30 protein-coding genes and 2 pseudogenes are annotated in these 41,187 nt (G+C 72.7%); 12 read left to right on the top strand and 20 right to left on the bottom strand.

Features of this window, described 5'->3' with window-relative positions:
• Positions 1 to 222: 222 nt before the first annotated feature.
• The 5 genes from ACFVS9_RS26740 to ACFVS9_RS26720 all read right to left on the bottom strand — a co-directional run bounded on the left by ACFVS9_RS26740 (position 223) and on the right by ACFVS9_RS26720 (position 5,142).
• Positions 223 to 2,034, bottom strand: coding sequence for a choline/carnitine O-acyltransferase (locus tag ACFVS9_RS26740; protein ID WP_389936143.1), 1,812 nt, complete (start codon positions 2,032 to 2,034; stop codon positions 223 to 225).
• Positions 2,035 to 2,070: 36 nt separating this feature from the next.
• Complete coding sequence (locus tag ACFVS9_RS26735; protein ID WP_383118754.1) at positions 2,071 to 2,877, bottom strand: class I SAM-dependent methyltransferase; 807 nt, start codon at positions 2,875 to 2,877, stop codon at positions 2,071 to 2,073.
• Positions 2,878 to 2,930: 53 nt separating this feature from the next.
• Entirely contained in the window at positions 2,931 to 3,800 is an 870-nt protein-coding gene (locus tag ACFVS9_RS26730; protein ID WP_383118753.1) for an arpA protein, read from the bottom strand.
• Between the two features lie 185 nt (positions 3,801 to 3,985).
• The gene (locus tag ACFVS9_RS26725; protein WP_389936139.1) at positions 3,986 to 4,792 is read right to left on the bottom strand and encodes a hypothetical protein; all 807 of its coding nucleotides are present in this window, start codon (positions 4,790 to 4,792) and stop codon (positions 3,986 to 3,988) included.
• Positions 4,793 to 4,872: 80 nt separating this feature from the next.
• A complete protein-coding gene (locus ACFVS9_RS26720) occupies positions 4,873 to 5,142 on the bottom strand; it encodes a hypothetical protein (protein WP_383118751.1) in 270 nt (89 codons plus the stop codon).
• 126 nt (positions 5,143 to 5,268) lie between these two features.
• On the opposite strand from ACFVS9_RS26720, the pseudogene ACFVS9_RS26715 reads away from it, so the two are divergent.
• Positions 5,269 to 5,632 (top strand): annotated as a pseudogene (locus ACFVS9_RS26715) (arsenate reductase family protein).
• Here the strand turns inward: ACFVS9_RS26715 and ACFVS9_RS26710 are convergent.
• On the bottom strand, positions 5,580 to 6,506 hold the full coding sequence (locus tag ACFVS9_RS26710) for a Gfo/Idh/MocA family protein (RefSeq protein ID WP_389936136.1): 927 nt from the start codon (positions 6,504 to 6,506) through the stop codon (positions 5,580 to 5,582). The pseudogene ACFVS9_RS26715 and the gene ACFVS9_RS26710 overlap by 53 nt on opposite strands.
• A gap of 203 nt (positions 6,507 to 6,709) precedes the next feature.
• On the opposite strand from ACFVS9_RS26710, the gene glnII reads away from it, so the two are divergent.
• The 6 genes from glnII to ACFVS9_RS26680 all read left to right on the top strand — a co-directional run bounded on the left by glnII (position 6,710) and on the right by ACFVS9_RS26680 (position 13,741).
• Positions 6,710 to 7,744 (top strand): glutamine synthetase, encoded by a 1,035-nt coding sequence (glnII, locus tag ACFVS9_RS26705; RefSeq protein WP_383118749.1) that lies wholly within the window; start codon positions 6,710 to 6,712, stop codon positions 7,742 to 7,744.
• Between the two features lie 398 nt (positions 7,745 to 8,142).
• The gene (locus ACFVS9_RS26700) at positions 8,143 to 8,772 is read left to right on the top strand and encodes a winged helix-turn-helix domain-containing protein (RefSeq protein ID WP_389936133.1); all 630 of its coding nucleotides are present in this window, start codon (positions 8,143 to 8,145) and stop codon (positions 8,770 to 8,772) included.
• 177 nt (positions 8,773 to 8,949) lie between these two features.
• On the top strand, positions 8,950 to 10,215 hold the full coding sequence (locus ACFVS9_RS26695; RefSeq protein WP_389936151.1) for a sensor domain-containing protein: 1,266 nt from the start codon (positions 8,950 to 8,952) through the stop codon (positions 10,213 to 10,215).
• On the top strand, positions 10,200 to 10,847 hold the full coding sequence (locus ACFVS9_RS26690) for a LuxR C-terminal-related transcriptional regulator (RefSeq protein ID WP_383118661.1): 648 nt from the start codon (positions 10,200 to 10,202) through the stop codon (positions 10,845 to 10,847). Before ACFVS9_RS26695 ends, ACFVS9_RS26690 begins: the two co-directional genes overlap by 16 nt.
• Positions 10,848 to 10,988: 141 nt before the next feature.
• Positions 10,989 to 12,911, top strand: coding sequence for a hypothetical protein (locus tag ACFVS9_RS26685; RefSeq protein ID WP_389936130.1), 1,923 nt, complete (start codon positions 10,989 to 10,991; stop codon positions 12,909 to 12,911).
• A 95-nt stretch (positions 12,912 to 13,006) separates the two neighbouring features.
• Entirely contained in the window at positions 13,007 to 13,741 is a 735-nt protein-coding gene (locus tag ACFVS9_RS26680) for a TetR/AcrR family transcriptional regulator (RefSeq protein WP_383118659.1), read from the top strand.
• Here ACFVS9_RS26680 and ACFVS9_RS26675 read toward each other — a convergent pair.
• From ACFVS9_RS26675 to ACFVS9_RS26655, 5 genes are all read right to left on the bottom strand, one after another.
• Positions 13,726 to 14,076 (bottom strand): 5-carboxymethyl-2-hydroxymuconate Delta-isomerase, encoded by a 351-nt coding sequence (locus ACFVS9_RS26675; protein ID WP_383118658.1) that lies wholly within the window; start codon positions 14,074 to 14,076, stop codon positions 13,726 to 13,728. The two genes, ACFVS9_RS26680 and ACFVS9_RS26675, sit on opposite strands and share 16 nt — an antisense overlap.
• A 176-nt stretch (positions 14,077 to 14,252) precedes the next feature.
• Positions 14,253 to 19,556: a pullulanase-type alpha-1,6-glucosidase gene (pulA, locus tag ACFVS9_RS26670; protein ID WP_389936125.1), complete on the bottom strand. Its 5,304-nt coding sequence runs from the start codon at positions 19,554 to 19,556 to the stop codon at positions 14,253 to 14,255.
• Positions 19,557 to 19,653: 97 nt separating this feature from the next.
• Entirely contained in the window at positions 19,654 to 21,378 is a 1,725-nt protein-coding gene (locus ACFVS9_RS26665; protein ID WP_383118656.1) for a carbohydrate-binding module family 20 domain-containing protein, read from the bottom strand.
• Positions 21,379 to 22,005: 627 nt separating this feature from the next.
• Positions 22,006 to 22,215 (bottom strand): DUF6243 family protein, encoded by a 210-nt coding sequence (locus tag ACFVS9_RS26660; protein WP_383118829.1) that lies wholly within the window; start codon positions 22,213 to 22,215, stop codon positions 22,006 to 22,008.
• 242 nt (positions 22,216 to 22,457) lie between these two features.
• Positions 22,458 to 23,537 carry a helix-turn-helix domain-containing protein gene (locus ACFVS9_RS26655; protein WP_389936122.1) on the bottom strand — a complete coding sequence of 360 codons (1,080 nt, stop codon included), beginning with the start codon at positions 23,535 to 23,537 and terminating at the stop codon, positions 22,458 to 22,460.
• A 647-nt stretch (positions 23,538 to 24,184) separates the two neighbouring features.
• On the opposite strand from ACFVS9_RS26655, the gene ACFVS9_RS26650 reads away from it, so the two are divergent.
• On the top strand, positions 24,185 to 24,592 hold the full coding sequence (locus tag ACFVS9_RS26650; RefSeq protein WP_389936119.1) for a hypothetical protein: 408 nt from the start codon (positions 24,185 to 24,187) through the stop codon (positions 24,590 to 24,592).
• A 62-nt stretch (positions 24,593 to 24,654) separates the two neighbouring features.
• Here the strand turns inward: ACFVS9_RS26650 and ACFVS9_RS26645 are convergent.
• The 6 genes and pseudogenes from ACFVS9_RS26645 to ACFVS9_RS26620 all read right to left on the bottom strand — a co-directional run.
• Positions 24,655 to 25,200, bottom strand: a pseudogene (locus tag ACFVS9_RS26645) (GNAT family N-acetyltransferase); the annotation flags it as partial.
• Between the two features lie 159 nt (positions 25,201 to 25,359).
• Positions 25,360 to 26,418: a LacI family DNA-binding transcriptional regulator gene (locus tag ACFVS9_RS26640; protein WP_383118826.1), complete on the bottom strand. Its 1,059-nt coding sequence runs from the start codon at positions 26,416 to 26,418 to the stop codon at positions 25,360 to 25,362.
• Complete coding sequence (locus ACFVS9_RS26635) at positions 26,403 to 28,085, bottom strand: glycoside hydrolase family 13 protein (RefSeq protein WP_389936116.1); 1,683 nt, start codon at positions 28,083 to 28,085, stop codon at positions 26,403 to 26,405. Before ACFVS9_RS26635 ends, ACFVS9_RS26640 begins: the two co-directional genes overlap by 16 nt.
• 100 nt (positions 28,086 to 28,185) lie before the next feature.
• Positions 28,186 to 29,055, bottom strand: coding sequence for a sugar ABC transporter permease (locus ACFVS9_RS26630; protein ID WP_383118830.1), 870 nt, complete (start codon positions 29,053 to 29,055; stop codon positions 28,186 to 28,188).
• The gene (locus ACFVS9_RS26625; protein WP_389936113.1) at positions 29,049 to 30,065 is read right to left on the bottom strand and encodes a carbohydrate ABC transporter permease; all 1,017 of its coding nucleotides are present in this window, start codon (positions 30,063 to 30,065) and stop codon (positions 29,049 to 29,051) included. The genes ACFVS9_RS26630 and ACFVS9_RS26625 overlap by 7 nt, the downstream gene beginning before the upstream one ends.
• A 21-nt stretch (positions 30,066 to 30,086) precedes the next feature.
• Positions 30,087 to 31,358, bottom strand: coding sequence for an extracellular solute-binding protein (locus tag ACFVS9_RS26620; protein WP_389936110.1), 1,272 nt, complete (start codon positions 31,356 to 31,358; stop codon positions 30,087 to 30,089).
• Positions 31,359 to 31,718: 360 nt separating this feature from the next.
• Here ACFVS9_RS26620 and ACFVS9_RS26615 point away from each other — a divergent pair, with 360 nt between their 5' ends.
• Positions 31,719 to 32,756 carry a LacI family DNA-binding transcriptional regulator gene (locus ACFVS9_RS26615; protein ID WP_389936107.1) on the top strand — a complete coding sequence of 346 codons (1,038 nt, stop codon included), beginning with the start codon at positions 31,719 to 31,721 and terminating at the stop codon, positions 32,754 to 32,756.
• Positions 32,757 to 32,832: 76 nt separating this feature from the next.
• On the top strand, positions 32,833 to 33,828 hold the full coding sequence (locus tag ACFVS9_RS26610) for a phosphatase PAP2 family protein (protein WP_389936104.1): 996 nt from the start codon (positions 32,833 to 32,835) through the stop codon (positions 33,826 to 33,828).
• Between the two features lie 67 nt (positions 33,829 to 33,895).
• Here the strand turns inward: ACFVS9_RS26610 and ACFVS9_RS26605 are convergent, their stop codons facing one another.
• Positions 33,896 to 36,892 (bottom strand): bifunctional [glutamine synthetase] adenylyltransferase/[glutamine synthetase]-adenylyl-L-tyrosine phosphorylase, encoded by a 2,997-nt coding sequence (locus ACFVS9_RS26605; RefSeq protein WP_383118744.1) that lies wholly within the window; start codon positions 36,890 to 36,892, stop codon positions 33,896 to 33,898.
• Positions 36,893 to 37,085: 193 nt separating this feature from the next.
• The gene (locus tag ACFVS9_RS26600; RefSeq protein WP_389936101.1) at positions 37,086 to 37,874 is read right to left on the bottom strand and encodes a putative protein N(5)-glutamine methyltransferase; all 789 of its coding nucleotides are present in this window, start codon (positions 37,872 to 37,874) and stop codon (positions 37,086 to 37,088) included.
• Positions 37,875 to 38,626: 752 nt separating this feature from the next.
• Between ACFVS9_RS26600 and ACFVS9_RS26595 the strand changes: the two genes are divergently transcribed.
• On the top strand, positions 38,627 to 39,880 hold the full coding sequence (locus ACFVS9_RS26595; protein ID WP_389936098.1) for an MFS transporter: 1,254 nt from the start codon (positions 38,627 to 38,629) through the stop codon (positions 39,878 to 39,880).
• 51 nt (positions 39,881 to 39,931) lie between these two features.
• Here the strand turns inward: ACFVS9_RS26595 and ACFVS9_RS26590 are convergent, their stop codons facing one another.
• A complete protein-coding gene (locus ACFVS9_RS26590; RefSeq protein WP_389936095.1) occupies positions 39,932 to 40,594 on the bottom strand; it encodes a histone deacetylase in 663 nt (220 codons plus the stop codon).
• Positions 40,595 to 41,054: 460 nt separating this feature from the next.
• Here ACFVS9_RS26590 and ACFVS9_RS26585 point away from each other — a divergent pair.
• On the top strand, positions 41,055 to 41,187 hold a 133-nt coding region (locus ACFVS9_RS26585; protein ID WP_389936148.1), incomplete at its 3' end, for a tectonin domain-containing protein.

Raw genomic sequence — 41,187 nt, 5'->3', positions numbered from 1 at the left:
ACTTGTCCGGCCTGACCTCCCACCTCTCGGGGACACCCGCACCCCGCCCCGCCGACGGCCCCCCGCCCGGTTCCGCGGGGCGGCGGCCCTTCGGCGTGTCCCGGGGGACGGCGGGCGCCACCGGGAGTCGGCCCACGCCCGTGACTCGATGACGGCCACGGGCAGGTGCCCGCCGCGCGCCTCCGCTCCGCCGCGCGCGCCGGGCAGCGTCGGGCCGCCGGGTCAGTCGGCCAGCAGGTCACGCAGTTCGGTGATCGCGTCGCGGAGGTGTTCCGCGAAGGCGTGCATCTGCCCGGCCACCGTGCGGGGGGTGCTCAGGTAGAGGTTGAAGCGGTCCGGCAGCAGGACGTAGGCGATGCCGATGCAGCGGCTGCTCGTGGAACCGAAGCCGAAGTACTGGATGTTCTCCGACGGGGCCGAGCTGGTGCTGAGGTAGTCGTCGCGCAGGGTGACCCAGCCCGGGGAGCGGTACAGGGCGGGCTGTTCGTCCACACCGAGCTCGGCGCCGCGGCGGCGCTGGATCAGTTCCAGCTCCCAGAGGTGCTGCTCGGGGGCCTCTCCGGCCTGGCATTCCCGCGCGCGGGCCACATGGGCGCCCGCGGCGGCCCGGAAGGCGGCGCGGCGGGTCTCGCGGTCGGCGCCGGGATCGTCCATCGCCGCCACGAACACCGCCGTAGCGGGGGTGACGACGCGCATCGCCTCGGTGCGGCCGTGGCGGTACTGCCGGGTGGCGATCGACTCGTACGTCGCTCCCAGGTGGCCCTTGGCCCGCTGGTGGGCCAGCTGGTACGCCATCTGGACGAAGGCGTCCGGGGACGTTCCCAGGGCCTTGGCCGCCGTGCTGCCGAAGTCCCCGAACGACACGGTGCGGGTGGCGGTGTCGTCCCCGTACGCGGTGAACGCCTCGGCCGCCGAGCGCACCCGCGCCCGCAGGGAGGCGTCCAGCGCGAAGGTCAACGGGACGGGCACGGGTTCGCCCTGGGGGCGTGCCCCGGAGCCGCGGGAGTGTTCGTCGGGCGGGGTGCCCAGCAGGGCGTCGGTGAAGCTGAGGATGGTCGTCCCGTCCAGCTCGCAGTGCTCGACGTTGATGCCGGCCCGGCCGTCGGCGTAGACGACGAAGGAGACGGCCTTGTCGAACCAGCGGTTGCCGCGGTCGCCGTGGAGGAGCTCGTCGCAGGTGGCCTGGGTGTCCTGGGGCGCGAAGTCCTCCAGGCAGACGCAGAAGAGGGCCGTCTCGATGTCGTCCAGCGTCCGGGCGTTGGCGGGGTCCGCGTCGAGGAGGGCGGTGCGGGTGGCCGCCCATTCGGCCCGCGCCATGGTGGTGAGGTGGCCGGCCCTGTCCTCGTGGGCCGTGTGGACGTCGGCCTTGGTGACGGCGCGGAGCCCGGCCTCGATCTCGTCGAGGGTGTGCGGGGCTCCGTCGGGGCCGAGCACGTCCAGCCGGAACATGGTGCCCCGGAAGAAGACCACGATGTGCCGGGCCGTGGACGGTCCGGGGGCCTGCTCGCTGTACGGGGCGCGGACGGTGTCCAGCGGCACCCCGGGGATGCGGGTCGTGGAGAAGAGGTAGGCGTTCTGCACCATCGACTGCGGGACGCCGCGCTGCTCGACCGGCGCGATCAGCCCCTCGTCGAGCCGCCGCTTGTAGTGCAGGGCGCCCGCGACGAGCCCCGCCGCCCGGTCGAGCTGTCCCTGGCCGGTGTCCTTGAACAGGAAGAAGAAGTTGGCGTTGAGCGCGATCCGGTCCCGGCGGCCGAGGTAGCGGTAGGGCCAGAAGGTGTCGAGCCAGCTGTGCACCCCTTCCGTCGCGTCGTACTCCTCCAGCGCGGCGTGCAGGGCCCGGCCGGGGCCGTCGGGCCGCAGGAAGGCGGTGACCTCGGCTTCCGTCGCGGCCCGCTCGGCGGGCGTCAGCAGCGGGGAGCACCAGGCGAGGAACCGCTCGCAGCTCGCTTCGAGGGTGGGCAGCGGCACGCGCGGGAGGCCGCCCTCACGGGCGAAGGTCGCGTCGGCTGCTGCTTCCTGACTGACGTTCAATGCGGCTCTCTTCTCGGTGAGTGGGGATGGAGTGTGCTACCGCTGCCGCGGCCTGGAGAGGTGGAGCTGAGCGTAGAGCCAGCCGTCCTCCTCCAGCCCGGTCGCGTCCACGCCGGCCGCGGCCAGGCTGTCCAGGACGCCGCGTTGTTCCTGCGGGCCCGCGAACCGGCGCTGTCGGAAGAGCTCCCCGGCCCGGACCGTGCGGTAGCCCAGGTCGTCGAGGGCGGCCCCGACCGGTTCGAAGGGGAACATCCGCAGCACGAAGTGGGCCATCCAGGGCAGACGGCCGTCCTGCGCGCGGACGACTCGGGTGAGGGTGCGTTCGGTGACGTAGCCGATGCAGCCGGTCGAGATCACCAGGTCGGTCCCGGCGAGCCGGTCCCGCTGGGCGGGGGTGGGGTCGTCCGTCTCCAGGTCGGCGTGCACGGTGTCGTCGAGGAACCCCGCCTCGTGGGCGTAGGCCAGGGCGCTGGTGGACGCGTCCAGGCCGGTGAAGCGGAGGGGCTGCGCGGGGCGCCGGGAGCGGGCGAGGTCGCGGTCGCGCTCCAGCAGCCCGGCGCGGGTCGATGGGCCGCTGCCGTCGTAGCGCGCGTACAGCTCGTCCATCGTGGCGTCGTACTTGAGCAGGGCCGCGTTGATCCCGTACGAGCAGCCGATGTCCAGCACGTGGGGGACGGCCACCCGTTCCGTCTCCCGGTACTCCTTGATGAGCTTGTCGAAGTAGGGCTTGGCCAGCTGGGGTACGCGGTAGCCGAGCGGGCGCAGCACCTGGAAGTAGGTGCGCGGGTCGGGCGCGGTGTAGATGTGGTCCAGCGAGACTTTTCCGGACGCGTCGAGACGCAAGGGGCTTCTCCTCGGTGGTGCGCGTGGCAGTGCCGGGACCGTGCGGAAGAGCCCTAGTCCAGCAGCCGGTCCCCCCTGACGGCCCGTCCTTCCGCGGCCCGGTGCTCGGGCAGTACGCGGCCGAAGAGCTGCCGGGTGCGTGCCACGCTCCCGATGACGCCGGGGCGCTCGCTGTAGGCGAAGATCGCGCTGTGGCGGGCGAGGCCGCCGCGGACGGGGCTGACCCGGTGCAGCGAGTAGCGGCCCTTGAAGAGTTGCAGGTCGCCCGGCCGCAGCGGCAGGCGCTCCGGCTTCGGGGTGCCCCGGCCGTCCAGGACGTCCCGTACGTCGTCGAAGCGCTCGTCCTCGGCGGACCGGATGTTCGGGCAGTACTCGAAGGAGCCGCCCTCCTCGGCCTCCTGCGTCAGCATGCTGACCGTGTACTCGTTGGTGTCGAAGTGCCAGGGGTGCTCCATGCCCGGCCGTACGACGTTGAGCACGAGCCCGGAGAGCGGGTCGGCGAGTTCGTACAGGCGTGGCAGGGCGAAGCAGTCGGCGACGAAGCGCTGGAACGAGGCGTGCGCGTAGAGCCGGCCGATGAGGGAGCCGGCGGGGATGCGGTCGCGGGCCACGAACGCGTTGCCGCGCTCGAAGGTGCGGCGGCCGGGGTGGTCCTCGGGCAGGTCCGCGTCCACGTCGATGTTGTAGACGTTGACGGTCTCGACGTCGAAGTAGGCGTCCGGGGCGAGGGCCGCGCACTCCTGGCGCAGGACCTCGTGCAGCGCGGGCCGGATGAAGTCGGGCAGTACGGTGCAGCCCACCTCGGCCAGTTCGCGTCCGGCCCGTTCCACCACGGCGCGGGCCGCGGCGCCTCCGGGGTCGGACAGGGGGTAGCGGTCCGTGTCGACCACCTGGTCGAGCGTGATGGCTTGCAGAGTGCTCATTCGACCCTCTCCACGCGCGTCGGTAACTGAACCGGTTCGTCAGGCCGGGTCAACTCAACTGGTGAGTAACAGAGTTGAAGTTCCCACAGCCCTGACGCATTGTCTGTGACACGCCGCACTTCCGGCTCTCACGGTCCGTGGCCGGGGGCTCTTTCGCGCCGTGTCCGGACCGCGCCCGGGAGCGGTCAGTCGAGATCGATGACGGCGCGTGCGTTGAACTCCTCGAACAGGCCCTCCCCCTCGGGGCCGTGGAGCAGCTCCGCCGTTCCCGGATTGCGGTTGGCGGTGGCGAGGGGCAGCCATGCGAGCAGCGTGCCGTAGCCGCCGCAGACCGCCGCTCCCCCGTCGCCGCCGTATACGGAACCGGGGTCCGCCGTCATCTCGGCACTGTCGTAGACGTCGGAGGCGATGCGCAGCCCGAAGGGGTTCGGCAGCTGGTGCGGGCCCGTGCCGCCGCCGTAGGGGGCCGTGTCCTCCGGGACGTCGTCGCCCCAGCGGAACAGCGTGCCGGCGCCGGCTCCGCAGGCGTGCTCCCATTCGTCCGGTCGGGGCAGCCGCAGGCCGTCCTCGGCGTACGACGCCGCCACCAGCGACGGGGGTTCGGGAAGCTTGCCGGGCTCCAGGGCCATCAGCACGGCGGGCAGGGCGACCGTGCGCGGCGGGGTCATCACCCGCGCGAGCTCGGCGCGCGGGTCCGTCTCGAAGCCGTAGCCCGCGGCGAGGCTCTCCTCGCGGTAGGAGGCGAGCGTCCCGGGGGACGGCCGCCAGGCGTCCACGTCGTACCCGACAGCCACCTCACCGCCGGGTATCAGGGCGTACCGCTGTCCGGCCCGCTCGATGACGGCCCGGTGCCGGACGGGGTCGGGACGGGCGGAGGTGTCCAGCCGGACGAGCCGGCCGCCGACCCGGCGCGCGGCCTCCTCCGCGTGGCGCCTGGCGGCGGCCGGGTCGAGGCCGCGCCAGCGGGCGAGGGTCAGATCGGCGAGCGACATGGCGTGCATTGTCGCCCGGTCCGCCCGGCCGGGCAACCGCCGCCTGTGCGCCGGGTCCTGCCGGCGCACAGGCGGTCGGATCAGCGGCCGTAGCGGATCAGGGCGCGGACCATGCGGCAGGTGGTGTCGGACGGCGGGTGGATGGCGAGGCGGTCGGCCGTCGCGCGTATGCGGGTGTTGTCGGCGGTCGACGGCTGGTACACCCCGGTGTCGAGCAGGGCGATCGCCAGGCGCATGGCCTTCAGACGGCGGTTGTGGGAGACGTACCACTCACGGGGGCGGCCCGCGGGGAGCGGCTTCCTCCGCAGCGGCTTGTGGAGCGGCTCGGTCGTGACTGTGGCGACGGCCATCGGCAACCTCCTGGCACGGTGGTGGAACCCTCACGAACTCCCTCCATCCTACGGCCCCCCACTGACAATCGCCCCTGGCCAGAGGCTATTTCGGGGATCCCTCCCGCCCCCTCGGCCCCAGGGGGGATCCGGATCGGTCCCGCCCGTTCCCAGTGCCGTGGCGCGGTGGGTCGGCTCGACGCCGAGGGCGCCGGATGCACCGTTCGCCGCTGTCGGGAGGACGTGCCGTCCGCCGACGGGATCCGGGCGGTTCCGGGCCGCCTCGGCTGGAGCCGTGGGACATCACGCGGACCCAGGAGGCGGACGCCCGGGAGCTGGGGACCGAGGACCGGCAGAAGGACGCCGCCGCGCGCGAGCGGTGGATCCCGGCGCAGGCGGACCACCCGAAGCTGATCCAGCGGACGGCTCGGCGGTGGTGGCGCGGACCGACGAGGCGGTCAGGGACGCGCTCGGGCGCCGAGGTCCCCGGCCCGCGCGAGGATCTCGGTGAGCCGCAGCCCGAAGCGCACGTCGCAGGGGTGGGCCACGCCCGTACGCGCGGACTCGGCGAGCGCGTCCACGGCCGCCCGGAACGCGGCGGCCGCGTCGCCGCCTCCCGGGGGCAGGGCGGTCACCCCGTGCTCGCCCCGGAACTCGACCTCGGTGCCGGCGGCTCCCGGCGGAGCGTCCAGGGCGAGGGTCACCGTGCTCGACGCCCCGGAGGTGTGGCGCAGCAGCAGGTGCGTGGTGTCGGCCGGACCGCTGGCGGCGACCACCTCCGTCACGTCGCCCAGGACCGGGATCAGGACCGAGAGCGCGTGCGGGCCGACGTCCCACAGGCCTCCCTTCTCGCGGCGCCACGGGGAGGCGAACTCACTGCTCGCCCCGGGGGCGAACAGCGCGCCGATCCACGAGGCCCGCGCGGTGAACCAGCCGCCCGCCGCGGCCTGTTCGGCGATCCACCCGGCCGTTCCCGGGGCGAAGCGCAGGGTGCAGAAGACCACGGAGGCGACCCGGGCCCGCGCGGCGGCGTCGGCGGTCTCCCGCGCGCCCGCCACCGTGGTGGCGACCGGCTTGTCCAGCAGGAGGTGGCATCCGGCGTCGGCGGCGCGTACGGCCAGCGGCGCCTGGACGTCCGGCGGCACGGCGAAGGCCACGGCGTCGCTCACGGCGAGGAGTTCGTCGAAGCCCGCGTCGCCCGTGTACGACGCGGTGCCGTGACCGGCGGCGAGCGCGTCCGCCGCCTCGGGCCGGCGGGCCCATACGCCGCTGAGTACGGCCCGGGGGTGGGCGGCGAGCGCGGGGGCGTGGGTCAGGCGTGCCCAGGGGCCCGCCCCGGCGAGGCCGATCCGCAGCGGCCGGGCGGCGTCGGAGTGTGTGGTCATGCCGCCAGTCTGCCCGGACCGGGCCCGCGGCGCGGACCGCCGTCCGGCGCACCGGAGTCCGAGACGCTGCCGGGCGGCGGTCCGGCGTCCGGAACAGCCGGGAAACCCAGGAAACACGGGGTTCACACACGGGCAACGGCCGGGAAATCGCGTCTTGCGAAGCTGCGCACCATAGACCGCAGCACCCGCAAAGGATGGCGTCCGTGACCTTCAAGGCTGAGTACATCTGGATCGACGGCACCGAGCCGACCGCGAAGCTTCGCTCGAAGACGAAGATCATGGCCGGCAGCCCCACGCAGGACGTGGCGGATCTGCCCATCTGGGGCTTCGACGGTTCGAGCACCAACCAGGCCGAGGGCCACGCCTCCGACCGGGTCCTCAAGCCGGTCTTCTCGTGCCCCGACCCGATCCGCGGCGGCGACGACGTGCTCGTCCTGTGCGAGGTCTTCCACATCGACATGACTCCGCACGAGTCGAACACCCGCGCCGCGCTGCGTCCGGTCGCCGAGCAGTTCGCGGGCCAGGAGCCGGTCTTCGGCATCGAGCAGGAGTACACCTTCTTCGACGGGCACCGTCCGCTCGGCTTCCCCGAGGGCGGCTTCCCCGCCGCGCAGGGCGGCTACTACTGCGGTGTGGGCTCCGACGAGATCTTCGGCCGCGAGATCGTCGAGAAGCACCTCGACAACTGCCTCAGGGCGGGCCTGGCCATCTCCGGCATCAACGCCGAGGTCATGCCCGGCCAGTGGGAGTTCCAGGTCGGCCCGGTTTCGCCGCTGGAGGTCTCCGACCACCTCTGGGTCGCCCGCTGGCTGCTCTACCGCACCGCCGAGGACTTCGACGTCTCCGCGACCCTGGACCCGAAGCCGGTCAAGGGCGACTGGAACGGCGCGGGCGCGCACACCAACTTCTCTACCAGGGCGATGCGCGAGGGCTACGACGCGATCATCACCGCCGCCGAGTCGCTCGGTGAGGGCTCGAAGCCGATGGACCACGTCAAGCACTACGGCGCGGGCATCGACGACCGGCTGACCGGTCTGCACGAGACCGCCCCGTGGAACGAGTACAGCTACGGCGTCTCCGACCGCGGCGCCTCGGTCCGCATCCCGTGGCAGGTCGAGCAGGACCGCAAGGGCTACATCGAGGACCGCCGCCCGAACGCCAACGTCGACCCGTACGTCGTCACGCGGCTGATCGTCGACACCTGCTGCACCGCGCTGGAGAAGGCCGGCCAGGCCTGATCCGTCACCGGCCGGGTCCGAGGGGGCGTCCGCTCGCGGGCGCCCCTTCGGCGTGCCCGACCGCCGCCGTGGCCGGAGCACGCGGGAACGGCCGGATCCGGCGGGTACGGGAGGGGACCGTGAGGAACCTGACACGGCGGTCCGTTCCGACGGGTGAGAGAACCCTGCTGCGCGGCCCGGATCTCTGCTTCAATGGGGACATGGCCAGCTTCCAGTACACCGCGTCGGGTCGCAGCGACCTCGAGCCGTTCTGGCCCTCCCGTCAGCACCATGACTTCGACCGGGTGTGTTGCCGCGCGTGGAACGCGCAGGCCCTCTAAAGCCGCCTCATCCCGGCCTTCGGCCCGCGCGCACGACGTACGTCCTCGACGACTCCTCGCGCGAAAGAGCTGACCCTCATGGCGAACACCCGTACCTTCTCCCCCGCGTCCGCCGCCACCGCGGCGACCGCGGTGTCCGCTGCGGCCACCACCACCGCCCGCAACACCCTCTCCCCCAACCGCCACCGGCTGCGTGCCGTCGACCGTGACGAGGTCGTCGAGCTCGCGGACGTGGCCGGCTTCCTGCCGCCGGGCGCCACCTGGCTGCCCGCGCCCCAGCACACGCTGCCCGCCCTGCCGGGCCGGCCGCCCATGGTCGGCTACCTGGTGCTCGTCCCCGCCGACCAGCAGCCGGCCCTGGCCGGGGCCGTGGCCTCCGCCCAGCACCGGGAGTTCGTGCCGGAGCCTCCGGCCGGCGCCCCGGCGGGCGGTCCCGTGCGCATCGACTCCACCCGGCGTACCGCGGCCGTGGACGGTGTCACGCTCGACCTGACCTACCTCGAGTTCGAACTGCTGGCACACCTGGTGGCGCACCCGCACCGGGTGCACACCCGCGATCAGCTGGTGACGACGGTCTGGGGGTACGGGCACGTGGGTGACGGCCGCACCGTCGACGTGCACGTGGCCCGGCTGCGCCGCAAGCTGGGTGCCGAGCACCGCAGGTCGATCCAGACCGTGCGGCGCGTGGGCTACAAGTACGCGCCCTGACCGCACCCCGTGCGCGGGAAGGCCCCGGGACGGATCCCGGGGCCTTCCCGCGTCACGGGGGTGGTGCCAGGTACACCCCCCGTCGGGTGGCGGAACGGCTGACGGCGGGCCCGGCGGACGGGTGAGACTGGGGCCGGACGGGATCCGGCGGGGAGCCCGGCGAGGGGAGAGACCATGATGCGATCCGCACGGAGCCGGGTGAGGACCGGGCTGCTGGCCGGCCGGCGGGCGTTCGGCCTCTCCTTCGTGAGCCTCGTGGGCTCGGTCACCCTCTTCGTCCTGTCCGTCCTGTCCCTGGCCTTCATCCCGCTGGGCGTGGGTCTGTTCACCACGCCGTGGCTGACGGACGTGGTGCGCCGGCACGCCGACCGGCGCCGGCTGCTCGCGGCGGCCTGGTCGGACATCAGCATCCCGGTGCCCTACCGGCCGTTCCCGAAGGATCTGCGCACCGGTTTCACGGGGCAGGTCGAGCGCACGACGCTGATACTGAAGGACCCGGCGACCTGGCGGGACCTGCGGTGGCTGCTGACCGACATGACGGCGGGCTACGTGCTGCTGGTCCTCACCTTCGCCCTGCTGCTCTACCCGCTGGAGGGGCTCGTCCTGGCGGCGGGGCTGTGGAGGGTGTTCGAGGACAGCCCGTACTGGTACGGATTCGTGCCGGTCAGCAGCCAGCTGACGGGGCTGGCCGCGGCGGCGCTCGGCGCCGTGATCCTCCTCGTCGGCCTGTGGGCGGGCAAGCCCCTGCTGCGGGCCCACTTCGTGCTCGCCCGGTCCTCCCTGGCGCCCGCCCCCGGGGAGCTCGCCCAGCGCATCGACCGGCTGACCGAGACCCGGCACGAGGCCGTGGACACGGCGGCGTCCGAACTGCGGCGCATCGAGCGGGACCTGCACGACGGGGCGCAGGCCCGGCTGGTCGCGATGGGCATGAACCTCGGCACCATCGAGGCGCTCGTCGAGAAGGACCCGGCGCAGGCGAAGAAGCTCCTGGCGATGGCGCGCGCGTCCTCCGCCGAGGCGCTGACGGAGCTGCGTGACCTCGTGCGCGGCATCCATCCGCCGGTGCTCGCCGAGCGCGGGCTGGGCGACGCGGTGAGGGCGCTGGCGCTGCGGCTGCCGGTCGCCTCGGAGGTGACCGTGGAGCTGGCCGGACGGGCCGGGGCACCGGTCGAGTCGGCGGCGTACTTCGCGGTCGGCGAGGCCCTGACGAACGCGGTGAAGCACGCGGGCGCGAACCGCATATGGGTGGACGTGCACCACACCGGGGGGATGCTGCGGATCTCCGTCACGGACGACGGCAAGGGCGGTGCGGCGATCGGAACGGGCTCGGGGCTGAGCGGGATCGAACGCCGGCTGGGTACATTCGACGGCGTACTCGCCGTCAGCAGTCCCGCGGGCGGCCCCACCATGGTGACCATGGAGATCCCTTGCGCGTTGTCCTAGCCGAAGATCTCTTCCTGCTCCGCGACGGCCTGGTGCGCCTGCTGGAGGCCTACGGCTTCGAGATCGCGGCGGCGGTCGAGACCGGGCCCGAACTGGCCACGGCCCTGGCCGAGTTGCGGCCGGACGTCGCCGTCGTCGACGTCCGGCTCCCGCCGTCCCACACGGACGAGGGCCTGCAGTGCGCGCTGACCGCCCGCCGGGACCGGCCCGGACTGCCGGTGCTGGTGCTGTCGCAGCACGTGGAGCAGTTGTACGCGCGGGAGCTGCTGGCCGACGGCAACGGCGGCATCGGCTACCTGCTGAAGGACCGGGTGTTCGACGCCGACCAGTTCGTCGACGCGGTCCGCCGGGTCGCCGCGGGGGGCACGGCGATGGATCCGCAGGTCATCTCGCAGCTGCTGTCGAGGCGTTCGGTGGACGAACCGATGGGGACCCTGACGCCCCGGGAGCGTGAGGTCATGGGGCTGGTGGCACAGGGCCGCTCGAACGGGGCGATCGCCTCGCAGCTGGTGGTCACGGAGCGGGCGGTGGCCAAGCACACCTCGAACATCTTCGGCAAGCTCGGCCTGCCCGTCTCGGACGACGACAACCGCCGCGTCCTCGCGGTCCTCGCCTACCTCGACCGGGGCTGACGGGGGGCCGGACGGGCGGGGCCGCCGGCCGCTCCGCCCGGCCCCGGGACCCGGTGCTCCGGGCGGGCGCGGGAGGCCGGACGACCCGCCCCGGAGCGTGCGCCGGAGTGACCATCGCACCATTCGCTCGTTCAGCTGAACATGCCCCCTCTGCGAGCAGTACCGCCGTCCGCCGGCCTCCCGTACGCGGAACGGGCCGCCGGGGAGCGGGCCGAGGCCGAGGCCGCCGAGCACTACGCGCGGCTGGCGCGGATCGCGTATCTCGTGCTGGCGCCGTCCCTCGGACGTAACCGCCGGGTGCTGACGGCCCACTGGCTGGCGCAGCGGGCCCTGGCCCGTGGGCGGGGCGCCGATCCCGGTGAGGTGTACGCCTCCGTGCGGCTGCGGGTGCTGCGGTCCGCGATCCAGGCGGAGCTGCCGGTGCTGCGTCCCGCCCTGCCGCGCCGGGCGCAGTTCCCGCCGCTGGTGCCGCAGGTGTGGGGGCTCCGGCTGTTCCCGCATTCCTGCGGGGCGGACGAACTGGCCCTGGACCAGGCCCTGTCCGAGGTGTCGGGACCCTGCCGGGCCGCGCACGTCCTGCGCGGGCTCGAAGGGCTCGACGACGCCGAGGTGTGCCGGGTCCTCGAAGCGGCGGGCGTCGCGGAGCCCCGGGCGGCGCTGCTGGAGGCGGACTCGCTCACCGCGCCCCACGGCCTGCTGGCCTCCCCGGAGTTCGACCCGTGCTCGCTCCAGGTCAGACCGGCCGATCCGGTCCGTCGCCGGCGGCGCGGGCGTACGCTCCTGGCCGGCGCCGGGGCGCTGCTGGTCTGCGGGACGCTGCTGCTGATGCCGGGGGACGGTCTCGGCGGCCCGGACCCCGGCTCCGCGCCCCTCTACTCCCGCCACCGCACCGCGGAGCGGGCCCTGGACCCGGCCGCGTTGCGCCGGGTGCCCGACGGGCTCTGGCGGAGCTCCACGCGGCGGGACTTCAGCGTCTGGCCCACGCGCGGCGACCGGACCGCCGACACCCGTCTGCTGCGCCGCGCCCTCGCCGTGTGGGCGCGACCCGGCCCCGCCGTGGTCTCCTCGGCGACGCCCGGGACGCCCGACGGCCCGCCGATGGGGCCGCCTCAGCTGCTGTACGCGGGCGAGGTCGGCGCGGCGGCCGTGGTGCTGTTCCACGACGGCCTGCGGGTCGTGCGCTACGCCGAGCCGCGCAACGCCGATCCGTCCGGGGGCGCCGCGCTGGACTTCGCCCGGGTCGACGGGGCGGACACGGCGGGGTCGGGCGCGCTGGTGGCGCGGCGCCACGACGGCCGGGTCCGCTACCTCACGGCGCCCTGGGTGCGGTGGGCCGGCGTACGGGACCTGCTGGCGCCGCGCGGGCCGGTCAGGCCGCTGCCGCGTGACCGCAACGGGGTGACGGACCCGCTGACGGCGCCACAGGCGGCGGGGGGCCGGTCGGACTGCCGTTCCTGGCAGGCCCTGGAGCTGCGTGAGGGCGGTGCGGCGCGCCTGATGACGGACCTGGGTGAGCTCACGCCGGTGCGCCTGACCTCCGGGGCGCCGTCCGCTCCGCACGACGTGGCGGGCCGGGCGGAGCGGGAGAGCTGGGCGCGCACGGCGTGTCTGCTGCCCTCGGTGCGGTCCAGCGGTGTCCGGTCGGTGAACTCGTGGCCGTACGCGAAGCAGCGGCTGCCCGAGGGTGCGGGGGACGCGCTGTGGCTGTGCACCAGGGCGGACACCTGGCGGGGTACGGGCAGCAGGGTGCTGGCGCAGTTCCAGGCGCCGCCCGAGCTGTCGGGCGGGGAGGGGGCCCCGGGGGCGGTGGCGGCCCGCGCCGAGGACTCGCCGGACTGCGGGATACGCCGGCCGCGGGTGCTGGCGGGTGTGCTGTGGCGGTCGGACGGCGGCCGGTGGTACGTACTGGCGGCCGGTTCACGGCAGTTCGCTTCCCTGACGGCGACCGGGGGTGTGGAGGGCCGGGCCGAGGGGCGGCTGCTGACGCTGCCCGCGGCGGAGGGCGTCCGTCCCCGGCTGGCCGGGCTGCTGGCGGACGGCGGCCGGGCGGGCTCGCTGCACTGACCCGGGGCGGGGTGCGTGGGCGGCGGACCGCCGGGAAACCGGCTGGTGGGAGTGCGGCGGAGGGCCATCCGGGGTGCCCCGTTAGGCTGTTGACCATGACGACCGGGGTGCGGCGCAGGATGGGCGTCGACGAGCGCAGGGCCCAGTTGATCGCCGTGGCTCTGGAGCTGTTCAGCCACCGCTCGCCCGACGAGGTGTCGATCGACGAGATCGCGGCGGCGGCCGGCATCTCGCGTCCGCTCGTCTACCACTACTTCCCCGGGAAGCGCAGCCTGTACGAGGCGGCGCTGGGGCGGGCCGCCGACGAGCTCTCGGGCCGCTTCCTGGAGGCCCGCGAGGGGCCCCTGAGTGCCCGGCTGATCCGGGTGATGCACCGGTTCTTCGACTTCGTCGAGGAACACGGACCGGGGTTCGCCGCGCTGATGCGGGGCGGTCCCGCCGGGGGTTCCTCCACGGCCAACGCCCTGGTCGACGGGGTGCGCCAGGCGGCGTACGAGCAGATCGTCGCGCATCTGGGGGTCCCCTCGCCGCCCGCCCGGCTGGAGCTCGTCGTCCGTTCCTGGGTGTCGCTGGCCGAGTCGACGGCGCTGCTCTGGCTCGACGGGCAGCGCGTCCCGCGTGCCGAGCTGGAGTTGCAGCTGGTGCACGACTTCGCGGCGCTGGGGGCGGTGGCCGCGGCGTACGACCAGGAGATGGCGGGCGTCATGCTGCGGGTCTTCTCCCAGGAGCCCGCGGACGGCCCGTTCGGCGAACTGCTCGCCCGGCTCGATGTCCTGGCGCCCGCCGCACCGGCCGTTCCGCGGCAGCGGCTGCCTCAGCCCTTGCGGTAGGACGCGTCCAGGTCGCGTACTTCTGCCGAGGCGTGGACGGTGAGTCCCTCGACGGGCCGGATGTGCCCGGTCAGCAGCTCCAGAACGGCTTCCGTAAGCCGTGCCTTGGTCTCGGGGGTCCGGCCGGGCAGCATCGCGATCGAGACGTTCACGACCGGGTCGCCGGAGGCCGCGTCACCGACGACGGCGTCCTCGGCCCGGATGAACCGGGTCTTGCAGGCGGGGATCGACGTGGACACGGTCCCGGCGACGAGGGGGTGCAGGGCCAGCGCGAAGCCGCGGCGGTCGAAGCTGTCGTCGAGCTCGGCGGAGTAGTCGACGGTGATCTGCGGCATCAGGTGCTCCTGGGTGCGGTCCGGGTACGTGTACGACGTGCACGCACGTGTACGCGTTCAGCTTCGCCTGGCCGCGCCGCCCGCACAAGTGACTCACCCGCGACGCGGACCGGCCGGTCCCCGGCCCCGGGCCTCGGGGGCCGGGGGCCGGGGACCGGCCGGTGGGACCGCTGGTGTCAGCGCGCGGCGAACACGGCGACCGTGCGTCCCGGCACGGTGAAGCCCTTCTTCGCGTCGTACGAGGACTTCCTGACGGTGGCGTCCGCTCCCGACGCCTGGACGGGGTGCAGGGCGTACGCCTTCCCGGCCGTTCCGGGGACGGCCTGGCTCCGGGTCTGCGGGGTGGCGTTCAGGACGACGACCAGCTTGCCCAGGCGCATCGTGATGACCCCGGGGGTCTCCCCCGTGCCGGAGAGCGGGAAGGACAGGGTGTCCTGGACCTGCGCGGTGGTGGCGAGGCCGAAGTCCTTCTCGGTGGTGCGGATCGTCAGCAGGTCCTGGTAGGCGGTGGAGGTCGCGGTGATCTGCGCACATCCGGGGCTGAGCGCGGCGGAGGCCAGCAGCGGCCTGCCGTAGGACCACTTGTCCTCGTTGTCGGCGGCCGGCGGCAGTCCCCGGCCGAAGCCGTTGCCCTTGCGGCAGTCCCAGTGCAGCGCGTTGAACCAGTCGCCGCTGTCGTAGGAGTTGCGGTCCAGCGACTTGGAGCGGAGCAGGTCCGTTCCGGCCTGGGAGAGCGCCGGTCCCTGGGAGAGCGCGGCGGTCGCCATCGCCACGACCTGCATGCGGGCCCGGTCGGCCGGTGTGGTGTCCGCCGGGAGCTTGAAGGCGAGGGCGTCGTAGAGGGTTTCGTTGTCGTGGGCGTCGGCGTAGGCGAGCGCGTCACCGGGCGCGGCCGCGTATCCGGCGGGGGCCCCGTTGTAGTCGACGTCCGAACCCTTGACCGTGCGGCCCCGGGTGTCGGTGAAGGTGTAGTCGGCGAGGTTGCCGGTGAGGCCGACCTTGATCAGGTCCTGGTAGTGGAGCAGCCGGGCCTTCTGTTCGGCCTCGGTGCCGTTGGCCGCCGAGGTGTTGGGGTCGGTGTAGAGGCCGGAGGCGAAGCCCTGGACGCCGGGGTCCTCGTCGAAGGGGCTGCCGCCGCGCACGGCGTCGCGGGCCCGGTCGGAGAAGGTGGCGATGCCGGTGCCGGCCATGTTCTTCTGGGTGGCCTGGACGAAGCGGGCGTCGTCGGCGATCTCGCCGAAGTTCCAGCCCTCGCCGTACAGGATGATCTTCTTGCCGTCGACGCCGTCCCTGGCGACGGTCAGCTCGTCGAGGGCCTTGCGGACCGCGAGGATGTTGGCCTTGGGGTGGTGCCCCATCAGGTCGAAGCGGAAGCCGTCGACCTTGTACTCCCTGGCCCAGGTGACGACCGAGTCCACGACGAGCTTGCCCATCATGGTGTTCTCGGGCGCGGTGTTGGCGCAGCAGGTCGAGGTGGCGACGGTGCCGTCCTCCAGGAGCCGCTGGTAGTAGCCGGGGACGATCCGGTCGAGGACGGACTTGTCGTCCTGGCCGGAGGCGACGGTGTGGTTGTAGACGACGTCCATGACGGTGCGCAGCCCGGCGCCGTTGAGGCCCTGGACCATCTGCCGGAACTCGGTGGTGCGCTTCGTGCCGTCGGGGTCGGAGGCGTAGGAGCCTTCGGGGACGGTGTAGTGGAGCGGGTCGTAGCCCCAGTTGAAGCCGTCCTTCGCGGCGGCCTTCATGACGCAGGCCTGCTGCTCCTCGGAGTCGGGGGCGAGGACGGACAGGTCACAGGCGGGCTTCCGCTGGTCGGACTTCTTCTCCGGGATGGTCCCGATGTCGAAGACGGGCAGCAGGTGGACGTAGCTGGTCCCGGAGTCGGCGAGCTCCTTGAGGTGCTTCATGCCGTCGGAGCGGGTGTCGGTGAAGGCGAGGTACTCGCCGGGGTGCTTCGACGTGGGGTCCGTGACCGAGAAGTCGCGGACGTGCAGCTCCTGGATCTGCGCGTCGCGCAGCGGGACGGCGGCGGGCTTCCTCAGCGTGGACCAGCCGCGCGGCGCGAGCTCCGGATCGTCGAGGTCGACGACGAGGCTGCGGGCGGAGTCGGCGGTCAGCGCGGTGGAATAGGGGTCGGTGACCTTGTTGGTGACCAGTTTCCGGACGGTGGGGGCCCAGACCTGGACGGCGTAGCGGTAGGGCTTGCCCGTCCAGGACTTCTTGCCGGTGACCGACCAGACGCCGGTGCGGTCGTCGCGCCGCATCGGGACGGTCTTCCCGTCGAGTTCGAGCGCGACGGTGCGGGCGGTGGGCGCCCAGACGGAGAGGGCGGGGACGCCCTTGCGGAAGACGGGACCGAGTTCGGCGCCGCTCGCGGCCTTCCCGTACAGCTCGTCGAGCACGCCCGCGGTCTGTACGCCGGTCGCGGCGAGCAGGGCCCCGTTGGCGGCGCGCTGGGTGGCGATCAGCTGGCCCCGGAGGGACTCGCGGACGCGGGCACGGTCGCGGGTGTCGATGGTGAACGCCGGATGGCCCGCGAGGTGGGGGTACTTGGCCTTCTGCGCGGCGGTGAGTTCCGTGGCGCCGAGCCGCAGCCACTGCCCCTCGTCGGAGAGGGCGCCGTCGACGACGGAGATGCCGCCCTTCTTCGCGTACACGAGCTGCTGGCTGGTGGCGTCGGTGGCCTTCACCTTCCAGACGACGGTGTCCGCGTCGATCCACTGGGCCTCGGCCTTGGTGAGGTCGGGCGTGGGCACGCCGCCGGCCTGCGGCAGCAGGTAGCCGGGCCTGCCGCCGAGCATCCAGACCTCGTGCCCGTAGGAGGCGATGTCCAGGGACTGGTCGCTCGGGAGGTCCTTCTCGTCGCCCTTGTGGAGGATGTAGCTGAGTGAGGTGGCGCCGTCGGTGAGGGGGACCTCGAAGGTGGCGCCGTAGGCGTCGGTCCGCACGGGCTGGAGCGGCTTGGCCCAGTCCGTGGGGGCGGCGGCACCGGTCCAGGTGTGCAGGCCCCAGCCGTCGTAGTCTCCGTCGGCGCGGTGGTAGTGCAGGACGGCCTTGGAGGTGTCCTGGGGTGGGGCCTCGGGGGCCTCGTCGGTCTGCCCGTCCTTGCCCTGCTCGATCCAGACCTGGCCGGTCCTGGCGAGGTCGACGGTGCGCTCGGGGCCGTCGGCGGTGCCGTTCCTCTCGACCGTGTACGGGACGGAGGAGGCTCCCTCGGCAAGGTCGATCCAGGCGAAGGCGCCGTAGGCGTCCCGGCCGATGAAGTCGGCACTCGCGTCGCCGGACTTCAGCTGCCAGCCCTCGTAGTCGCCGTCGGCGCGCTTGTAGTGGACGATCGCCTGGTCGCGTTGGACGGCGACGGGCTTCGGGGCGGGCGGGGCCTGGCCGGCGGTCGTCGAGGCGAGGGCGCTCGCGGTGCGTCCGGCCCGGTCGACGGCCACGGCCTTGTAGCGCAGCGCGGTCCCGGCCTTCACCGAGTCGTCCAGGTGCTGGGTGACCTTGTACGGGGCGTGGTCGGCGGAGCCGAGCGTGACCCACGGCCCGTTGCCGGTCTGGGCGGCGAACACGACCCGGTTCAGGCCGCCGCCGTCCACGCCGGCGGTGAGCTCGACGGTGCCGGTGGCTCCGGCCGCCGGGGCCTCCAGCGTGACGGAGGGCTTGGTGGCGGGGGTGCCGAGCGGCTTGTCGGCGCGCAGGACGACGCTGGACAGCGCGGGCACCGTGATCCTGACGCTCCGGTCCGCGGCGCTGCGTACCGTTGCGGAACCGCCGTACAGCGTACGGAAGTCCATGCCGGCCGATTCGGTGGGGAGCCGCACCGTCCTCGCCTCGGCGGAGTTGTTCGAGGCGACGACGTACTCGTACGGGCGCTCGGTGCCGGTGCGCGAGAAGGCGTATACGGAGTCCTTCGCGTAGCGCTCGGTCTGGGTTCCGTCGCGCAGGGCCGGGTGCTCGCGGGTGAGCTTCGACAGGGCCGCTATGGAGCGGTAGAGCGGGTGGCCGGTGTCGAACGCGTCGGAGGCGTGCGTGCGGTCGGTGCCCAGCTGGTCGTCGTCGAGGTAGTCGGCGGTCTTCGAGGCGAAGAGCGTCTGGCGGGCGTCCTTGTCGCCGCCGGCTCCGGTGTAGCCCTGCTCGTCGCCGTAGTAGATCACCGGGTTGCCGCGGCCGAGGAACATCAGTTCGTTGGCGAGGCGGGCGCGGTTCAGGAGTTCGGCGTCGCCGGCGTCCGGGTTGTCCTGCTTGAGGAAGGTGCCGATGCGGCCCATGTCGTGGTTGCCGAGGAAGGTCACCTGCTCGTAGGCGTTGGCCTTGTCGGTGGTGTAGCGGTAGTCGTCACCGTAGACGGCGGCGAGCTTCGAGGCCGGGGCGCCCTGGGAGGCGTACTGCCGGGCCGCTTCCTGGAAGGGGAAGTCGAGCGTCGCGTCGAGCCTGCCCCGCGTCACGTAGGGCGAGGTGATCGCGGTGTCGGCGGAGTAGACCTCGCCGAACATGAAGAAGTCGTCGCGGCCGCGCTTCGCCGCGTAGTCGTCGAGGGCGGTCGCCCACTGCGTCCAGAAGTCGAGGTCGACGTGCTTGACGGTGTCGATGCGGAAGCCGTCGATGTCGAAGTCGCGGACCCACTTCTCGTAGATCTTCTCCATGCCGGAGACGACCTCGGGCCGCTCGGTCCACAGGTCGTCGAGCCCGGAGAAGTCGCCGTACTCGGTGGATTCACCCGCGTAGGTCGAGTCGCCCCGGTTGTGGTACATCGTGGTGTCGTTGAGCCAGGCCGGGACCTTCTTGCCGGTGTTCACCGGGGTGTACGGGAAGGATCCGGCGTCCACCGGGGCCATGCCCTCGGTGTCGTCGAAGGGGCGGCCGTCCTTGTCGAGGTAGGGGAAGGCGCCCTTGGGCTTGTAGCCGTACTTCTTCTCGGCGTAGTCGACGGTGTCGGCGGTGTGGTTGGTGATGACGTCGAAGAAGACCTTCATGCCCTTGCCGTGGGCCTTGTCGATCAGCTTCGTGAGGTCGGCGTTGGTCCCGAAGTGCGGGTCGACCTGGGTGAAGTCGGTGATCCAGTAGCCGTGGTAGCCGGCCGAGGCGTTGTCGCCCGTGCCCTGGACGGGCCGGTTCTTGAAGATCGGGGCGAGCCAGATCGCGGTGGTGCCGAGCCCCTTGATGTAGTCGAGGCGCTGGGTGAGGCCCTTGAGGTCACCGCCCTGGTAGAAGCCCTTGTCCGTGGGGTCGTAGCCGGTCTCCAGCCGCGAACCGGTCAGCCCGCCGCGGTCGTTGGAGGTGTCGCCGTTGGCGAACCGGTCGGGCAGCACGAAGTAGAACTGCTCGCGGGTCAGGTCGTGCCTGGCCGGCTCCTTGGCCAGTTTCGCGTCCGAGGGAGGGGACGGCGGTCTGGGCGCGGCGGACGCGGAGGCCGCCGGCACGACGGGGAGCAGCGCCGCGCACAGTGCGGCGACGGCCCCCCGCCGGAGGGTGGTTCGGGACACGGGCGGGTACTCCTCGGCTTTCGGGGATCGGGCGGTGCGGCGGCCGTGCGGGCCGGGGGCGCTCACCTCGCGTCCCCGGCCCGCCGGTGCGCGGGGTTCAGCTGCGCCAGGTGTCGGCGGTCAGCGTGACCTTTCCGGAGGACGGGACGGTGGCGGTGCGGTTGGCGCCGCTCTCCCAGGTGACGTTGCCGCTCGCGTCCTTGCGCAGGTACTTGTACTCGAACGCGGTGCCCGCGGGCAGGGCCACGTCGAGCTTCCAGACGGGGTAGGCGGCCGGGTCGAGCTTCAGGGCGCTGCCGGGTGCCCAGGTGCCGAGCGCGGCCTGGTTGCCGGTGACGTAGATGTTCTGGCCGGGCTGGGTGGTGGCGTTGACGCCGAAGGAGGCTCCGGACTGACCGGTGCCGGGGTCGGGGGTCGTGCCGCCGCCGGCGCAGGTGCGGGCGTTGACGTGCAGGGCGACCGCGGTGTTCGCGCCGAGGGTGGCGGTGAACTGTCCGGAGCCGTTGACGGTGACGCCCTTGCCGGACTGGACGTCGCAGTAGTCACCGGCGGGCAGCGACGTCTGGAACGTGCGGCTCAGCGAGGAGCCCTCGTGGTTGATGGCGACGTACGCCTTGGAGCCCCGGCCGAAGGCGATCTGGTCGCCGCCGTTGTCCCACCAGTTGGAGACGGCCTGGCCGCGCGCGGCGTTGCGGAAGCCGACCATGGAGGAGATCTCGCGCCAGGCGTGCTGGCACTTCCACCCGTCGCTGTAGCAGGCGTTCACCTGGCCGCCGTTGGGCGGGCCGGCGTCCTTGTCGGACCACTCGTAGCCGGAGTGGACGTCCGGGGAGCCGTAGGGGTAGGCCAGCATGAAGACGCTCGCCAGGGTGTAGTTCGCGCCGTCCTTGTAGTTGAGGGTGTCGCCGCCGCGCTCGGTGTCGTGGTTGTCGACGAAGACGGCGGACTTCCCCGACTCCATGAAGCCCCAGCCCTCACCGAAGTTCTTGAGGTAGGCGAGGTTCTCGTTGTTGAAGACCTGCTTGAGGCTGCGGGCGTAGCGGAACTCCTGGACGTCGCCGCTGCCGAGGTACTCGGAGGGCGAGACGGCCTCGCCCGCCCCGTAGATCGCCTCGTGCTTCCAGTACACGCCGGGGTTGCTGAGCCGGGACTTGATGTTCGCGAGGTCGGTGGCCGGCATGTGCTTGGCCGCGTCGATGCGGAAGCCGTCGACGCCGAGGGACAGCAGGTCGTTGAGGTAGCCGGCTATCCGGCCGCGTACGTACTCCTCGCCGGTGTCCAGGTCGGCGAGGCCGACCAGCTCGCAGTTCTGGACGTTGGCCCGGTCGCCGTAGTTGTTGATCGGCGACTGGCAGTCGTTCATGTCGTTGACCGAGTAGACGCCCGGGTAGTCGTACTTGGTGTACGAGGAGCCGCCCGTACCGGTGCCCGACCCGGCCGACATGTGGTTGATCACGGAGTCGGCGATGACCTTGACCCCTGCGCCGTGGCAGGTGCTGACCATGTTCGCGAAGGCCGTACGGTCGCCGAGGCGCCCGGCGATCTTGTAGCTGACGGGCTGGTACGAGGTCCACCACTGGCTGCCCTGGATGTGTTCCTGGGGCGGCGAGACCTGGACGAAGCCGTAACCGGCGGGGCCGAGGCTGTCCGTGCACGCCTTGGCCACGGAGGCGAACTTCCACTCGAACATCACCGCGGTGACGTCCTTCTCTCCGGGCGGTGCGGCCTGGGCCGGGCCGGCGGCGCCGAGCCCGGCGGGGACGGCGAGCACGGCGGCGCCCAGGGTGAGGGCGAGCGCGCCGGACAAGGGCCTGCGTGCCATGACGTTCCTCCTGCGGTGGGGGAAGTGCGGGGATGGCGGAGCAGCCTCACATGGCAACGCGCCGTGCCCTCAAGGCTCATGAAGGTTCTTGCAGCAAGGATGCAAAACCCTGTGCGCAGCAGACCGTACGAGCCTGACCTGCCCTGGTCAACCCCCTGGACACGACGCGATCACATCCCGCTCACATCCTCGAAATCCTGGAGATTTCTTCCTGCAAGGACTTACGCAAGATATTGCGGGCCTGTTAAGTTCATCCCGACTCCGGCCCGGCCGGCCGGGGGGCCGGTACACCGGACCCCACGCGCCCGGCCGACCGGGCCGGTCACGCCACGGAGGGGTCCGGACGTCGCTTCCCCGCCGGCCCATCCCGGGCCGACGTCGGGCCCCTCCTGTGCGGACCGGTCCACCCCTCATCCCCCCGGGGCCGCGCGGGCGGCCGCCTCGCGGGGACGGAGGCGCCGACGGCTACCCCCGGGACGCTTCCGCGCCCAGGACGTCGAGGTGGGTGCCTACCCGCTGGAGCGGTTCCGTCAACACCCCTGGCTCCTCGATACGGCGGCAGGGCCCGAACCGCGCGTCGCGGTCCGGGCCCTGCCCCGTGCGGTGCCGCCCTTCGGCGGCGGTGCGTCAGCTCTGTGCGGTGTCGTCGTCCGCCTGCTCGCCCCCCGCGCCTGCCTTCTCGCGCATCTTGCGTACCAGCTCCGCCTTCCGGTCGGCCGCGTTCCTGCGGTCGAGGTTGCGGTGCGGACCGTTGTTCTGCCGTTCGGCGCGGGACAGCTTCTTGCGCTGGCCGCCGCCCTGGCCCACGGGGTTGTTGATGTTCTTGCTGTCGGTCACGGGTTCTCCCGGTAACGGTGTGAAGAGGTCTGCGGATGCGTCGGCGGAGGGACGGGCGGCGGCGTCGAGCGGGGTCGGCGGGGGCCCGTCGTGCCCTCACTCGTCGATCTGCCTCTGGAGGACCATGAGAAAAACGTTACCCGGTTCCGCCTGCCCCGCACACCGGCCCCTTCCCCGGCCGGGCCGTCCACGGTGACGCGGCGAGCGGTGCGGCGCGCCCGGCCACGGGTTCCGGTCCGGGCTCAGACGGCTGCGGGCAGGCCCGTGCGGCAGTCGCGGCAGTGGCCGGGGTGCCGCGAGCGGAAGGCGCGGTCGCAGCGGTCACAGTTCTGGAGCGGGATGACGGTCACGCCGGGGCGCGCGGGCCGCGCGAGGTCCGGGGCACCGGGGAGCGGGGGTGGCAGGAGCGCCGTGATGCGGTGCCGGAGGAGCTTGGCGGGGTGCCGGAGCGGGACGGGGAGGTCGGCGGTGAGGGCATGCCGGACGGTGTCCGGGTGGGCATCGCGTTCGAGCCAGGCGACGACGCCCGGTACGAGAGCACGGACGTCCGCCTCCGAGAGCACCAGCTGGGGCGTGTGACGCCGCAGATCGGCGAGCAGCGCGGAGGCCGTCCGCCGGAACTCCGGAGTGGTCCCCCGCGGCTGCGGCAGCGGTACGGGCACTGCCGTACGGGCCGTAGGGGGCGGGACATGGCCCCGGTCCGGCCGAGGTGGCGGGGGCGTCGGCTGCTCCGGGGCGGGTCCGGCCGTGACGCCAGGGGCGGGAGGGCCGACGGGCCTGGTCGGTGTCGCGGGCCCGCTGGGCTTGTCGGGCTTGCTGGGGCTGGTGGGCTCGGCGGGGCTACTGGGGCTCTCGGGCCTGCTGGGCCTCTCGGACCTGCCGGGGCGCTCGGGCCTGCTGAGCCTGGTCGGCTCGGCGGGCCTGCCGGGGCTCTCGGACCTGCCGGGCTTGTCGGGCCCGGCGGAAGGGGCGGGCGCGCCCGGCCGGTTGTAGGAGACCGTGCGGGGCACGATGCGCCCGTCGGCGAGCCGTACCCGGCTGCGGTGGAGGTAACCGGCCGCCTCCAGCTCCCGTAGGGCGGAGGCGATGCGCGTCTCGCTCTCGGGGAAGCGTTCGGCGAGGCGCTTGATGCCGATCCTCGCTCCGGCGGGCAGCGACTGGATGTGCGCGGCCAGCCCCACAGCGACGAGCGAGAGGCCGCGGTGCTGGGCGAGGTGGTTGCCGATGACGGTGAAGCCCGCGGTGTGCCGGACGTTGCTGTGGATCACGCCCGTTTCGGCGGACCGGGCGCGCGGCGGCGCGATAACCTGCTGGGTATCCATCGGGAAGGGCCTAACTTCCTCGGTGGTCAGGCCCTCGCCCGGGATGCCAGTCCCGGCGGGGGCCGTCTCATTGTCTGTTGGGGTCGAGGTGAGCATATGCCCGGCAATGCATGGAAAATCCAGCCCAGTTGGCGTATGTCACCCGAGTGAGTGACGAAGCGCGCGTTGCGGTGGGTCGGGTCGGGAAGGGTGTTTTCCCGAGTTCTTTCACAGCTTTCAGCATCGCGGGCCACCGTGTCACGGCTCACCGGGTCGCGGTCCGCCGCGACCCGGTGACGGCGGTCACCGTACGGGGCCGGGTCCGGCCCGGACCTTCCTGCGCGGGGCGGTCCCTGCGGCCGCACCCCGGCGGTGCGTCCTCACCGGGCGAGGTGGAGCGGGGCGCAGCGGCGCGTCGGCCGGTGGGCGGTCGGGAACCAGCGCGCTCGGTTCCGTCCGGGGAGAGGCATCGCGTCGCCCGCCCGTCGGAGGCAGACCGGCCCGGGCGTCCGCGTCAGGGAAGCCGCCGGTCCTCGTCGAGCGGGTGCGGGGGGAGACATGCCCCGCAAGCCCTCCGCCGGAGGAGCCGCCGAGCGTCCCGGCGCCCGCCCCCACGCGCCCGCGCCTGCGGGCGCCGGCCCTCGGATACATGGAAGGACGGCAGCCCGATGCCCCTGTCGGACAGTGAGAGCGAAGCGGTCCCGTACGTGCGGTTCCAGTCACCGCACGCGAACGGGCGAGGCCACTTCACCGGGGTCTTCGGGCTCGTGAACGGGCTGGCGCGGGAAGGCAGGCTCTCCGACGAACAGGAGTCCTTCCGCCGCACCAACAACAGCTGGTACGACGCCGCGTACACCGATCCTTCGACCGTCGATCCCGCCGTCTACGACGAGGAGGTCAACCCCGGCGCAGCGGCCTGGTTCAAGCCCTCCGCCACGCATCTCCTCGCACGGGTCCCCGGCTATCTGGAGATCCTGGCCGCTCACGGCGTGGAGTGCCTGACGCTGAGTTCCGTCGATCCGGGCAGGGTCGTCTACGAGGACGACGTACAGGTCGTGGTCGTCCCGCACGCCTGAGGTTCGTCCGCCGGGCCGGGCGTGCCCGGCCTGATCCGGACGGACGGCCCCGCCGCGTCCCGACCGCCCGGCGTGGCCGGGGGCCTGGTGCCGAACCACTGTTCCGCGCCGTACTCCTCGAACCGCTCCACCTCCGCGAACCCCAGCTTCGCCGCGAGGCGCATCGAGCGGTCGTTGGCGGTCCGGGTGCAGAGCACCACCGGTTCGCCGGGCAGCGCGTCGGCGAACCAGGCGAGGGCCGCCTCGCACGCCTCGGCGGCGTATCCGTGCCCCCAGGCCTCCGGCAGGAAGGTGTAACCGAGTTCGGCCTCCCCGGCGCCCGGGCCGAGGTGCCCCGGGCGTTCCGCGTCGCGCCGGTCGAGGGAGACCATGCCGACCATCGACCCGTCGAGATCGGCCACGAAGAGGCCGGGGCGCCGGCCGGGCACCTCGGGCACCGCGCGCTCCAGCTCGGCGCGCGGCCGGGGGCCGCCGAGGTAGGCGTGCACCTCCGGCGACGCGAACAGCTCGATGAACGCCGCCCGGTCCCGGGCCTCGGACTCACGGAGCACGAGGCGTGCGGTCCGTATCGGAGCAGGTGGCCAGGCAACGGGTCCGAGTCCGGTCATGGCGGGCAACCTACCGCACGCCGGGGGCGCCGGGGCGGTCCGTCGCCGACGTCCGGGCCCCGGCGGTCGCCCGACCCGCCGGGGTGACGCGGGCCCGGAGAGACGAGGGGCCGGATCCCCCCTCCGGACCCGGCCCCTCGTCTCCTGTTCCCGCGACGCTCAGGCGCCCCGTGCCGCCGCCGTGGACCCCCGCACCACCAGCTCCGGCTGGAACACGTACTCCGTGCGCTGCACGGGACTTCCCGCGATCTCCTCCAGCAGTGCGCCCACCGCCGCCGCGGCCATCGCCTGCACCGGCTGGCGGACCGTGGTCAGGGGCGGGTCGGTGAAGGCGATGAGCTGGGAGTCGTCGAAGCCGACGACGGAGACGTCCCGGGGGACGTCGAAGCCCCTCCCCCGGGCTGCCCGGACCACGCCGAGCGCCATCAGGTCGCTGCCGCAGACGATGCCGGTGCAGCCCGCGTCGAGCAGGGCCCCGGCCGCGACCTGGCCGCCCTCGACGCTGAACAGCGTCGAGCAGACGAGGCGTTCGGCCTGCTCCTGGTCCATGTCCAGCAGCGATACGGCCGCCTCGACGAAGCCGTCACGCTTGCGCCGGGAGGGTACGTAGCGCTGCGGCCCGATCGCCAGGCCGATCCGCCGGTGCCCGAGCTCGGCGAGATGGCCGACGGCCATCCGCACCGCGGCCTGGTCGTCGGGGGATACGAACGGGGCGCTGATGCGTTCGTTGTAGCCGTTGATCAGGACGAACGGCACACCGCGTTCGGTGAGCGCCGCGTAGCGCGCCGGGTCGGCCGAGGTGTCGGCGTGCAGCCCGGACAGGAACACGATGCCGCCCACGCCGCGCTCCACGAGCTGTTCGACGAGCTCGTCCTCGGTGGCTCCCCCGGGCAGCTGCGTGCAGAGCACGGGCGTGTAGCCGTGCCCGGCGAGCACCTGCTCCACGGACTGGGCGAACGCCGGGAAGATCGGGTTGACGAGTTCGGGTGTCACCAGTCCGATCAGTCCCGCGCTGCGCTGCCGCAGCCGTACGGGGCGTTCGTAGCCGAGGATGTCGAGCGCCGCGAGCACCCGCTGGCGCGTGGTGTCCGCGACGCCCGGCTTCCCGTTCAGCACCCGGCTGACGGTGGCCTCGCTGACCGTGGCCTGACCGGCGATGTCGGAGAGCCGCAGCGCCGGTCCGGTCCTGGGTGCGGGGACGGTCACACCGTCCACCACACCGTGGTGTCCGCGGGCAGCTCGAACGTGTCGCCGTCGGCGGCGACCGGGCCGCTGGCGAGCAGCAGGGTGCCCGGGGCGGCGATCCGGACCGGGGCGCCGGTCGTGTTGACGGTGCAGACGAAACCGGGGCGGCCGAGGACGAGAACGCCGTCGGGCGCGTCGAGCCACTCGACGTCCGTTCCGCCGCCGAGGCCCGGGTGTTCGCGGCGGGCGGCGATGGCGGCGCGGTACAGCTCCAGGGTGGAGCCCTCCGTGCCGGTCTGCGCCTCGACGGAGAGCGCGCCCCAGCTGTCGGGCTGCGGCAGCCAGCTGCCGCCGCTGCCGAAGCCGTACGAACTGCCCTCGCGGGTCCACGGGATCGGCACGCGGCATCCGTCGCGGAAGCCGTCCTGGCCGTCGGCGCGGAAGTACGACGGGTCCTGGCGGGCCTCGTCGGGGAGGTCGGTGACGTCCGGCAGGCCCAGCTCCTCGCCCTGGTAGACGTAGGCGGAGCCGGGCAGGGCCAGCATCAGCAGGGTGGCCGCGCGGGCCCTGCGCAGGCCGAGCACGGGGTCGCCGGGGGTGCGGATCTGGGTGCCCAGGCCCGGCGGGTTGGCGAAGCGGGTGGTGTGCCGGGTGACGTCGTGGTTGGAGAGCACCCAGGTGGTGGGAGCGCCCACCGGACGCATCGCGTCGAGCGAGGAGTCGATGACCGCGCGCAGCTCCGCGGCGTCCCAGGCGGTCGACAGGTACTGGAAGTTGAAGGCCTGGTGCATCTCGTCGGGGCGCACGTAGTTGGCGGTGCGCTCGACGGTGGGGGTCCACGCCTCGGCGACCGCGATGCGCTCGCCGGGGTACTCGTCGAGGATGGTGCGCCAGCTGCGGTAGATCGCGTGCACGCCGTCCTGGTCGAAGAACGGCAGGCCGTCGTCCGCGCTGCCCAGCAGCTTCAGCTGGTCGTGCGTGCCGAGGTCCGGCAGGCCCTCCGCCTTGACGAGGCCGTGGGCGACGTCCACGCGGAAGCCGTCGACACCCATGTCGAGCCAGAAGCGCAGGATGGACCGGAACTCGTCGGCGACGGCCGGGTGCTCCCAGTTGAAGTCGGGCTGCTCGGGTGCGAAGAGGTGCAGGTACCAGTCGCCCGGGGTGCCGTCCGGGTCGGTGCTCCGGGTCCAGGCCGGGCCTCCGAAGATGGACTCCCAGTCGTTGGGCGGGAGTTCGCCGTCGGCGCCCTTGCCGGCGCGGAAGTGGTAGCGGTCGCGCAGGGCGGAGCCGGGGCCCTCGGCGAGGGCGCGCTTGAACCACTCGTGCCGGTCGGAGGAGTGGTTGGGCACCAGGTCCACGATGATGCGCAGGCCCAGGTCGTGGGCCTCACGGATCAGCGCGTCGGCGTCCAGGAGCGTGCCGAACATCGGGTCGATCGCCCGGTAGTCGGCGACGTCGTAGCCCGCGTCGGCCTGCGGGGAGGCGTAGAAGGGGCTGAGCCAGACGGCGTCGACGCCGAGGTCCCGGAGGTAGGGGAGCCGCGCGGTGACGCCCGCGAGGTCGCCCATGCCGTCGCCGTTGCCGTCGGCGAAGCTCCGTGGATAGACCTGGTAGATCACCGCGTCCTGCCACCAGCCTGTGCGGTGGCCCGGGGTGTCGTCGGACGTGCCGGTGGAGGGGGCAGCGAGGTGCTGGGTCATGTCGTCCCTGGGGTGTCTGGGTGGGGAGCGGCGCCGGTACCTGGTCGGGGATCCGGCGCCGCCGTGACGTGTGCGTGCGGTCGTGCGGGGACTGGGTGCGTCAGCCCTTGACGGCTCCGGCGGACATGCCGGTGACCAGGTGCTTCTGCGCGAACAGGAAGACCAGGGCGGCGGGGATCGCGATGAGTACGGACGCCGCGGTCATCGGGCCCCACTGGGCCCCGTACTGGTTGACGAACTTCTGGAGTCCGCCGGCCAGCGTGAGGTTCTCGTCACCGACCATGAAGGCGGAGGCGTAGGCCACTTCGCCCCAGGCGGTGATGAAGGAGTAGAAGGCGGTGACGGCGAGGCCGGGCTTGGCGAGCGGCAGGACGAGCCGCCAGAACGTGCCGAACGGGGTGAGGCCGTCGACCTGTCCCGACTCGTCGATCTCGCGCGGGATCGTGTCGAAGAAGCCCTTCATCATCCAGGCGCAGAAGGGCACCGAGATGGTGAGGTAGGTGATGACGAGCCCGGCCGGCCGGTTGAGCAGGCCCATGGTCGACATGATGTTGTAGATGGGCACGATGAGGACGGCCACCGGGAACATCTGGGTGACGAGCAGGGTCCACATCAGTCCGCGCTTGCCGGGGAAGCGGAAGCGGCTGACGGCGTAGCCGGTGGTGGCGGAGACGAAGACGCCGATGACGGTGGAGAGCCCCGCGACGATCACGGAGTTGCCGAACCAGCTCAGGAACTCGGTGTCCTTGATCAGGTTCGTGTAGTTCTCGAACGTCGTCTCTTTGAAGAAGTCCGTGGTCGACGCGTACTTCGCGGGCTTCAGCGAGGTCAGCAGGACCCACAGCACCGGGAAGACCGCGATCACCGAGGTGACGATCAGGGTGAGGTGCAGGGCCAGGGAGGCGGCCGGCGAGCGGTCGCCGCGCCGGCGGACCTTGCGGGCGGGGGGTGCGGTAACGGTGGTCACCAGTTGTCTCCCTGCGTGCGGAGCACTCGCCGGTACACCATGGCGAAGAGCATCAGGAGTACGAGGATCAGCACGCCCCAGGTGGAGGACTGCGCGAAGTCGCGCGGGCTGATCTCGAAGGAGAATTTGTACGCCTGGGTGACCAGGATCTGGGTGGCCTCACCGGGTCCGCCGCGGGTCAGCAGGAAGATCACCGGGAACATGTTGAAGGTCCAGATGGTGGAGAGCAGGACCACCGTGGTCGACACCGGGCGCAGCCCGGGGAGCGTGACGTGCCGGAAGCGCTGCCAGGCGGTGGCGCCGTCCATCTCGGCGGCCTCGTACTGCTCCGAGGGAATCGACTGCAGCCCGCCGAGCAGGGCGACCATCATGAAGGGCACGCCGAGCCAGACGTTGACGGCGATGACGGAGAACTTCGCCCAGGCGGGGTCGTTCAGCCAGGGTATGCCGTCGATCCCGGCGCCGCCGAGGATCTTGTTCAGCAGGCCGTTGTTCTCGTTGTAGAGGAAGCGCCAGGCGAAGACCGACACGAAGCCGGGGATGGCCCAGGGCAGGATCAGCGCCATGCGGTAGGCGGAGCGGCCGGCGATCCTGCGGTTGAGGATGTTGGCGAGGGCCATGCCCAGGCAGAAGGTGATGCTCACACAGGAGACCGTCCACACCAGTGTCCAGCCCAGCGTCCCGAGGAACTGGTTGCCGGTCAGGGCGTCGGCGTAGTTGTCCAGGCCCACGAACTCGTAGGTGGCGGGCATCTCGTTGACGCCGATGGACCGGGCGACGTTGCGCTCGTTGGCGTCGGTCAACGACAGCCAGATGCCGCGGACCAGCGGATAGCCGATGATCACGCCGATCACGAGCACGACCGGGGCGACCATGGTCCAGGCGTACCAGTGGACCGACAGGGCGCGCCGGAGCCTGCTCGGCGGAGCGGATTTACCAGTACCGCGGCTCCGGCCGCGGGCGACGTCGTCGCCCGCGGCCTTCGCCACCGACTGGCTGGTGTGGACAGCCATCAGCCGGCCTGCCTTCCTGGGTTACTTCCAGCCCTTGAGGAGCTTGCGGTAGGAGTCGCCGGTCGCCTTGGCGGCCTTCTCCGGCGTGGTCTGGCCGGTGAGGACCTTGGTGTACTCGACGTTCAGCGGGGCGAAGAGGCTGCCGGTCTCCGGGATCCAGGGGCGCTCGACCGCGGTCTCGACGACGGGCTTGAAGAACTGCACGATCTCGCTGTCCACGGCCTCCTTCTTGGAGTACGCGGAGGTGCGGGTCGGCAGCAGGTTCAGCTCACCGGCGGTCTGCGCCTGGGACTGGACCGAGGTCATGTACTCGACGAACGCGTAGGAGGCGTCGAGGTTCTTGGAGCCCGCGTAGACAGCGAGGTTGTGGCCGCCCTGCGGGGCGCCCTGACCGGCGGAACCGGCCGGCACGGTGGAGATGCCGAGGTTCGCCTTGTCGGTGAACTCCTTGCCGGTCAGCGTGTCGGCCACGGCCCAGGGGCCGTTGATCATCATCGCGACGTCGCCGTTCTTGAACGACTGCATCATGTTCTCCCAGCCGTCCGTGGCGTCGGTCTTCGCCGTCCCGGAGTCGACGAGGTCCTTCACGACACCGAACGCCTTGACGCCCGCGGCGTTGTCCACGGTGACGGTCTTCGCCTCGGCGTCGACCAGGTCACCGCCCTCGCCGTAGAGGAAGGAGAGGAAGTAGTAGGAGTCGTCGCCGCGCAGGTAGAGACCGGTCTTGCCGGTCTTCTTCTTGATCTTCTCGGCGACGGTCTTCAGGTCGGCGATCTTCGCCGGCGGCTCGACGCCCGCGTCCGCGAACATCTTCTTGTTGTAGAAGATGCCCATGGAGTCGATGACCTGCGGGACCGCGTACGTCTTGCCCTTGTACTTGGTCGAGGCGGCGGCCTGCTTGAGGAAGTCGTCCTGGTTCTTGAGCGCCGCGGTGCCGTCCAGCGGGGCGAGGTAGCCGAGGTCGGCGAACTCGGGGGTCCAGGCGACCTCGGAGCGGATGACGTCGGGGGCGCCGGAACCGGCCTGGGCCGCGTTCTTGAACTTGTTCTGCGCGTCACCGAAGGGGACGTTGACGTACTTCACGTCGACCTTCGGGTGCTCCTTCTCGAAGCCCTCGGCGATCTTCTTGAAGACCTTGTCCTCGCTGCCGACGTTCGAGGTGTCCCACCACGTCACCGTGCCGGAGAGCTCGCCCGAGCTCTTGCCGCCGCCGGACTCGTCGTCGCCTCCGCAGGCGGTCGCCGCGAGCGCCAGGGTCGCGACCAGGGCGGTGGCCGTTATGCCACGTCGCATCTGAACTCCTTCAACTGCCGTACCGCTCCGTCGCGGCGCCGGGTCGACGTGAACGTAACAAGGATGAAAGACGACCGAAAGACTTTGCGGAAGATTTCTGCAAGCGCTGCTGATCGTTACATTGGCGTGTCCGCAAGGTTGCCGTCAAGCCTCTTGACGGAAGCCCTTTCACCCTGCCCATGCCTGGCCAGGCCCGCTCCGGCGGCGGTAGGACGATCCGACCGCACCCGTCCCGCGGCGTCCGCAAGTCCTTGCAAGATGTTGCCGGGCGAAGGCCGTGGGCCGTCGGTCACGGGGGCGGACTGCCCGAATCCCGCGCATGGTGGGCAATCCGACACGCGCCCGGTACAGTCCATTGCCATGACCGCACGGCTTGCCGATATCGCAACTCAGGCGGGGGTCAGCGAAGCGACGGTCAGCCGAGTCCTGAACGGCAAGCCCGGTGTAGCGGCGGCCACCCGTGAATCCGTCCTCGCGGCGCTCGACGTCCTCGGCTACGAACGCCCCGTGCGGCTGCGCCGGCGCAGCGCCGGTCTCGTCGGCCTGATCACGCCCGAGCTGGAGAACCCGATCTTCCCCGCGCTGGCCCAGGTCATCGGCCAGGCGCTCACCAGGCAGGGCTACACGCCGGTCCTGGCGACCCAGACGCCGGGCGGCTCCACCGAGGACGAGCTCACCGAGATGCTCGTGGACCGCGGGGTCTCGGGCATCATCTTCGTCTCCGGACTGCACGCCGACACCTCCGCCGACATGCAGCGCTACGAGCAACTGCGCGCCCAGGGCGTGCCGTTCGTGCTGGTCAACGGCTTCTCCCCCAAGGTGCAGGCCCCCTTCATCTCCCCCGACGACCGGGCGGCGATGCGGCTCGCGGTGACGCACCTGGTGGCTCTCGGCCATCAGCGCATCGGGCTGGCGGTCGGGCCCAAGCGCTTCGTGCCGGTGCTCCGCAAGATCGAGGGGTTCCACGCCACGATGCGGGAGCATCTGGGTCTGACCGCCGACGCGGTGGAGGAACTGGTCCAGCACTCCCTGTACACGCTGGAGGGCGGCCAGGCGGCCGCCTCGGCGCTGATGGAGCGCGGCTGCACCGCGGTGGTGTGCGCGAGCGACATGATGGCGCTCGGCGCCATCCGCGCGGCCCGCAGGCTCTCGCTGGAGGTCCCCCGCGACCTCTCGGTGGTCGGGTACGACGACTCGCCCCTCATAGCGTTCACCGATCCGCCGCTGACCACGATCCGGCAGCCGGTCACGGCGATGGGCCAGGCCGCCGTGCGCACGCTGCTGGAGGAGATCGGCGGCACCCCCGCCCCGCACAGCGAGTTCGTCTTCATGCCCGAGCTGGTCGTACGAGGTTCAACGGCCTCGGGCCCCTCCCCGGCGGCCCGAACACGTCGGTGACGTGCTGGATGTGCGACCGGGACCCGACCGGAGGATCATCGGGCAGACGGGGACGTATCTGGCAGACTCTGCGCCTATGGGTGAATCGCACGTGACCACACAGGAAGACCGCACGGCGGCCACCCCGGCACCCGTCGCGGACGGAGGGACGGTGTCCGGTTCCACGAGGGCGATCACCCCGGCACGTGTGCGCGACCGCCTCTCCCTCAGCTCGCTGCGGTCCCCGCGCCGCCCGCGTCTGTGGTTCGAGATCCTGCTCATCGCGGTCAGTTACTGGCTCTACTCGCTGGTGCGCAACGCCGTTCCCGAGCAGAAGGCCGCGGCCCTGCTGAACGCCGACCGGGTCTGGTCCTTCGAGCAGACCCTGGGGCTCGGTTTCGAGCGGGCGGTCAACCACGCGGTCAATTCGGTGACATGGCTGATCGTGTCGATGAACTACTACTACGCGACGCTGCACTTCATCGTGACCATCAGCGTGCTCGTCTGGCTGTTCCGCAGGCATCCGGGCCGCTACGGGGCCGCCCGCCTGGCCCTCTTCGCCACCACGGCGGTGGCCCTGCTCGGCTACTACGTCTTCCCGCTCGCCCCGCCCCGCCTGATGCACGGCGGGGGCTTCGTGGACACGGTGATGCTGCACGAGACGTGGGGCTCGATGGCCTCGGGCAACTTCAAGCACATGTCGAACCAGTACGCGGCCATGCCGTCCATGCACATCGGCTGGTCCCTGTGGTGCGGTCTGACGGTCTGCGCGCTGGCCAAGGCGCCCTGGGCGCGGATCCTGGGCGCGCTGTACCCCGTGGCCACCCTGGTCGTGATCGTGGCGACGGCGAACCACTTCTGGCTGGACGCGGTGGGCGGGATGGCCTGCCTCGCGTTCGGCATCGCGGTCTCCTACGCCTGGTACGGGGCGCTGCCGCACCGCCTCCCGAAACAGCTGGAGCGCCGCCGCCCGGGCCGTCTGCGCGCCGTGCGCAGACCACCCGCCCGGGCACCGGAGCCACGGCCCCGGCCCGAGGCGTCACCGGCGGGCGCGTCCGGATCCGGCGCGCAGGGCCCGCCACCGGGCGGCTGAGGACCACGGCACACCGCCCCGCCCGCGCCCCGTCCCCATTCCCGCCCCGGGAGCAGGGGCGGGACCCTCATCCGGCGGCGCCGTAGAACCTCTCCTCCACCACGGCCCGTGCCCGCCTGGTGATCCGCCGGTAGTCGTCCAGCATGTCGCCCACGTGCCCGGGCTCGTAGCCGAGGTACCGGCCGACCGCCGTCAGCTCACGCGGGTTCGAGGGGAACGTGTCGCCGGGCCGTCCCCGCACCAGCATCACCGCGTTGCGCACCCGGGAGGCCAGCACCCACGCCTCGTCCAGCGTCTGTGCCTCCTCGGCCGGGATCAGTCCCGCCGCGCACGCCGCCGCCAGCGCCTGCCTCGTCCGGGTGGTCCGCAGCCCGGGTTCCTGCCACGCGTGCTGCATCTGCATCAGCTGCACGGTCCACTCGACGTCGCTCAGCCCGCCCCGGCCCAGCTTGGTGTGGAGCGTCGGGTCGGCGCCGCGCGGCATGCGCTCGGACTCCATGCGCGCCTTGAGCCGCCGGATCTCCCGGACCGCCTCCTCCCCCAGCCCCTCCGTCGGGTAGCGCAGCGGGTCGATGAGCTCGACGAAGGCGCGGCCCAGCTCCTCGTCGCCGGCCATCGGCTCGGCGCGCAGCAGCGCCTGGCTCTCCCAGACGAGCGACCAGCGCCGGTAGTACGCACCGTAGGACTTCAGGGTCCGCGCCATGGGCCCGGTCTTGCCCTCCGGCCGCAGGTCGGCGTCGATGAGCAGCGGCGGGTCCGCGGTGGGCAGCTCCAGCAGTCTGCGCATCTCCGTGACGACGGCGTTGGCGGCGCGGGCCGCCTCCTCGTCGCCGACCCCTTCGCGGGGCTCGTGGACGAACAGGACGTCCGCGTCCGAGCCGTATCCCAGCTCGTGACCGCCGAAGCGGCCCATGCCGATGACGGCGAACCGGGTCGGCAGGGTGTTGCCCCACCGTTCGCGGACGGCGGCGCGCAGCGCCCCGGAGAGCGTGGCGGCGTTCAGGTCGGTGACCGCGGAGCCGACCCGGTCGACCAGGGCTCCGGGATCCGTCTCGGCGGGGTTGTCCTCGGTGCCGTAGGACCCGATGATGTCGGCCGCGGTCGTGCGGAACAGTTCTCGCCGCCGCACCCCGCGTGCCACCGCGACGGCCGCCTCGGCCCCCGGGGCCCGGCCGACCGCGGCGAGCACCTCCTGCTCCAGGTGGCCGCGGCTGCGCGGCTTCAGCCCTTCGGGGTCGCCGAGGATGGCGACGGCCTCCGGGGCGCGCATCAGCAGGTCGGGGGCGAGCCGGCCGGCGGACAGGACCCGGGCGAGGTTCTCGGCCGCGGCGCCCTCGTCCCGCAGGAGCCGCAGATACCACGGGGTCTTGCCGAGCGCGTCCGACACCTGCCGGAAGCCGAGGAGCCCGGCGTCCGGATCGGCGGAGTCCGCGAACCAGCCGAGCAGCACCGGCAGCAGGGTGCGCTGGATCGCGGCCTTGCGGGAGACGCCCGACGACAGGGCCTCCAGGTGCCGCAGCGCCGCGGCGGGATCGGCGTAGCCGAGGGCCTCCAGACGGACTCCGGCGGCCTTGGCGCTGAGCCTGCTCTCGCCGGGCGCGAGCTGGGCGACGGCGTCCAGGAGCGGCCGGTAGAACAGCTTCTCGTGCAGCCGCCGCACGACGGAGGCGTGCCGCCGCCACGCCCTGTTGAGCTCGGCGACGGGGTCCGTGCGCAGCCCGAGGGAACGGCCGAGCCTGCGCAGGTCGGCCTCGTCCTCGGGGACCAGATGGGTGCGGCGCAGCCGGTAGAGCTGGATGCGGTGCTCCATGGCGCGCAGGAAGCGGTACGCCTCGTCCAGTTGCGCGGCGTCCGCCCGCCCGACGTACCCGCCGTCGGCGAGGGCCCGCAGGGCCTCCAGGGTGGAGCCGACGTGCAGGGTGCTGTCGCTGCGGCCGTGGACGAGCTGGAGCAGCTGGACGGCGAACTCGACGTCGCGGAGCCCGCCGGGGCCGAGCTTGAGCTCCCGGTCGACACGGTCGACGGGGATGTTGTCGACGACGCGGCGGCGCATCTTCTGCACGTCGCCGACGAAGTTCTCCCGGTCGGCGGCGTGCCACACCAGCGGCGACAGGGCCTCGACGTACTCCGCGCCCAGTTCGGGGTCGCCGGCGACGGGCCGGGCCTTGAGCAGTGCCTGGAACTCCCAGGTCTTGGCCCAGCGCTGGTAGTAGGCGAGGTGCGAGGACAGGGTCCGTACCAGTGGCCCGTTGCGGCCCTCGGGGCGCAGGTTGGCGTCCACGGGCCAGATCGTGCCCTCGACGGTGGTGTCCGAGCAGATCCGCATCATGTGGGCGACCAGCCGGGTGGCGGCCTGCATGGCGCCGCTCTCCTCCGCGCCGTCGATCGGCTCGCCGACGAAGATCACGTCCACGTCGGACACGTAGTTCAGTTCGTGTCCGCCGCACTTGCCCATGGCGATGACGGCGATCCGGCACTGGGCGGCGTCGGAGGGCGCGTCGGCGCGGGCGATGGCGAGCGCCGCCCGCAGGGTGGCCGTCGCGAGGTCGGCGAGCTCGGCGGCGACCTCGGCGACGTCCGTCGTCCCGCACACGTCCCGTGCCGCTATCGACAGCAGGGACCTGCGGTAGGCGACGCGCAGCGAGTCGGGGTCGACGGCGTCGCTGAGCATGGTCTCGAACTCGGGGACCCCGGGGTGCAGATCGGTGGCCTCGTAGGTGACCAGCACCTGCCAGTCCCGTGGATGCCGCGCCAGGTGGTCCCCGAGTGCCTCGGAGGCGCCGAGGGCGCCCAGGAGCCGGTCCCGCAGCGGTTTGGCGGTGACGAGCGTGTCCAGCAGGATCTGCCGTTCGCCGGCCTCCTCGGCCTCCACGAGCCGCACGAGGCCGTTCAGGGCCAGGTCGGGGTCGGCCGTCGCCCCGAGGGCTTCGAACAGCACGGGGTCCGCCCGTACGGAGGAGAGCTCGGGCAGATCCAGCAGCCGTTCGGCGGCCGACGGATCGGTGAAGCCGTGCCGGAGCAGTCGGGTGAACGTACTGCTCCTGCGTCCCGGCACCGTCGTCATCCCGTGTCTCCTGCCCGCCGATCCCACATATCCGCCCTTCGAGCCTAGCCCCGCGCCGGCGGATCCGGTGCCGGGGCGGGCCCCGTGACGGCGGACGCGCCGGCCCTTCGCCCGAGCGGCGGTCCGCCGGTCCGCGTCCTCGCGGCGGGCCTTCGGCCGGGCGGCGTCCGCGGCCGCGCTCCCCCGGCCCCGGTCACCGGGGTCTGGTCCCGACGACGACGGTGGCGTACAGCTCGTCGGAGACGACGACCCGTGCGACCAGCCCGCTGCTCCCCACCGTCTCCTCGGCCCGCGCCGCCTGCCGTTCGCTCGTCTCGACCAGCAGGCTGCCGCCCGGGGCCAGCCACCGGGGTGCCTCCGCGACGACGCGCCGCATCACGTCGAGCCCGTCGTCGCCCCCGTCGAGCGCGACGCGCGGCTCGTGGATGCGCGCCTCGGCGGGCAGGAGCCCGACGTCCTCGGTCGGTACGTACGGGACGTTGGCCAGCAGGACGTCCACCCGCCCGCGCAGCACGCCGGGCAGGGGTGCGAAGAGGTCGCCCTCGTAGACCGTGCCGAGCCCGCCCACATTGCGCCGGGCACAGCGCACGGCGGCGGGTTCCACGTCGGTGGCGTGCAGTTCCACTCCGGGCAGCGACGACGCGAGGGCGCGGCCGAGCGCCCCGGTACCGCAGCAGAGGTCGACCACGACGGCCCTCTCGGGCGCGAGCGCCACGGCCTGCCGGACGAGGAACTCCGTACGCCGCCGGGGCACGAAGACCCCGGGGTCCGCGTCGATCCGCAGCCCGCAGAACTCGGCCCAGCCGAGCACGTGTTCCAGCGGCAGGCCGGCGACGCGGCGTTCCAGCATGGCCGCGAGTCCGGCGGGGTCGGCCGCCGTGGAGAGGAGGAGTCCGGCCTCGTCCTCGGCGAAGACACAGCCGGCGGCACGGAGCCTGGTGACGAGCGTGGCGAAGGTGAGCGGTGGGGCGAATTCCTGCACGGTGCGGAGCCTTTCGGGGTGACCGATGGGCGCTCCGCGGTCGCTCAGGCCCGACGGGCCGGACGACGGCGAGGGGCGAGCGCCCAGCCTGCTGAAGCGGTAATGGGTCTCACCTCCTGGGTCGGTCCCGGTCTCGGGAGGGGTCACACTACCGGAACGACGGCGCCCGCCTCACCGTTCGGACACTCCGCCCGGGGGCCGGTGGGCAGCGGCCCCCGGGCAGCGGGCGCAACCCGTACGCGGCACCTCGCCCGAAGGCCGACGGGCGGCGGGCGGAGTGAGGCGGCCAGCGGGCGCAGGGCCGCACGCGTGTCCCACCTGGGGGGCCGGCGGGCGGAGTGCGGCAGCCGGCGGGCGCAGGGCCGCACGCGTGTCCCACCTGGGGGCCGGCGGGTAGCTCGCGTCGGGCGCTGTACGCGTGCTCCACCCGGGGCCGGCGGGCAGCGGCGCCCGGGTGGGACGCACAGGCCGGCGGGCAGCGGACGTACGACCGTACGCGCACCTCGCCGAGGCCGGTGCGCAGCGGGCGGCCGGGCCGGGCGACGGGCCGGGCCGCAGGCGTCCACGGGCCGCCACCACGGGGGGCACGGCCGGCCCGTGGCGGATCTCCCGCATCGGGCCGGGACCTGGCGTTCCGTGCCTCCACGGCCCCGCGGAACACACTTCCTCTGCCCTGATCGAGAGTGTACGTTCGTACATATCGAGCCCGGGGTGGAGTCCACCCCGCCGCATCCTCCTGAAAGACGTGCCTGATGGACCTGGCCACCCGTCGCCGCCGAACGGCGTTGTTCCTCTTCTTCCTCCTGCCCGGCTTGTCGATCTCGTCCTGGGTGACACGGACGCCTGACATCAGGGACCAACTGGGCGCCTCCACCGCCCAGATGGGGCTCGTCCTGTTCGGCCTGTCGGTCGGCTCCATGCTCGGCATCCTGAGCTCAGGGGCCCTGGTGGCACGGTTCGGCACCCGGCCGGTCATGGGTGTGGGGACGGTGCTGGTGATCATCAGCATGGTGGTGATCGGCTGCGGGGCCCTGCTCTCCTCCGCGCCCACCGTCACGGCCGGGCTGTTCCTCTTCGGCGCCGGGATGGGCGGCAGTGAGGTCGCGGTCAACATCGACGGCGCCGAGGTCGAACAGATCCTCGGCCGGACGGTACTGCCCACGCTGCACGGCTTCTTCAGCCTCGGCACGGTCGTGGGGGCCGCGGTCGGCATCCTGTTCACCGCCATCGAGTTCCCGGTGCAGTGGCACCTGGGCGCGATAGCCGTCATCGCCGCCGGGATGTTCCTCCACGCCTTCCGCGCCATCCCCGCGTCGGTCGGCAGGACCAAGGGGCTCAGCCCGGCGGACGGCGGCTCGGCGGCGCCCCGGGCCGCGGTCTGGAAGGACGGGCGGCTGCTGCTGATCGGCGGGATCATCCTCGCCATGGCCCTGGCGGAGGGCGCGGCCAACGACTGGCTTCCGCTGCTCATGGTCGACGGCCACGGCGTGGACCCGGCGCTGGGATCGGCCGTGTACGCGGGCTTCGCCGCCGCCATGACGATCGGCCGTTTCGGCGGGGGCTTCTTCATCGACCGCTTCGGCCGGGCTCCCGTCGTCCGCGCCAGCGCACTGTCCGCGGCCCTCGGACTCACGCTCGTGATCTTCGCCGACTCCCCCGTACTCGCGGGCGCCGCCGTGCTGTTCTGGGGCCTCGGGGCCTCGCTCGGCTTTCCCGTCGCGCTGTCCGCGGCGGGCGACTCGGGCCCCGACCCGGCGGCCCGCGTCAGCCTGGTCGCGATGATCGGTTACATCGCCTTCCTCGTCGGGCCCCCCGGCCTCGGCTTCCTCGGCGACCACTACGGGCTGCGCTCCGCCATGATCGTCGTGCTGGCGTTCGTGGCCGCGGCGGTCTTCCTCGCCCCGGCCATCGGTACCCGCCGCGGTGCGTCGCCGGAGGTGCACACCGCGCGGGCGCCCGCTCCCGACGTGGCCCCGGACGCCCCGCGGGTCACCCGGGGCGAATGAGCGCACGGGAGCGGGCCACGGTGGCGTCCGCACCGCTTCCCGTCCCCCCGGTCAGGTCCCGAGCAGTTCCCGGACCGCCTGCCGGGACCACCGGCCGCCGACGCCGCGCGCCGACGCCAGGTAGGCGGCCACCTCGGCCGCGTCCCAGGCGCCCGCGTCCACCAGGCCGGAGGCGATCAGGCGCAGATAGGCGGGCGACGGCGGTACCGGTTCCACCTCGTCCGCCCTCCACGGGGCGGTGAAGGTCAGGACGGGCAGCCCGTCCAGCCGCCCCGGGCAGACCAGGGTCTCGTAACGGCCGCTTCCCAGCCTGGCCACGCCCGATTCCAGGACCTCGCCGAGGTCCAGGTCCTCACCCGGTTCCCCGTACATCTCCTGGACGGCGATGTCCGCGAACTGCGAGGCCGTGACGAGGTGGGCGCGGGCGTACACCCGTCCTCCGCACCCGGGGTCGTAGAAGGCCCGTCCGCCGCCCCAGACCGGCGACCGGGTCGCGAAGTAGAGGGCACCCGGGAGCTCCACGGGCACGGACCGGGCGGGCGGGCGCCGGTCCCGGCACCCCGGATACACCCGGCCGGCCCCGGGCGGTCTGCCACCCCCGATGTAGCAGGCGAGCCGGCCCAGGTGCGTGTTGGAGCCGTAGGACGTGTACCAGACACGCTCCGGCGCGGGTTCGCCCGCCGTCAGCGGCTCGATCCGGCGTACGTCGGCCACCCGGTACCTCCTCGCTGCGCCCCGTGCCGGTCCGCCGACGGCCTCCGGGGCGGCGGCGCTCCGGTCCCGCACCCACGCTCCCACGCCGGACACCATCGCCGCGCCGGTCCCCGCGCCGTGTCGCCGCGCCCGGCCGGGATCCACGGAACCGTCAGGACCGGCCACCCCGGCACCGCTCCCCCCCACGGGACCGTCCAGGGGTGGACAACACCCGCGGGCACGCGCGGGGTTCAGGTCTCGCTCCGGGCGCGCCCCCTCCCCTCCCCTTGTGGGTTACGGACGATCCGGCCTACTCGCGGTGAGACCTACGGACCACGGGCCCAGCGTTGCGAGGAGCACAGGAAACCAAACGGCGACTTTTCGGATCGGTTCCCAGGCCGGCCGGCACACCGGGCCGTTTCACCGGTCCTTCCCGGCAGCAGGATTCCCCTCGCAAGGTTCGAGGTAAGGGGACAGGAAAATGGCTGACTGGAAGAACGTCTCCGGTGGTCTCACTTCAATCTCCGTCGGGTCCAGGACCCACGTCTGGGGCGTCAACTCCCTGGGCCAGATGTACCGCTACACCGGCCACGACACCAACCCCTGGGTCGGTA

The sequence above is a fragment of the Streptomyces sp. NPDC058008 genome (genome assembly GCF_042886395.1).
GTDB lineage: Bacteria > Actinomycetota > Actinomycetes > Streptomycetales > Streptomycetaceae > Streptomyces.
This window is presented reverse-complemented; position numbering and strand designations above follow the sequence as displayed.

Coding starts and splice junctions, on each gene's coding strand:
- ACFVS9_RS26730 (WP_383118753.1), bottom strand. CDS start 3,800: ATGAGCACTCTGCAAGCCATCACGCTCGACCAGGTGGTCGACACGGAC.
- ACFVS9_RS26725 (WP_389936139.1), bottom strand. CDS start 4,792: ATGTCGCTCGCCGATCTGACCCTCGCCCGCTGGCGCGGCCTCGACCCG.
- ACFVS9_RS26720 (WP_383118751.1), bottom strand. CDS start 5,142: ATGGCCGTCGCCACAGTCACGACCGAGCCGCTCCACAAGCCGCTGCGG.
- ACFVS9_RS26710 (WP_389936136.1), bottom strand. CDS start 6,506: ATGACCACACACTCCGACGCCGCCCGGCCGCTGCGGATCGGCCTCGCC.
- ACFVS9_RS26700 (WP_389936133.1), top strand. CDS start 8,143: ATGGCGAACACCCGTACCTTCTCCCCCGCGTCCGCCGCCACCGCGGCG.
- ACFVS9_RS26695 (WP_389936151.1), top strand. CDS start 8,950: ATGCGATCCGCACGGAGCCGGGTGAGGACCGGGCTGCTGGCCGGCCGG.
- ACFVS9_RS26685 (WP_389936130.1), top strand. CDS start 10,989: ATGCCCCCTCTGCGAGCAGTACCGCCGTCCGCCGGCCTCCCGTACGCG.
- ACFVS9_RS26680 (WP_383118659.1), top strand. CDS start 13,007: ATGACGACCGGGGTGCGGCGCAGGATGGGCGTCGACGAGCGCAGGGCC.
- ACFVS9_RS26675 (WP_383118658.1), bottom strand. CDS start 14,076: ATGCCGCAGATCACCGTCGACTACTCCGCCGAGCTCGACGACAGCTTC.
- ACFVS9_RS26665 (WP_383118656.1), bottom strand. CDS start 21,378: ATGGCACGCAGGCCCTTGTCCGGCGCGCTCGCCCTCACCCTGGGCGCC.
- ACFVS9_RS26655 (WP_389936122.1), bottom strand. CDS start 23,537: ATGGATACCCAGCAGGTTATCGCGCCGCCGCGCGCCCGGTCCGCCGAA.
- ACFVS9_RS26650 (WP_389936119.1), top strand. CDS start 24,185: ATGCCCCTGTCGGACAGTGAGAGCGAAGCGGTCCCGTACGTGCGGTTC.
- ACFVS9_RS26635 (WP_389936116.1), bottom strand. CDS start 28,085: ATGACCCAGCACCTCGCTGCCCCCTCCACCGGCACGTCCGACGACACC.
- ACFVS9_RS26625 (WP_389936113.1), bottom strand. CDS start 30,065: ATGGCTGTCCACACCAGCCAGTCGGTGGCGAAGGCCGCGGGCGACGAC.
- ACFVS9_RS26620 (WP_389936110.1), bottom strand. CDS start 31,358: ATGCGACGTGGCATAACGGCCACCGCCCTGGTCGCGACCCTGGCGCTC.
- ACFVS9_RS26615 (WP_389936107.1), top strand. CDS start 31,719: ATGACCGCACGGCTTGCCGATATCGCAACTCAGGCGGGGGTCAGCGAA.
- ACFVS9_RS26610 (WP_389936104.1), top strand. CDS start 32,833: ATGGGTGAATCGCACGTGACCACACAGGAAGACCGCACGGCGGCCACC.
- ACFVS9_RS26605 (WP_383118744.1), bottom strand. CDS start 36,892: ATGACGACGGTGCCGGGACGCAGGAGCAGTACGTTCACCCGACTGCTC.
- ACFVS9_RS26595 (WP_389936098.1), top strand. CDS start 38,627: ATGGACCTGGCCACCCGTCGCCGCCGAACGGCGTTGTTCCTCTTCTTC.